Raw genomic sequence first — 57,671 nt, forward strand, 5'->3', positions numbered from 1 at the left:
CCCACCTCCGCACAGTTGAGTAGGGCTGTAAAAGCTGATGAAATCAGCGTAGTAGAGCCCACTCAACCACTGCGTCTTGCTCGACAATCCAAAAATAATTGAGAGGCTAGGACTTTTGTCCCAGCCTACTTCTTCACATATTGTTCAACTGGATAATCTGCTGGATCTAAGCGCAGGTTTCCTCCTACCACGAGTTGGGATAGGTGCCACCCAATGAGGGGACCAGTTGTGAGGCCAGACGAACCAAGTCCACTGGCGACATAGAGGCCTACTTGATCAGGAACAGCTCCCCAAAATGGTGAAAAGTCACTGGTGTAGGCACGGGTTCCCACGCGCTCCCCGATAACTTCGGCTTGAGCGAGTTCTGGATAGTAGGCCAAGGCTTCTGTTTCCATCTGATTCAGCAAAGCCTGATCCACCGTCAGGTCAAAGCCCATCTCATTCTCATGAGTGGCTCCCATACTGATCTTGCCCTTCTGAAAGGGAATGATATCCAGCTCTCCTTCCGGCATGACCACTGGATAATCAGCAATATCTCGGTCTAGCTGATAATCCCTCAACTGTCCTTTTTGAGGACGGACATCAACTTGGTAGCCAAGTGGCTCGAGCATTTGACCCAACCAGGCTCCTGTTGCCAGGATGACTTTGTCATAGCTTTCTCCTGCTATCTGAAAACCATCCTCTGTAATAGCCAAAGCAACCTCTTCCTTAATCAGTCTTGCGCCACTGGCTTCAAGGAGAGTTTCCGTTAGAAGGGCTCCCTCTACATGGGCCCCACCTGAGGCATAAAGGAGCTGTTCAAAGCCTTGTAGACCTGGGAATTGTTGGCACACTTCTTCTTTGTTTAAAATCGCTAAGTCTCCGATCAAGGGAGATTCTTCCCGACGACTCAGCGCCAACTGATAGAGTTCGTCTAATTTTTCTTCCTTTTTCTTGAGGAGATAGACGCCGGTCTGCTGGTAAAAATCTGTATTAATTCCGTCCTTGGCCAGGTCTTCTACCAATTCTTGGTAGAAATCAGCCCCCAGACGAGCCAGGCGATACCAAGCCTTATTACGCCGTTTGGAAAACCAAGGGCTAATAATGCCTGCCGCCGCCTTGGTTGCTTGGCCGACTCCATGGTCATAGACAGTCACATCCACTTGTGCTTCTTTGGATAAATAATAGGCTGCAGTGGATCCCACGATCCCTGCACCAATAATGGCAACTTTCATCATGACCCCTTAGATATGGTAAAAAGGATTGGTGCTGGCTTGACTGCCAATCACTTCAATCTCCCAGGCTTCCTCAGCCTTCCACTGATTGAGCTTTTCTACTAGTTTTGACACAAAGAGAACCTCGATATGGTGCCCGGGATCTAAGGCCAAGAGGCCATCGCTCAGCATGTCCTGAGCCGTGTGGTAGTAGATATCTCCTGTGATATAAACATCTGCTCCCTTGGCGAGAGCATCCTTGTAAAAGGACTGGCCACTTCCTCCACAGATTGCGACATGCTTGATAACCCGATCCAAATCCGCCTGATCATAACTGACTAGGCGCAAAGCATCTAAGCCAAAGGTTTCTTTAACCTTGCTAGTCAACTGTCCAAAGGTTTGAGTAGCTACCCGACCGATGCGACCAATTCCGAGCCCTTCTCCCGTCATACTGAGGGGTTCTGTATCTTCAATGTCCAAGAGCTGGCAGAACCAATCGTTGAGACCATCTGGAACAATGTCAATATTGGTATGGCTGACGTAGACTGCGATATCATGCTTGATCAAATTGATATAGATCTGATTTTGAGCCCGATCAGCTACCAAATCCTTGATGGGACGGAAAATCGGCGCGTGCTTGACGATGATCAAGTCCACCCCATGAGCGATAGCTTCCGCCACCGTCTGCTCGCGGATATCTAAGGCCACCATGACCTTATGGATGTCTTTTTGCAAAGTGCCGACCTGTAGCCCACGGACATCTCCGTCCATGGATAGTTCCTGAGGACAGTAGGCTTCATAGCGTTTGATGACTTCACTTGCTAACATGTAGAACCTCCTTGATTTGTGAGATGCGCTCTTCTAACGATGCTCTGGCCGATTGATTTTCAGCTGGGACCTGCTCCAAGGCAAAGGCTAATTTCTCTACTTCCTTGGACCACTTTTGGACAAAGGCTGGAGCTTGTTCCCGCATCAAATAGGGACCAAAACGCAGTTCCTTGGCTGTCAACTCTTGAGAACCCTGTTCCACCACGAGGATCTCATAGAACTTCTCATTTTCTTCCAAGATCGCTTCATCAACAATGTGGAAATCATGGTCGACTAACCAAGCCCGCAGTTCATCTTCACGATTATTGGGCTGTAGGACCAAGCGAGAGACATTGGCTAATTTCTCAAGACCTGCGGCTAGGATGTCTGCAATCAAGCGTCCTCCCATACCAGCAATGGTGATACAGGAAATGCCGTCTGCTGGTTCAAAGGCAGCCAAACCATTGGCCAGGCGGACCTCAATCTTGTCCTCTAAACCATTATCGGCGACATTTTGGAGGGCAGATTGATAAGGCCCCTCTACCACTTCACCAGCAATAGCAGCCTCAATCTTGCCTTCTTGTAAGAGGGCGATTGGCAGATAAGCATGGTCACTCCCCACGTCCAACAGACGAGCTCCAGCTGGGACGAAGCTAGCCACCAAGTCCAATCGATTTGATAATTTTGTAAATTCCATGTGCTACTTTCTATACTTTTATTCCACCCTTTAGTATACCATGTTTGCACCATTAAAAAAAGGCGCAACGGCGCCTTGTCTATTATGGAAAGGTATTACTTTAGACTTTCCTTAGGTGAGTCCGGACGTCAGCGAACTTCTTCAAAGTTCCATGACTAAGTTTTGAGTCTAATGTCTCAAAACTTCCGGGCACATGAAACTTATACGTTTCATGTGCTATACTCACGGCGGAAACTCTCGCTATCATCCTCAACAAGCCGATATTAGACTTTAGTCAATTTCCTTATAGTCTACTTCCAAGCCTCGTTGCACTGCTGGGCGATTGGCAATTTTCTCTGTCCAAGCTTGCAGATGCTTATATTCCTTCACATCTAAGAAAATTCCTGCACGGTCCCAGACCTTGTCTTGGGCTAGACGGCCATACCAAGACCAGATGGCGATATCTGCAATGGTATAGTCATCTCCTGCGATATAAGGTTTAGTGGCCAGTTCCTTGTCCAGTAGGTCCAATTGACGTTTGGCTTCCATGGCAAAGCGGTTGATGGCATACTCGATTTTCTCCGGCGCATAGTGGAAGAAATGACCAAAGCCTCCCCCTAGAAAAGGTGCTGCACCCGTCTGCCAGAAGAGCCAGTTGAGCACTTCTGTCCGTTTAGCCCGATCAGTCGGGATTAATTTGCCAAATTTCTCGGCTAGATACAGGAGGATATTAGCTGATTCAAAGACACGAATGTCTTGATCGCCTGATTGATCTAACATGGCCGGAATTTTCGAGTTAGGATTGATGGCTACAAAGTCACTACCAAACTGATCTCCCTCACCAATCTTGATCCGATAAGCGTCATAGCCTGCATCCACTCCCAACTCTTTGAGTTCCTCCAGCATAATGGTAGCCTTGATTCCATTGGGTGTTGGAAGGGTATAGAGTTGGAAAGGTTGATCCCCTTTTGGAAGGGTTTGTTCAAAGCGGGCACCTGCTGTGGGTTGGTTCAAGCCACCCCAAGCTCCTCCCATTTGGCTCGGTGCTTTCCATACTTCTGATAATTGATAGTCTGACATCTTTTTTCTCCTTTATTTCGCTACTCCTAGCATATCAAATATCGGCCTCCCTTTCAAAGATCTGCTACGCGAAGGCTACTTGACTTTTTTTGCCAAAATGATAGTATAGAAAAAATACAATTTTAAGGAGAAAACCATGTCCACGATCGATTTTCATAGTTTGGCAAAGACAGAACTTCACTGTCACTTAGACGGTTCCTTATCGCTTCCAATCATTCGCCAGTTGGCAGCTATGGCCCATATTGACCTACCTGCTAGCGATGAGGAGCTCAAGCACCATGTCACTGCGCCTGCCCACTGTGAGAATCTTTTGGACTATTTGGAGGCATTTAACTACATTCGGCCCCTCCTTCAAACTAAGGAAGCCTTGACGCTTGCTGCTTACGATGTGGCCAAGCAAGCTGCTCTGGAAAATGTCGTCTACATCGAAGTCCGTTTTGCACCAGAATTGTCCATAGATCAAGGACTCACTGTTCCAGAAACTATCGATGCTGTCTGTGAAGGACTGCGCCAAGCCCAGGAGGAATTTGGCATTGTCGCGAAAGCCCTCGTCTGCGGCATGCGCCAGTCGGATCAAGAACTCACCTCTCGCATCCTGGCAGAAGCCAACCAAGTTAGTGATCAAGATTTTGTCGGTTTTGACTTTGCTGGAGATGAGCACAACTACTCTCCAGAAGATATTCGACCTCTAATCGAGCAAGTCAAAAGTTACCATCGGCCCATGACGCTTCACGCAGGTGAGTGTCATTGCCCACACTTTGTTGCCCAATCGATTGCATTTGGCATCAAACGCAATGGCCACGTGACGGCTCTATCTCATGAACCAGCCTTACTCCAATCCTTTATTGAAAATGGGGTTACTGGTGAACTCTGCTTGACCAGCAACTTACAGACAAAAGCAGCGCCGACTTTAGAGGATTTCCCTTATTTGAAAATGAAGGAAGCAGGTGCTCGAATCAGTATCAATACCGATAACCGGACTGTATCTGATACCGACCTCACCAAGGAATACGCCCTCTACCATCAGCATTTCCAAACCAAGGAAACTGACTTTTACCAGCACAATGTCGATGCCATCCAGGCTTCCTTTGCTAGTGAGGAGGAAAAACAAGAACTCCTTAGCAAACTAAAAAAAGCCTACGCGGACTATCTATAAACGGATTAGCTTACATTTGATTAAGCAATCGTTTTAGATTGAAGACAGTAACTTATTAGAAACTTTCCTTAGGTGAGTACGGACGTCTGCGAACTTCTCCGAAGTTCCAAGACTTAGTTTTGAACCTAAAGTTTCAAAACTCCCGGGTACTTGAAACAATAGTGTTTCAAGTACCATTCTCACAGCGGAAAGTTCCAATACATCCTAATATTGCTCTAAAATCCTCATATTTCTTCTATCTTCGCGAAATTATGCAGGTTATTTCATTCAAAAGAAGTTTGTCTACATTCAAAAACTAGCACTTTTATAAAGTGCTAGTTTTTTTAATCTTTCCACAAATCCATGGCCTTCAAGAAATCGTCTGAAACTGTCACATTGCGTGGGTTGGCTTGTTCGCGTTCTTGTAGTTTCGCCTCTACTTGGGCTAGACTGTTGATGCCTTCACTGCGCCAGTTGCGTAAAATGGCTTGGATATATTTCCAGTGAGGCTTGCCGTTAAAGACAGCTTCTCGTAATGCTGCCTTGATCACATCTGGATCTGTCTGATCCTCGCGCACAGTCTTGGTCAGGTCTTCAATCTCAAAAGGTGTCAAGAGTCGTCCCAGTTCTTGTTGGAAGGTTTCCACCAAATCCTTGATGACATTTCCCTTAGCGGGCGCGCTCTGTGCCTTCCCTTGTAATTGGGATTCTAAAATCTCATCCAAGCGCTCCAGGGCAATGGTCGCATCAAAGATGGCTTCAATCTCGCCATTGAGCTCAATGGTCCGGTACTGAAGGAGTCCCTTGGTGGTCAGATTGGACATAATCCGATTGACCTCTGTCACCGTTTTTCCTAGATGACTAGCAATCTGATTGGGAGTTAAGGCCTCTTGGCCAGTCGTATTTTGAAGGAAGAAAAACTGCCAAACCAAGTAATCATCTGCTTGGTCAAACAATTCATGATAATGAAAAAGCAAGGCACTTGGAAGAACCAAGTTGCCATACTTAAATGCTTGTGAATATGTCATAATTCCCCTTTATAGGTAACCATAAAATGAAATATCTTTTTCCAATTCTTCCAAGCGGTAAGGTGTTTCTTGATAAACCGCATAGTTGATCCAATTACTAAAGAAAGTCGTCGCAGCTAGATTCCAACGAATGCGAGGCTCTGTATTAGCGTCATCCCCATCAAAGTAATTCTTGGGAACATCTGGATCCAAGCCCGCCTTGACATCTCGGTGGTATTCTTTTGCCAGCGTATCGCGATCATATTCCAGATGGCCAAAGCTATAGACCTCACGCATGTCTGGACTAGCAATGATGGAAAGCCCAACTTCATTTCCCTGAGCGATCACTTGAAGATTGCTCTTTTCAAGGACTTCCTTCAAAGGAATATCTGTATAGCGAGAATGAGGGGCAAGGAAGCGATCGTCAAATCCTCTCATGAGCAGACTATCGGGACGCACCACTGCTTGGTCATAGATGCCCGATAGCTTGTCACAGAGCTCTACTTTTTGAATTCCGTAACGGTGGTACAGTCCAGCCTGGGCTCCCCAACAGAGGTGCAGGGTAGAAAAAACATGACGCTTGGCCCATTCAAAGACCTGGGTCAACTCTTCCCAGTAGTCCACTTCCTCAAAGTCCATCTTTTCGACAGGCGCCCCCGTCACAATCAAGCCGTCATAGTAATTATCCTTGATATCCTCAAAAGTCTTGTAAAAACTCTCCATATGCTCGGCCGCTGTATTTTTAGACTTATGGCTCGCCATATAGAGGAAATCTACATTGATCTGCAAGGGCGTATTGGCCAGGAGGCGTAGCAGTTGAGTCTCAGTTGCTTCCTTAGTCGGCATGAGATTCAAAATCAGAACATTTATAGGACGAATATCCTGGTGAGTTGCTCGAACATCATCCATGACAAAAATATTTTCTGAACGAAGGATATCGACTGCTGGTAATTTTTTATCTAGAGTAATTGGCATAAAAAGCTCCCATCGTGCAAGTTCTTAACTAACATTATATGATAGGAGCTTATAGTTTTCAATTATGGTTTTTCTGTAGCCAGTTATAGTATTAGACTATATTAGTAATGCATCAAGACTTTGTAGTCGTAATCGCCGATCGCTTCGCGACCTTTCAATTCATCCAACTCGATCAAGAAGGCACACCCTGCAACGACGCCACCGAGTTTTTCGATCATTTCGATGGTTGCTTTAACGGTACCACCCGTAGCCAAAAGGTCATCAACGATGAGGACGCGTTGGCCTGGTTTGATGGCATCTGCGTGCATACAGAGGGTATCAACGCCGTATTCTTTTTCGTAGTCAGCAGAGATGACTTCACGTGGCAATTTACCAGGCTTACGGACAGGCGCAAATCCAATTCCCAACTCAAAAGCGACCGGACATCCAACGATGAAACCACGCGCTTCAGGACCAACGATCATATCGATTTTCTTATCTGTCGCGTATTGAACGATTTCACGAATCGCATAACTATAAGCATTGCCATCTGCCATCAAAGGGCTGATATCACGGAAGGTAATTCCTTCTTGTGGATAGTTTTCAATGCTTGCAATGTAATCTTTTAAATTCATGGTTAACTTTCTTTCATAAAAATTTTTTTACATTCCATTATATCATGAATTCTACTAACTTGCATCATTTTTTGCCAAATCATTTTCCCAAGCTCCCGCGTCAAAAGCAAAAATCCCACATCCGAAAAATGATGTGGGATTGAATTCCAAAAAAACTTACTATTCTTCTATGAATTTATTGTACTCGATTTTCATATCTCCCAAGTTTTTCAGGGAATATCGGGAGCTTCCATTTTTGAACCAGGTACCAAGGATGTATTGTTCAGCGACTTTCTTACTTTGGTCTCGAAGCCAAGCACGGTCTTTGCCATAGGTAGCAAGTTTCTCAAGGAGTTGCTGGCCCTCGTAGGTAGTATCTTCTTTAGAAAGGTAGACCTCCTTCTGAAAAAACAGCTTTTTTGACGAGTCGTATTTAAATATAAATCCGAGTGTCACACCTTTTTCCAATTTAAAATCATACATATAGGTCCAGTTGGGAGTTCCTCTAAACATCATCACGGACAAGTCTTCGTTTCCATCAACAATTCCTTTTGAATAATGGTAGGTTTGAAATCCCTCATCTTCTTTCCAGATACCATCATTTCCTATCGTTTCTGTAAAGGGCTTAAACATCACATAGCGCATCAAGCCACCATTTTCAGAGTAGACAATCTCATCCATGGGATTTTTTAAACTCAGGTAGATTCCTAGCCAATAAAGAGCTAAAAGCAGGAAGGGGCTGAGCCAGAGAAACTGTTTTAGGTGTTTTTTCATAAGGTCTGTCCTGTCAGATAGTCATAGATTTCACGAACCGTCCCAAGGGCCATCAACTCCTGCTCTTTCACCGTTTGTTTGAGTTTTTGGTAGATGGTGCTTTCAGCGATTTCCCGTTTTTCTGCTTCTTTATTGACCTTCATGACCCCATTTTCAATGGTCACAAAGCCCAGCTCTTGGAAGATCTGGATCATTTTGACCAAGAGGATCTGCTGGATCTTGAGATAGGCTGCTAGGTCTTTCAGTTTGTAGCGGACATCAAACTCTGGGTACTGGTAGATGGTCTTATAGAGCTTGGCATACTGGTCCCTGCTACCGTAGCCTGTTAGATAGTAGGCTTTGGCGATCTCATTTTTGAAATAGACGGCTTGCAAATCATGCTCTTGGAAGATTTGCCGTAGTTGCTCTATATCCTCTGGGATATTTCCAACCACCACAGCGGATGCCCCAGATAGATCTGGCAATTCTTTAGTAAAATCCAGAACGGGAACACCTGCGGGGAGGCTGACATTTTTAGAGCGGATATTAAAGAGCTGCACGCCGTCCACACGCGCATCAACCAACATGAGCTGAAGGGTTGTTTGGCCATTCCATTGGTTGACCGACAACTGCACGGCTAGCTCTAGGTCTTGCGCTTGCGCAAACTCTGCCTCTAAACTTCCCAAGCCAAAGGCAACCACCTCAAAGGTCGCATCTTCTTGAGAGATCTTGAGTTTCAAGTGGGTATTGCCAGCTCCCATCGAGCGTGCCCCTTCTACCTTGAAATTACGGACCAGAAAGACTGGTTTTTTATTGTCCATGCCAAAAGGGCTCAAGCGATCAAAGTTTTTCAAGGTCTCAAGCGTTAGTTCTGTTAGATGTAGTTCCTCATCGATGGCTAAGGTGGACTTGCTACTGAGATCAATCTCTTGCTCTCGAATATAATCCGTAAGGGCCTGAGACAAGGAAGGGAGTTGGTCCACATCTAAGGTCATCCCTGCTGCACCGGCATGTCCTCCAAAGGCGACAAAGAGCGACCGGTGAGGATCGAGAGCCTCAAAGATATTGAACGACTCAGGACTCCGAGCGCTCCCCTTAGCCCGTCCATCTTCGATGCTTAAAACAACAACCGGCTGGTGAAGTTCTTCTAAGAGACGACCGGCAACAATGCCAAGCACTCCCGGATTCCAGCCTTCTTTAGCCAAGACCTGGGCAGACAAGCTTGGGTCGACCATGGTTTTAGCTTCGTCGTAGATGCTTTGGACGATCTCTTTTCGTTCCTCATTCTTTTGATGAATCATGAGAGCAATCTCGTGCGCTTCTTCATCGTCAAAACCAGTCAGTAGTTCGATGGCTGGATTTGGGTCATCGAGGCGACCAAGGGCATTGAGACGAGGGGCGATCTGAAAGCCAATTGTTTCTTCATTGACATCCTCCAGACGAATCCCTGCGATCTCCAAAAGCTCCTGCAAGCCCATCCTCTGGGTATGTTGGAGAACACCCAGACCGTATTTAACCAGAATTCGATTTTCATCTGTCAGACTCACCATGTCAGCGATGGTCCCGATCGCGACCAAATCTAAAAGATCAACCGGCACTTCTTCTAAGAGGGCACAGGCCAACTTAAAGGCCACACCACAACCTGCTAGATAATGGAAGGGATAAGCCGCATCTGGATGCTCCGGATGGATGATCGCATAAGCATCCGGCAAGTCCTCTGGCATAGAGTGGTGGTCCGTTACAATGACATCTACTCCCATTGCCTGGGCCATAGCGATGGCTTGATTACCCGCGACACCATTGTCCACCGTGACAATCAAAGAAATACCTTGCTGCTCGATAAAGTACTTGTAGACACTCTCATTGGGACCATAGCCGTCTGTGAAGCGGTTGGGTAGGTAGACTTGCACCTCTGCTCCCATCTGCTCCAAGGTTTCCTTTATAATAGAGGCCGAAGTCATCCCGTCCGCGTCATAGTCTCCATAGATGAGGATCTGCTCGTAATCTTCGATGGCCCGACGAATGCGCTCCACTGCCTTGTCCATATCATGGAGCAAATATGGGTCGTGTAGCTTCTCCAGCTTGGGTTCTAAAAAGTCTTCTAAATCCTCTTTGGTCTGAATGCCACGCTCATACAGCAAGGTTGCTACAGATGCTTCTAGGCCTGCTTTTTTGGCAAGGGCTAAAAAGGCCTCATCTGCACTTGGCGAAGCTAACTGCCAATCATATTTTGAAGTGATCATCTAGCTTTTGGTCTCCTCTTTTTCTTATCTGAATATTATAACATGAAAGGCTAAAATGGCGGGAAATAAAAGGTCGACTTATACAAAAACCAAAATCAACATTTTGCCTTATTTTTGTTGCATTTAACTTGACTTATCACACTAAAAGAATATAATAATGTTGATAATAATCTTTTAAAAATGTAATGGGATGATTATTCTGTTAAGTTTGCACTGCTTATTATCATTTTATATTATGAAGCGTAAATTTCTTCCGTTTTTCTATCGAATCATTGTTTTTAGAAAGTTTGTTTCAGGTCCAACCAATCCTCTAGTATGGACAGACTAAAGATAGGATATTGAGGTATGCCCCCATATTTTCTCAATAGAGGTAAGGTCCTTCTTCTCTAAATACATGTTCAAATAAAGCAACTGATTGTATGGAGCAAAGATCAGGAGTTTTTCAGTTTTAGGAGATATCACTATATAGAAAAACTTTACGAAATTTATGCAAAAGAAAGGAATTGAGGCCAATTGAAATCTCTTTATAAAAAGATAGTTGCATTTGTAGCTATCATCGCCGTGGTAGCCTTAGGCTTGTCTGTGATCAAACCTGTTAGCGCGGCTTCTGTTTCACCAACTGTTACCAATTTAAAGGCTCAGGCAAGTGGACAAAAAGTTACCTTTTCATTTGACTGGGATTTAACTGGGAAGTCAGTTAAAGAAGGCGATACGTTTACCATTGATGCTCCAGAAGGTGTCAATATCACTGAAGTTGCAACTCAATCACTCCAAGCAAATGGAGCTGAAGTCGCAACCATTTCGATGACAAACAAAAAGATTACTTTCACCTTTAAAAAAGCAATCGAATCCATGAACGAAAACGTTAAAGGTGGTTTCTCATACAATGCAGTATGGGACAACACTCCAGGAAATCCTGGAAATAAAACTGCCACTTCTAAAGTCGGTTCAGAATCTGTCATCATTACACGTCCTGATGGACCTGGCGTATTTGAATCTGTGTTGAACAAGTACAACCTTGATGGTTCCTATGTAACTAAGCAATTCAAATTAGACGCATCTGAAAACTATGCATGGTTAAATGTTGGAGATGACTACTATCTAACAAAATGGTTCATCCGTATCAACGGAGATGGTAAGAAACAAGCCATCACAAACCCTGTTGTGTCAGATAAAATCCAAGCCCCAGCAGTCGATTACTCAAAAATCACTTTTGCTCCTGCTGCAAACCACGCTGCAAATGAATTCTTTGTGGGAACTTACTTGAAACCATCCTTCACTTTAAGAAAAGGTGGACAAGTAGTGGCTTCTGGTTGGGACTTCTGGAAACATGTGAAATTCGATGCGAACGGCAATGGATTTACCGTGAATTTATCAGATGTCAGTGATGTCTTTAAAACAGCATCTAGCGATGAATTGATCGTTGAATACCAAACATTAATTCCTAAGACAACCATCCGTGTTGACAACAATGCTACATTGACAGCTGATGAAATCACAACACCTCAAACTGACCCAGCATTCTGGAACAACCCTGAATTGAAATTCTGGGTTAGCGGTGATAAAACTGTCACTGTTCAAAAAGAATGGGTTGGTGACGAAGAAGCTGACCGTAAAGATATTACTGTTCAATTGTATGCGGACGGCAAAGCTTTGGATGGGATGACACAAACCCTTACAAAAGCTTCTGGCTGGAAAGCAGCATTTACGAAATTACCAGGTATCAAAGATGGTAAGGCCATTGAATATTCAGTAGTAGAAACAAACACTCCTGAAGGTTACACTTCTAAAGTTGAGAAAATTGATGATGACAACGTGATTAAAGTGGTCAACACATCAAACAAACCAAAGGTGACTGAAACTACTGCAGACCTTGTCGTTAAAAAAGCTTTCGAAGTAGCTGGTGATCAGGAACATAAACAAGTTCCAGTCACAGAAGGTCAATTTGAGTTTGTCTTGAAAGACGAAAACAACAAAGTAGTCGAAACTGCCAAGAACCAAGCAGACGGCACTGTTAACTTCAAGTCTCTAACCTTCAATAAAGAAGGTAGCTATACATACACGATCACTGAAAACAAAGGTACGGATGCTACTATCAACTATAGTACACAAAGCATCACTGCTACCGTTGATGTAAAAAAAGAAAACGACAAACTCGTCGCTACTGTCACTTACTCAGGTGGAGATGGTGAACAAAAAAATACGATCACCAATACTCAAAACAAACCAAAAGTTTCAAATGCTAAAGTGACCTTAACCCTTAAAAAAGCATTTGAAGGTGGCGAACTTAAGGGTGATGACTTTGAGTTTGTTGCAAAAGATGCAAACGATAAAGTTGTTGGCACAACCAAGAACAAAAAAGATGGTTCAATTACTTTTGATAACATCACTGTAGACAAAGCAGGCACATTCAAATATACCATCACTGAAACAAAAGGTACGGACAAAACCATTACCTACAGTGATAAAACCATCACGGCTACAGTTGTAGTGGTTGAAAAAGACAACGCCTTGGTTGTAGAACAAATCAGCTACTCTGATGGTCAAACTGAGACAAATACGTTCACCAACAAAAAAGAAGCTCCTAAAACAGAAAGTGTAACAGCTACACTTCAAGTGAACAAGCTCCTTAAAGAAGGTGAAACATCCTTACCGTTGACAGACGATCAATTTGAATTTGTCTTGAAAGAAGGAAACAATACCCTTGAAACTGCCAAGAACAAGGCAAATGGTACTGTAACCTTTAAGGACCTTTCTTATAGTGAAGAAGGAACACATACTTATACCATTACCGAAAATAAAGGTACGGATGCTTCTATCAACTATAGCACACAAAGCATCACGGCTACTGTCGATGTGAAGAAAGCAAACGACAAACTCGTCGCTACTGTGACTTACTCAGGTGGGGATGCTGAAAAAGGAGATACGTTTACAAATACGAAAACACCTCCAACTCCTGTTCCTCCAACAGTGAAACCAACGTCCGCTCAATTCAAGGCTAAAAAAGTATTGGCGATCAATGGTTCGAGCGATCGTACATTGAAAGCAAATGAGTTTACTTTCCTTCTCAAGGATCAAAATGGTACGCTCGTTGATACTAAGACAAATGGTGAGAATGGTGATATTCTCTTCAATCCAGTAAGCTTTAATGAAGCTGGTACTTTCACCTACACAATTGCTGAACAAAAACCAGCTACACCGGAATCAGCCATCACTTATGATGAAGCTGTTCATACTGTCACAGTGACTGTCACAAAAGATGCAACTGGACAATTGAGCGCGGATGTGCAATACGATGGTAAGAAAGATACTCCTACCTTTACCAACACCTATACGCCTCCGACACCTCCAACTCCAAGTGAAAAACAAATTACCACAAGTAAGATTTTAGAAGGTCGTGACCTTCAAGGTGGCGAATTTAGCTTTAACCTCTTGGACGAAAATGGAACCGTTCTTCAAACAAAACAAAATGCTGCAGATGGTACAGTGACATTTGATGCGATCGCCTACACGGAAGCGATGATTGGTACTCATAAATATACCATTAAAGAAGTCGTACCAGCTGATCAGGCAAATATCCAATATGACGAAGGTCAAGTGGATGTCACAGTGACCGTCACAAAAGATGAAGCATCAAACGCTATCCAAGCAGTTGTTTCATACGGTGCGAAGAAAACCTTTATCAATAAGGTCATCCCACCAACTCCACCAACAGTGAATAATCCTGAATTGAAACTTTACACCCTTAGAGTTCGTAAGGTAGATGAAAAGGGTGATTACCTTGCCGGTGCGGTATTTGGACTCTTTGAAGCGGATGGTGTGACACCTGTTGCAAATCCTTATGGTCAAGGCCAAGCACAAGCGATTTCTGGTCAAGACGGACTTGCAAGCTTCGTTGGATTTGAAGCTAAAGAGTATGTCATCAAAGAGCTCTCAGCTCCAAGTGGTTACCAACTTTCAGATACAACCATCAAGGTCTCTGCAAGCGACTTTGCTTCTGCAACAAACCTTGTCGTTGATAAAGGAAACGTGGTGAATAAACTTCTTCCACCTCCACCATCAACAGATATTCCAAATATACCAACACCAAGTAATAGCAAACCTAAAACTCCATCACCAAATGGAGATAAGCCTAAGCCTAGTGACAAACCTAAATCTAGTGAAACTCCTAAATCTAGTGACAAGCCTAAAGAAGGTAAACGATCTCTTCCTTCAACAGGAACTGCAGATCATTTAGGACTTCTTGTAACTGGTTTGACATTCGTCGCTACAGCTATTGCTTCTATGACACTTAAGAAGAAGGAAGACTTCTAAGCAACATGAAAGATCTAGTCAAACACGACTAGATCTTTTTTTGTATCTGCTTCTCTTATTCTGGTTTGTTTTGATCTTCATAAAAAATAACTTTCCCATCTTTAACTTTGAATGAGTAACTGATGGAATCAGCATAACTACCTTTGGAATAGTAGAAATCATAGGCACCATCCGGTAGTTTGCTAGCGTCTAATTTTTTAGCTGCTGCTTTTAAGTCTTGTTCCTTAACGGATACACCATCCTCTATATAAATAGTCATACGGATTAACTCTTGATCGATTAAGGTCTGAAAAGGGATTTGATAGTAACCAGCAAAGTCCTTTTTCCCTTCTTTGAGATTTTGACTTGCGATACTATCTAGAATTTGCTCCTTCTCATCACGGTTGGAGTTAGATAAAAAACCAAAGAAACTAATAGGAAGACCTAGAGATTGCTTCTTTATTTCAGTCTCTAGTTTTTCCTCGATATTTTTAATAGATTTCTGTTTTAAAAACGCTTCCTTGTATGATGGAAGAAAACTACTATATGACCTCGACCAGTCATCTTTAAAAGTTACGTCCTCATCTTCCAATTGTACCGTTTGATCATCGTAGGTCTTCTCAGAGTATGCGTAGCTCACATGATACTGTGGGTATTCTAGGGCAGTCCAGGATAACTTAGTGATGGTAACTTTGCCATGAAGATCATTTTCTTTAAAAACTTCTGTAACAACTTCTTTAGCCTTTTTGTAATCACTCGGTGTCATGATCTTACAACTGGAAAGAAACAGGCAACATAGAATAAGTGGAATTCCTGCGAATAGTTTGAAATAATTGAGCTTCATAGCCTGACCTCCTTGCTAAATTCGACCTAATCGATTAATTTTTTACAGCAAATGGGAACCTTTTTTTAATATCTTCTTTCATCTTTTTATTAGGAATCTTCTCTAAATCCATATATTTGAAGAATTCTTCATCATTTTGAACGACATGAACCTTCCCATCTTTAGTATACTCAGCTGGTATGGTCAGATCACCGAAGGACTGACCAAAATCTCTAGAGACCACGTAGTTCTGTACTTCATATAAGCGTCTCAGCAATGAGAACTCTGTAGTATCGTTACTTTGATTTAAATCCTTTTTAAAATATTGGAAAAATTCTTTTTTATTATTCGCAAGATGTTCTTGACCATCTTTTGAAAATTCTGCTGGTATCTTATGATACCGTAGGACATCATCCCATCCACCTGAACGCTGCTCTGGAACTTTATAAAGCAGTTCCAAAAATGAAATATCAAAGTTGAGATCTTCTGGTCCGAGAAAGTATAGGTAGGCATTCTCCCCTTTTGTCGGTTTTTCATCCCATTTTAAAGTAGTTGGATTATTCCCTTTGCTTAAAATCGAATATACTTTCGGATAGAGTGTTTTCAATGGGATATCCTTAGTCTCATTACTACGATCTGTAAATAACAAACGTGAATGTTGGAGCTGCAATTGTCCTCTTTCAAAATTGTATTCAAATGGATGTAAGTCTTTGTCGCTTTCTCGATTTTCTTTTTGAACTTGTTCATAACCTTTGCCTGATGAGGTTTTCCAAGCGAACTTTCCATCCTTAACATTCATTAACCCTATACGAGATTGATACTCTGTTTGTACATAGATATTTCCAGGTTCTACAATATATTTGTCTTTCTTATCGACAAGAATATCAATCGGAATGTATGTTTCTCCATCATCTGTATCCAACAACATAGAAGAAACTTTAACAGATAAGGGGATATAATTCTTATCCATATCTCGTACTATCTTAAAAACATCATATGTTTTCTTCACTAAGCGCTTGTCCTTGGTATCATAGACATCAATGAGCCAGTACTCTCCCTTTTGTGCTTTATTTGTAGTTAGGTAAGGAACTTGATTACCACGAATATAATATTGAAAATAGAGACGTGGGTCAGATTTTAATTTGTAACTTTCTTGTGCAATGTACCGTTCACTATTTCCACCATTTATAAACCATTCTACTTTAACTTTTGGATTGTACGAATTTGCTTCCAGCGCCTCATCCACTTCTTTTTTATTATCCCATTGAATAGCTACTGCTTTCCCACCTGCAATAAATTGGGAATCAACTATGTGTGGACGAGGTTTCCAAGTTACAAATTGTGATATATCACGCTTATGAATTTCATACCGGATAAACCAGCCTCCTGCCAAGGTAACAAGTAATACAAATATCCAAAACTTGATTGATTTAAAAATCTTCTTCATTCTCTCTTTTCTACTTTCTGTACGCTTCTTTTACCTTATTTGTTCGTCATTTTTCTTTAAAAGTATTCCGACTTTTCCAACCACATATGAATAAATTTCTTTAATAATTTATTGACAACTGAAGCTTCTTATAATTTCTTAAACTCACTAGCTTTTACAATAAGCTGATTAAAGATTTGGATTTTTCTCTATTTTTGAACGACCCATTTGGCATCACCATAAACGATCGTAAACGGCCCATCCCCATCTGTTAAATAGTTAATTTTATATATACCAGATTCTCCTGCTTCAAGGACTGTTGGCTGTTTGTAATTTAAAGTATTATTCAACATATAAGCAGATTTGCCATGGCCATCATAGAGATCTACATTTGTATAATCTGGAGTATTTTCAATACTGAGAGGTGTTGTATTCGATAGGGTGAATTCGACGATCAATCGATGTTGTTTTTTCCTTGTATCGATACGGTCTTGATCATCCTGAACATCCAAATTTGGATCGTCTGTTACACTATTCAGTGTAACTTCTAAGCCATTAGCAAATACAACTGGCTCTCCAATTGCATAACTTTTAACAGGATTTTTGGGATTAAAATTCTTTAATTTTTCTTTTATCTTTTGTCCGTCATTATTATTTCCAGATGGGATGGTCCAAAAGATATTATTCTCATCTTGCTTACCATACTGATTATCCCCCTTCATTTGCTGAGGGATTTGTAAGAGAATAGCCAAGTTTTTTAAATCAATTCGAACATCACCTTGATTTGTCACTTCCATTTCAACCGTGAATTCCGTAGGCGAAGTTTTACTATAAGCATAACCGGATAATGAGGTTGCCTCGAAATTTTTGTTAACTAACTGTTGTAAAACTGTTGAAAGCATGATATAGGAAATATGATCATCTCGATTTATTTCTTTTTCAGCATACCTTTGATGGAATTCATCGAGCCAATCATAGAAGGCTTGATTGAAATCTGACTCATTAGGATTTTTATAATATTTATTCCCTCTCGGTAAAAGCTCTGGGAAGTACGTTGGTACCTGAATGCGAATAAATACTTTGTTTCCCTTAACTGCATAGCCCTTTAATTCATATTTTTTTCCAAAGCTCAATGCATTCGTCATGAGCTTCAAATACATGGGACCATATATTTTGAGGGGGTACTTCTCACCAAGATATTCCACATAAGTATTTGGATCAAAAGTACTACTGTTTTTTTCAATTTTAGGGATAATATAATCGTTCCAGAGTCGAGTATACATATCCTCTTGATTTTTTGCCCCATTGGCCTTGATTACTGTGTCTATTCCCCTTGGATCTACATAGATTCCTTCAACGACCTGCAAAGCTTTTTGAACTCTTCCTTCCTCAGATAGAGAGACTTCATTCGGTTGCTGTCCATATATTGAAATACCATCGCTATCATCTGACCTCATATATTGTGGAAGTTTTTCAAACGTTATGTATCTGATACTGTTCTTTGCATCCCAATCAAATGTTGCTGCAGGTCCTGTCTTGTCAAAATGAATGTTTTTTCGATCGATTTTCTTCTGTACTTCTTTATTCGAAGAACCTTGTTTTTCTACAGTTCCTTGTTTGCAGGCACTCAAACATACTGGTATAAGTACCGAACATAAGACAAGGCCCCATTTTATTTTCTTCTTCATTTCATCTCCTCCTAATCTCTTCCTCATTTTACCATCAATCCCCCCTTTTGTCAGTCAAATAGATAGAGGCTGGGACAAAAGTCCTAGCCTCTCAATTATTTTTGGATTGTCGAGCAAGACGCAGTGGTTGAGTGGGCTCTACTACGCTGATTTCATCAGCTTTTACAGCCCTACTCAACTGTGCGGAGGTGGGACGACGAAATCGAATTCTAACGAATTACCGATTTCTATCCCACTCTCTTATTTCATATAAATCATCCCTGTACAGGCTTGCTCTGAAAGTTCAACAAAGCCCAGGGATTGGTAAAAGGCTAGATTTTTCTCGCTACGTTCAGTGGCAAGGAGCCGTTGATAGACAGTAGGGAAGGTCGCTAAAGCCTCTGTTAAGAGTCTCCTTCCGATACCTTGACGCTGGTAATCTGGTCTTACCAAAAGGTCCTGCACAAAAATAACCGAGTAGCCATCACCTACCAAGCGAATGTAGGCGACGAGCTCTTTCTCATCATAGACTGCCAACTGCCAGAGACTGGCTTTGACAGCTTGTTCCAGCATAGTTGGGTTGTTGGTATAATTGGTCCATCCGACCGAGCTGTAGAGTGCGACTAGGTCTGTCATCGCTGGAATTTCTTGTTTGTAATGGAACATCTTAACTCCTTTTTAAGGTATAGTGCTGGAAGAAGGCGATATCCCGGTAAGGTGACTCTTGGCAAACGGCCAGCTCCATCTTGAGCATAGACTCTCGCCAGCCTTCTTGGCCCTTGAAGCGATTGTCCTGCAAGGCATAAAAGACTCGGATCCCTTGGTAATCCTGAACTTCAAGGGCTAAGTCTTCTACTGCTGCACCGAGATCATAGGCCTGGGCCAAACCCATGGAGTGGGTTTCCAGGTCTTGACCTGCTAGGAGATCAAGAGCCTTTTGAGTATCATTTTCAAAGACGACGGTCTGCAGGACGCGTCCAACCTCATTGTGCTTGACGATAGATAGCAGGCCTCCTGGTTTCAAGAGACGAGTAAATACCTTGAGAATCTCCTTGCGATCTTCTACATACTCCAAGACATTGTGGCAGAGGATAACATCAAAGCTGGCATCTTCAAGACTTGCTAACTGATCCAGACTTCCGACGATTTGTTGGTAGGGATGGTCCTGGACTCGCAAGGCTACCATTTCCTCATTGGGCTCCACAGCAAGGACTTGATTATCTTTCGTTAGGTGGTTGGCTACAAGGCCAAAACCACTGCCAAAATCAAGCACCCTCTTTTCCTTGATTTCCTGTAATTGCTCAAAAAGGATATCATAATAGATCTGTCCCCAGGGTTGCTGGAGGGTTTCTAAATAGGCTTGGATATTGGCTGCCATCTGGTTCCTCCTATTTGTAATTAAACATCTTGCTAGCTAGCTTGTCCGAGATGCGAGGGAAAAGAGTATAGAGCTTGTGGGTCAGGTTCAAGAGCCAAGGCAAATTGAGCTCGCGTTTTGGTTTTCCAAAGTTTTTCACGATCTTCTTAGCCACAAAGTCTGGTTCCAAAATGTAGCGATCCACAGCTTTGACATAACTTCCGTCTGGGTCTGCCTGATCAAAGAAAGTGGTCCGAATTGGGCCTGGATTGACTGTCGTCACATGGACACCAAAGGGCATCAGTTCTAACCGCAGGGCGTTAGAGAAGCCAATGGCTGCAAACTTGGTGGCCGAATAAAGGCTGGATTTGGCAGTTGCTACTAAGCCCGCCATGCTGACGATGTTGACAATGTGCCCCTTGCCTACTGCCTTCATGTGCGCACCAATCAAGCGTGAAAGCTGCATGAGGGCAAAGGTATTGACCTCAAACATTTCCCGCACCTGCTGGTCAGAAATGCGATCAAAGTCCTCAAAGATGCCATAGCCTGCATTGTTGACCAAAACATCGATCTGTCCATAGCGCTGATAGAGCTTTTCGACTAGCTGTTGAACAGCTGATGGATCTGTGATATCGATCTCGATGCACTCTGTTTGAGGATGATTGGCATAGAGTTTTTCCAGTTTTTCTTGATTTCTGCCTAAGAGAATCAGCCGATCTTCAGGGAGGAGCTTGACCATTTCTTGGGCCAAGCCTCCACTTGCTCCTGTTATGAGAATGGTTCGCATCTTAGATCTCCACTTCTTCCAAATCTTTGACGACATAGACATTTTCAAAAATGCTGGACGCATCCTTGCGCAATTGGCTGATGTCTTTTGATAAGAAGCGAGCACTGATGTGGTTCAAAAGAAGGCGTTTTGCTCCAGCTTCACGCGCCACTTCTGCCGCCTGCATATTGGTCGAGTGACCGTGTTTCTTAGCAATCTTCTCATCGCCCTTGCCATAGGTAGACTCATGGACGAGGACATCCGCATTGACTCCAAGTCGGACGCTGGCATCAGTCTTTCTGGTATCTCCAAGGATCGTGATAATCTTACCAGGTCGAGGGGCTGAAATATAATCCGCTGCAATGATCTTAGTGCCATCCTCCAGGGTGACATCTTGTCCATTTTTGACCTGGCCAAAGAGCGGTCCAAAGGGAACACCCGCTGCCTTCAGCTTGTCTGCGTCCAGCGTCCCTTCGAGGTCTTTTTGCATGATCCGATAACCCACGCAGAAAATAGTGTGGTCCAAAGCTTCCGCATAAACCGTGAATTTATCGGTTTCTAAAATCTTACCCAGAGAATGTTCATCGAATTCATGAAAATGGATGCGGTAAGGCAGGCGAGAGCCTGATACGCGAAGACTGGTCATCACAAAGGATTTGATTCCTACTGGTCCATAGATATCCAGATCCGTCTGCTCTTCATTGGCCTGAAAGGCCCGACTAGAGAGGAAACCTGGCAAACCAAAAATATGATCTCCGTGTAGGTGAGTAATAAAGATCTTGCTAACCTTTCGCGGACGAATAGTCGTTTCTAAAATTTGATTCTGTGTCGCTTCGCCACAATCAAAGAGCCAGACTTCATTGATCTCGTCCAGCAATTTGAGCGCTAGGCTCGATACATTACGGGCTTTTGAGGGTTGCCCAGCTCCCGTTCCTAAAAATTGAATGTCCATTGTCTACTTTCTATCTATATAAATCATGGCCGTCCGGTTCTCTGAACGGAAAGAAAGGTTGCCTGGGTAGGCTTGCGCTAGCTCAAGGAGCTCCTCTTGGTTATATCCTGATAGTTTCAAGCGTCCATCTTCCAAGGTCATCAAGTCAGTCAAGGCAGAGAGGGCTTCTGTTTTAGTGACCCCTTCTGGGCCGGCCTCTTGCAGACAGATCTTGCCATCTTTTTCAAAGATCAAACAATGCGGAAAGATCTCTGCGACTTCAAATAAAATGGCAGGGGTGATAGCCTCTGCTGGATCTTCAGCAAAGACACAGGCTAGCTCTTCATTTACGTAAGCCAAGCCATAAGATTTACCTGATAAATTGAGGCGGATAAATGGCTTTCGTTCATCAAAGCTTTGCTGAACTGTGAATAAGTCAAATACCCGGCTCAAGTCCAAGAAATAATCCATGGCCTCCTTGGGGCTCTTCTTTTGATAGAGCTCAGCAAAATAAGCGTTGATCACACTTGGGGGAGGCGTAATCACACGGAGACGCAATTCCTCAGGGATCGTGCGTAAAAGATTGGTCAGATAGACCCGATCGAGGCTAGTATAACCTCCATATTTTATTGCTAAATCAACGTAATCCGTCATAAAATTCTTCCAACTTCCACTTATTTTTCTCTGCGATATAGCCTTGAATGACCTCGACATCCTCTTCAAATTTGCGCTGGTCAATGATCGCAACCGTTTCTAGATCATGTGTCCGATAGGATTTTGAAAAGGGAACGCGAATGGTAAAGGGAACAAAGAGTTCTCTCAGTTTTTCTAGGAACAAAGCCTGGAGATCTTCACGGGCTGTCTCAGAGCGCGCTGAAATCAAGCTAAAAGGTGTCTGGGTTGGAGTAAAGTCTGCTACTTTATCTGCTTTGTTGTAGAGGGTTAAGCGAGGAATCTCTAGCATATCTAAGTCTTTCATGATAGAGAGAACGGTCTTTTCATGCTCCTCATGATTGGGATCAGAAGCATCGATGACATGGACCAAGAGATCCACATTCTTACTTTCTTCCAGGGTCGACTTAAAACTTGATACCAACTCTGTTGGCAAGTCCTGAATAAAGCCGACTGTATCGGTCAGGGTTACTTGTAGATTGCCTGTTAGGTGGATGCTCTTGGTTGTGGCATCCAAGGTCGCAAAGAGTTCATCAGCTTCATACTGGCTCTTACTAGTCATTTGATTCATAATGGTCGACTTTCCTGCATTGGTATAGCCGATCAAACCAATCTTGAAGACAGGTGATTCCAAGCGTTTTTCACGAAGGGTTTCCCGGTTCTTTTCAACAGCCTTGAGCTGGCGCTCGATATCGGTGATTTGATTGCGAACGCTCCGGCGGTTCAACTCCAACTGACTTTCCCCTGGACCACGAGATCCAATTCCCCCGGCCTGACGGCTGAGCATGATCCCTTGACCAACAAGGCGTGGCAAGAGGTATTTAAGCTGGGCCAAGTGCACCTGCAACTTCCCTTCATGGCTTCTAGCTCGCATGGCAAAGATATCTAGAATCAGCTGCATCCGGTCAATAACCTTAACCCCAAGGATTTCTTCTAAATTGACATTTTGCCGGGGCGTCAGGCGGTTATTGACCACCACTGTCGTAATCTCATCTGCTTCGACCATCTGAGCAATTTCTTCTAATTTTCCTGAGCCGACAAAGGTCTTAGTATCGTACTTCTCCCGCTTTTGTGTATAAGAGCCCCGGACATCTCCACCGGCTGTTTTAGCTAGGCTTGCCAACTCCTCCATCGACATATCAAAATTGTCCATGCCTTGAAGTTCCACACCAACCAAAAGGATGCGTTCTTGTTTCTTTTCTGTTTCAATCATGCTCTAAAAACTCCTTTACATCTGCAAGAACCTGCTCCTTGAAGTGGGGGGCAGAAATGGCGTAAAAGGTCACTTCCATCCGATTTCGAAACCAGGTCAGCTGCCGTTTGGCAAAACGCCGGGTGTTGCGCTTGAGGGTCTCACTGGCTTCTTCAAGGCTTTGCTCCCCCTTAAAGTAGGGAAAGAGTTCCTTGTAGCCAATCCCTTTACTGGCTTGCACATCTGGGTAATGGTCATAGAGCCAGCGAGCTTCATCCAGTAAGCCCTCCTCTAACATGCTATCTACTCGACGATTGATACGATCATAGATCAAGGACCGATCATCATCTAGACAGATCAGATAGGGTTCATAATCGGTCTCTTCGTTTGCTAGGTCTTTTCCAAAATGCGCAATTTCAAGAGCCCGCATGGCCCGACGGCGATTGATCTGAGGAATCACAAGTCCTTGCTCCGCCACTCTTTGGTACAAGTCTTCGTCCGACAGCACGTCCAATTGAGCGCGATAGGCCAGAATCTCTTCATGAGGAACTTCACCACCTAGATGATAACCTTCGAGCAGACTTTGGATGTAAAGACCTGTCCCACCTGCAATGATAGGAAGCTTGCCTCGAGCTGTGATATCCTCAATCGCAGTCTTGGCTTCTCTTACAAAATCAAAAGCCGAGTAAGACTCGGTCACCTCCCGCACATCGATCAAATGATGGGGAGCTGCAGCTTGCTCTTCTGGTGTCGCCTTGGCTGTTCCAATATCCAGCTTGCGATAGACTTGCTGACTATCGCCACTGATGATTTCACCATTGAGGGCTTGCGCCAAATCGATCGCAAGAGCTGTTTTCCCAACAGCAGTCGGTCCCACAATCACAATTATCTTGGTTTTCATCGTTTTTCCTTGCAAAATTCACGTTTTTTCGTTACCATATATTATAACATAAATATTTAAAGTTCAGAAAAGGAGAAATTCTCATGGCTAAAGGATTTGGTAAAGGTTTTGTTACTGGTGTTGCTGGTACAGTTGCTGCTGTCGCAGGTGCAGTTTACACATTCAAGAAAAAAGTAATCGAGCCAGAAGAAAAGAAAGCAGCTTTCATCGAAGAAAACCGCAAAAAAGCAGCACGTCGCCGTGTCTCACACTAATCATTCAAAAAGCTCCGGTTTTCCGGAGCTTTTTTTGCTGAAGAAAAAGTCCATTTTGGAAAATTTTCTTTTACTGGTAGGGTTTGTCACGATATGCTAACACAAGTAATGCTAAAAGAATTAGAATGATATATATTATGCTTATTCAAACATATACTGAAACTTTCCGCCGTGAGAAAAGTGCTAGAAACACTACGGTTTCTAGCACTCGGTAGTTTTGAAACTTTAGGTTCAAAACTAAGTCATGGAACTTCTTCGAAGTTCGCTGACGTCCGTACTCACCTAAGGAAAGTTTCTATGATGACGTTTGTCTTCAATCTAAAAGCCTCGGGAAACCTGAGCTTTTAGATTGAAATTTCACCGTTCTTTGATCATCTTCGTTGCGATCTCCAAGAGTTCCACTCCCATCTGAAAGTGCTCGTCTAATAAATCATAAACGGCATCTTCGGACAAGACACCACATGGTAGATCTGCTGGAAAGTCAGCTTGATTGGACAAGTCCAAATCATCAAAATAGACCTGACTACTATAATAATCGCGAAGTTGGATATAGCTTTCTTGATGCTCTCTTAGCTGATCCACTGCTTTTTTAGTTTCTTCCAAAGTTTTGGCATAGTCATTCAAATAACCTTCCATTCTTTGGATCCGTTCGATGTTTTCCTGTGCAATTGCCATGATTTACTCCACTTTCACCACTTCTAGATGGGGGCCACCTAGAAGCACGAGGTATTTTTCTACTTGCTCTTTGCCATAAGAACGACGAAGAGCTTCTGCATAGAGATCGAGCTGATCCCGGTAGCGTTCGACCAATTGGCTAGGAACCTTGTAGTGATCCGTCTTATAATCAAAGAGCAGGATCCGGTCTTCTAGCACCACGTAACCATCCAGGATCCCCCGCACGACGAAGTCCTCTCCACTGGCTGGATCTTTCTTCAGCATGGCAAAGGGAGCTTCGCGACGGACTCGAGAGGCCTCTTTTTGAAGCAAGGTCCCCAAAGGCGTCTCATAGAAAGCAAGGATGGCCTCTAGCTTGATGCGCGCTTTGACCGCTGGCTCTGCTTGAACTTGCTCCAAGGCTTGATGCAGCGTATCCAGCGTGATTTCTTCTCCAAGAGGCACGCGCTGCATGAGTTCATGGACAGCACTACCGACTTGGGCTCCTGTCACGGCTTTTTCTTGACCAAAAGTTGGCAGCTCAAAGTCAGGCGTCATAGTCTTCGCATCCATGATCTGGACGCCATTGGCATCCATGACCGGCTCGTAGAATTTCTTGATCTGACTTGGTGTACGAACAATTGGTAAATGAATGGCCGGAGCATAGAGCTGATTGAGCCGATCAACATTTTCCAAGATATCCAAGGCCCGACGAATATCCTCTGACTGGCGGACATCCTTGAGCTGATCCAGGCGGGAATCCTGCTCTTTCTCTATAGGCACCAGTTGATCCGGTGTTAGGTCTTCATCTGTCACAAAACGCGTGTCATAAGCCAGGGTATTCTTGGCAAACACATCTTGAATAGCAAAGAGCCAGTCCTGATAAGAGGTCCATTCTTTTCGTTTTTCCGGATCCAGCTTGCCATTGCGACTGGTCCCCCAATCGGTATCACGCAATTTGTCCTCGCTACCTTTTCCGACCAGATAGAGCTTGAGCTCGGCCCGTGTCATAGCAACATATAGAAGACGCATCTGCTCTGAAATCGTGGCTAATTTTGTTTCTTCCACATTGCCTTGGTAGCAAGGTGTTTCGATCTGCAGGCGGATGCTTTCAGGAGCGGCTGGATTTTCGGTCTCAACTGGCAGGTTGGCAATGTATTTAAAGCCAATCCCTTTTTGACGGCTGAGGATAATCGGCCCCGATTGATCCTTACGGTTAAAGGCCTTGTCCATATTGAGAATAAAGACATACTTGAATTCCAGCCCCTTACTCTTATGGACGGTCATGAGCTGGACGGCATCTTTTGGTGCTGCAAGAGGGACGCTGGCCAAATCGTGTTCATTTTCGATCACCTTGTCGATCATGGCAATGAAGCGCGACAAGCCCTTAAAGCTGGCTTTTTCATAATCATTGGCTCGAAGCGTCAAGGCATAGAGGTTGGCCTGTCGCTTGGCGCCATTTGGAAGGGCGCCGACATAGTCATAGTAATAGCGATCCTCATAGATTTTCCACAGCAAATCATAGAGCGAAGAGGTCTTAGCAGCAGCTCTCCAAGTGGATAAAACCTTGAGGAAGTTCTCGATTTTAGCTGAGAGCTTGGCATCGATCAATCGTGCCTGCTCTGCAGTCTTTTCAAGGGCTAACTGGACCTTGTGGTAGAAGGCCATTTGCTTTTGCTCTGGAAGCGTCTGCAAGGAAATCCGTGCCAACTCATCTTCATCAAAGTCAAACATGGGGGATTTCATGAGGGCTACTAAGGGATAATCATGCAAGGGATTGTTAATGGTCCGCAAGGTATCCAACATGACCATCACTTCCAGTGACTCAAGATAATGCGCCTGTCCGCTATCTGCCACAATCGGAATATGGTACTGGTCAAAGGCTTCCAGTATCGCATCATTTCGCGTTCGAGTCGCCGTTAAGAGCGTGATCTCTTTAAAGGGCACTTTTTCCACCCGATGGAGACGTAAAATTTCTTTGATAACCAGGAGAATTTCTCCCTTGGAAATCGTCTCGACTCCAAGAGGAGCTTCCTCGTCTTCGGTCTTTTCTTCCTGATCTTGGGTGCCATCATAAAGCAAAAATTCTGCCCGATGTTGAGGCAAGGCCATCCGCTGCTTATCGCTTCCTGCGACCAGATAGTGGGTTTGATTGTATTCAATCTCGCCCACCTCTTCGTCCATCAAATGACGAAAGACATCATTGGTCGCGTCCAACACCTCCACATGACTCCGGAAATTTTCCTTGAGGAGAATCAACCGCCCTTTCGCCCCTTCTTCTTGGTAGGCTTTAAATTTATCATTAAAAATCTGTGGATCCGCCTGACGGAAGCGGTAAATGGATTGCTTGATATCCCCCACCATGAAGCGATTGTGGCCATTTGACAGCAAGTCCAACATCCGCTCTTGGGTGTGGTTGGTATCCTGGTACTCATCGACCATGACCTCATGATAACGCTCTTGAAAGGCTTGTCTCACCTCTGGAAATTGCTCTAAAATTTGAATGGCAAAATGACTGATATCCCCAAATTCATAAGCTTTTTCTTGGATTTTTCGCTCCAGATAAGCGCGAGCAAAGTCTCTGATAAAGTCCCGGAGCAAGGAGAGCATGGGGCCTTCTTCTTGGTGGAAGGTTTGTTGAAATTCCAGCTGATAGAGCTGATTGTCCAAGTCTCTGAGGCGGTTGATATGTATGGTTTTATCCTGGTTATAAGCCGTGACTAACTCTTTCAACTCTTCCTTACGAGCTCTATTGGTCAAGGCTCCCCCATTTGAAGCTCGACTAATCGCCACGACTGCCTTTAGGACAGAGGTCAGTTGCGCTTTATTAGGGCGCTCTGTGAGGCTTCCAATCTGATCCAGCACCTCTTGCACCGCTTCCAAATATTTGGCCTTGCCAAATGCTTGGCCCTCATTGGACAAATGAAAGGCAAAAAAGCTTTCTGCCTCATAAAGGGCCTGCTGGATGCTCTCCATCAGAGCACCTTCAACCTGTTCAAAATCAGTCTCCTCATAACCTTTTAGGAAATGCTCCTCCAACCATTTCTCTGGATCACTGGTCGACTGAAGAAAATCATAGATCTGGTAGACCTGCTCTTTAAACAAGGTCAAATTTTTGCGCTGTCCCGTGAAATTCTTGACCATCTGGACAAAAGCTTCTTGATTTTCCCCTTGGTAATAGCGGTCAAAAACAGCTTGAAAGACTTCATTTTGTAAGAGACGTTGCTCACTGGCATTTTGTAAAATCCGAAACTGGGGTGTCAACCCAAGCAAATAGCCATAGCGCGTTAGGACCTTTTGGGTAAAGGAATCCATGGTTCCGATATCACTAGTGGCAACATCTGCGATTTGACGGGCCAGATGTTGTTTGAGCTCTGGGTCATCGCTCGCTTGCAGGGCTTTTCCAAGTTCACTTTCCAAACGCTCCTTGAGCTCCCCTGCTGCCTTGACCGTAAAGGTCGAGATAAAGAGCTCCTTAATCGAAATGCCTCGCTGGATCTGATCCAAAATCCTTTGCACCAGGACAAAGGTCTTCCCCGAACCAGCAGAGGCCGACACCAAGATATTGGTCCCCGAACTATAGATGGCATCGATCTGTTCCGGTGTCCGCTTTTGCTCTTTAGTAGAGGCTGCCTCTTGGGCCTGAAGGGCCTTGATTTCTTCTCTTGTCAAAAATACTTGTTTGATCATTTGTTCAAGACCTCCTTCATCTTCTCGATCCAAGCGGCTTTCACCTTTTCACCGCGTATTCCTTTTTGGTCTAGTTTGGTCAAGAACCGTGCCTGACCAAGGTGACGATCCGCTTCAAAGCCGGTGATGGATTTAAACTGCTCCACATATGGTGCGATATTGCGCCCATTTTCACTATAGGGATTGATGGCAAATTGCCCTTTGAGAATCCCTTCTGCTGCTGTTTTATAGAGATAAGCGTTGTACAAGAGGAGCAGGTCCAGCTCTTCCTTACTCAGCATCATGGCCTTGTTCTTATCATAGGCCTCTCCCAGATAAGGCGCCTGATCTGCCATAAAGAGTCCCTTGTACTGTTGACTTTTCATAGTTTGGTTGATGGCGTCCTCGACTGTCTTGGTCTTTTTCAGATCTACTAGGGGATCTCCCATTTCCAAATACATGGCACCGAAAATCCCTTGCTCCGCTTGGTATTCCTTCAAATCCTGAATCGCAGAGAGATAGGTTGGCAATTGAGAATTTAGTCCATTAAAGAACTTGTCATAGTGAAATTGCGTCAAGCTCGACTTGTAATCCACAACGCCAAGAGCTCCCCGATCGCTTAACTGATCAATGCGGTCCACCTTGCCTCGTAGCCGCAGGAAACGGCCATCAGACAAAGGATAAGAGGTGTGGGCGCTCCCGCCAAAGAGGGTCTCCTCACCAATGGTCTCGATGCCATTTTGCTGAGCGAGGACACGCCCCGTTGTTTTAGCGGTATCAAGAAGCAAGTTGCGAATAAACTCGGTCTCTCCATTTTCTCCATACAATTGCTGGAACTCTGCTTCTTGGCTGGTTTCTCGAATCGCCTCGCTTAAGCGCTGATCAAACGCTTGATCGGAGCTGTCTTTTAAGACTTTTTCAAAGATTCGGTGCAAGAAATTCCCATGACTGCGAGCGTCTGGCTGGATGGTCTCATCCTCTTGTAGCCCTAAGACATAGCGCAGATAAAAGGCGTACTGGTGCTTGTAGTATTCATTCAAGGCAGAAGCAGATAAGGTCAAGGCTTTGCCTTCTGGGTAGAGCGCTTGAAGCGTATCCGACTGGAGCTGGCGACTCTTCAATTCTGTTGAAATTTGAGGAATCTGGATGCCTTCAGCGGCTAATTTCTTGCGCAAGACCCGTACCGCCACACCCCAAAAGCTGGCTTCTTCAGCGGACAGCTCACTAGTGATCTCTTCTTGATGGAGTTCGATCACGCGCGCTAAGAGGGCTCGGTAGGTCCCGATATCATCACTCGAAGCTTGGGCTTGTTTGGTCGTCCACTTGATGGCAATGGGCTCCTTGGCCAATTCTAGAAGGTAAGGAGAGACACTATCTTCCGTTTCATTGACCAAGCTAGGGGCCGATAGGACCAGTTGTTCGGTCGCTGCATTGAGGAGCGAAACCGCCACAAAGCGATTCTTCTTGAGATTTTCGCTGGTCACCACCTGGAGCTCTGCTCCTTCTTGGGTGGCCTCATTGAGCTGCTGGCGTTCGTCTTCACTGAGAAGAGAGGTGTTTTGGGCGATCTTGGGAAATCGCTCCTGGGTTAGCCCAATGGCATAGACATAAGGGGCTGTCAAGGGCTCAATCAAGTCATAGGACTGAACGGTCACTACATCAACTGTAGCAGGAACTGTCCGGTATTGTGACAATTGCATGCCGGATAAGACAAGAGCTAAAAAGTCATCCACTGTCAGTTCTTGGTCCTCAAAAACCAGACTCAATTCTTCTAAGACGTGGAGGAAGGTCTTCCAGACCTGGTCATAGCGCTCCTGCTCTTCCAAAGCTAGATCCTTGATCAAAGCTTGTAGATTCTGAGAAAGCTGAGCCTCTTGCAGAAACTCTGTAAAGGTGGTTAAGAGTTGGGTCACCTTTTGTTTGCGCTGTGAAAAGAAAGGGACTAGAGGTTCTACGACGCGTTCTCGGAGAGTATTAAGCTTTTCCAAATTAAACTTGCCCTGACGATTGCTAGTAAAAGGCTTGTGAAATTTTGTAGCACCCTTTACTTCCGCAAAGCAAAGGTATTGCTCAAAAGCATCGACTTCTGCTTGCGTCAGATCACTATACAGACCCGTTTTCAATAGATTGATGACATCTTCTGTCTGGTAATTGAACTGTTTGATCCGCCCTAGCGATTCAATGACCTGAATCAAGGGATGGTGGACCATGGCCTCACTTCGTCCCAAGTAAAAGGGAATCTGATACTGATCAAAAATGGTCTTGAGTTGCAGTTGATAAGCTTCCACATCGCCTAACAAGACCCGAATATCCCGATAGCGGGCCCCATCATGAAGACGCTGACGGATGGATTTGGCAACAAATTCCAACTCTTCTTTTTGCGTATTGGTCTGCCAGAGTTGGATAGCTGTTCGATCTTGGTCCTCCAGCTCATTTTCCACTTGTGAAAAATCGTAGCGCGCTTCTAGCATGCGGGTAATGCGACTAAAAGAGTCTTCGATCGCTTGCCCACAATACTGAGGCTGAACTTGGAAAGTCTTTGCCAGTTGGAGGAGAAAGTCAACACTGGCTTGGTAAAGATTTCCCTCTCTAAAGCTTGCCCGGTAGGCTTTTTCACTGGCATAGACTCCGATGACAATCTCCACTCCTTTTCGGTGAAGGAGACCAATCAAAGCCTCTTCTTCTGCAGAAAAACGCGTGAAGCCATCGACGACGATCGCCACATCCTGTAATTGCTCTTCCAGCTGCCCTTCTTCGACCTGATTGAGGAAAAAGGCCATCTTGGACTGGGATTCATACTGATGCTTGACCAGCATCTCAGAGACCGCTTCAAAAATCGCCAAGAGGTCCTCTCTTTTTTCAGCTTCCTCGAGCAACTCCAAATCGGTAAAATCCATCTGGGCCGTCTGCAATTCATGATAGAGCTGGACCAGTTGCTGGATAAACTGAGGATCCTTGCGCAGGGCCCCGTAAGCTTTGAGATCCTGCTCCTTCATCTGGGACAGGGCTTTAAAAAATAGCATACCTAGACCGATGTCATCCAAGGGTTGCTCCTCAAAAACCTGATTCAGGATGAAATAACGGGCCATTTGGGCAAAGCGCGTGACGGTAATGGCAAAAGAAGCCTGACCTTCTAAATAGGACAAGACCTTGGCTTCTTTTTCAAAGGAAAGAGAGTTGGGCGCAATGTAAAACACACGCTTGCCCTGTTCTACTAACCCTACGGCTTCTTGTGTCAGGACCTGGGTCAAGGGGGTCCGAACATCCGTATAGAGTAATTTCATCCGATCCGTTCTCCTTTTGGCATTTTCTTGAGAGCTTGTTATCTTCTTATTATATCATTTTCACAGGAGGGACTAAAGCAAGAAGTCATGCTCCTCTTGCCCCAATTTTAGGACATTTGTGCTACAATAGAAGTTAAAGAAACAGAAAGGATGATCCCGATGACCAGCATTTATGATTTTTCTTTAGAAAACCAGAATGGGGAGGAGATTCCCCTTTCTCACTACCAAGGTAAGGTCCTCATCGTGGTCAATACAGCAACAGGCTGTGGCTTGACCCCGCAATACCAAGGACTGCAAGATCTCTACCTGCGCTACCAGGAAAAGGGGCTGGAAATCCTAGACATTCCCTGTAACCAATTCATGGGGCAGGCACCAGGAACTGCAGAAGAAATCAATAGTTTCTGCAGCCTCAACTACCAGACCACCTTCCCACGATTCGCTAAAGCCAAGGTCAATGGTAAAGAAGCCCTTCCTCTCTATGACTGGCTCAAAAGTCAAGCAGCTGGACCACTGGGCAAACGCATCGAATGGAACTTCTCAAAATTTGTCATCGACCGACAAGGCCAAGTTGCCCAACGCTTCTCCTCCAAAACAGAGCCAGCTGCCATGGAAGACTTGATCCAAGACTTACTTGAGAAATAAGCAAAAAGCCTGAAAGTGTAGTCAGGATTTTTGATGAATGGCTATTTATTTTCGAGACTTTCCGCTGTGAGAAAAGTGCCTGAAACAATAACGTTTCAGGCACTCAGGAATTTTGAGAGTAAAACAGTTTGGGAAACTGTTTTAGCCTGAGCCCAGAAATTAAAGAGCGAAGGGGCTCAATAATTAGTCATGGAACTTCTTCGAAGTTCGCTGACGTCCGTACTCACCTAAGGAAAGTTTCTAAGAAGTCATTATCCATAAGCCAAAAAAGCCTGAGCTAACGCTCAAGCTTTTTTTATTATTAATCAATTTCAAGTCCACCGGTGTACAAGCGGTAATAAGTGCCACGTTCTGCCATCAAGGAAGCATGGTTGCCTCGTTCGATAATGCGTCCGTGGTCCATCACCATGATGACATCGGAATTGACAATCGTCGATAGACGGTGGGCGATAACAAAGACTGTCCGACCTTCCATCAAGCGGTCCATCCCTTCTTGCACCATCTTCTCTGTCCGTGAGTCAATAGAAGACGTCGCTTCGTCCAGGATCAAGACAGGCGCATTGGCAAGGGCTGCACGGGCAATGGCGATCAATTGTCGTTGACCATTTGATAGACCAGCCCCATCATCCGTCAAGACTGTCTCATAGCCCTGATCCAAGTGCTTGACAAAGGAATCCACATTGGCAATCCGAGCTGCTTCAAGGATTTCTTCCCGTGTTGCATCAGCACGGCCGTAAGCGATGTTTTCTGCAATCGTACCAGTAAATAAGTGGGTATCTTGAAGAACGATTCCAAGGGAACGACGCAGAGAATCTTTCTCAATCAATTTAATATCGATCCCATCATAAGTAATCATTCCGGATTGGATATCATAGAATCGGTTGATCAAGTTGGTAATGGTTGTCTTTCCCGCACCAGTCGCTCCGACAAAGGCCACTTTTTGCCCCTTATCCGCGTACAAGTTGATGCCATGAAGGATTTGTTTCTTCCCATCATAAGAGAAATCAACATCATCAAAGACCACATTTCCGACCATCTTCACAAGCTGGTAATCTCCGTTTGGACGTGGGTGTTTCCAAGCCCATTTGTTGGTTTTCTGATCAGTTTCAACCATTTCTCCATCGACCAGTTCATAATTGACCAGCGTCACTTTTCCTTGGTCGACTTCTTCTTCTTCATCCAAAAGATCAAAGACACGATCTCCACCAGCCAAGGCCATAAGGACAAAGTTCAATTGTTGAGAGACCTGGGCAATGGGACCTGTGAAGGAACGGTTCAATTGCAGAAAGGCCATAAGACCACCAATGGTTAAACCACCGACGCCGTTTAGCGCAAAGAGGCCCCCGATCAAGGCTGTTAGAACAAAGGAAACATTTCCCAAGTTCCCAAGAATCGGCATGAGGACGTTGGCATAGCGGTTAGCCTGGTAGGAAGACTCAAAGAGTTGATCATTGATCCGGTCAAAATCCTCAATGCTTTCTCTTTCATGCACAAAGGCCTTGACCACTTTTTGACCAGACATCATTTCTTCAATAAAGCCGTTCTCAATCCCCAAGTTCTTTTGTTGGGCCCCAAAGTAACGACCTGATTTACCAGAAACATCCTTGATGATAAAGACCATGACGATAACCATGAAAAGAACAATCAAGAACAGGAGTGGACTAACCGTCAGCATGGTAATCGTTACCCCAAGGATGGTAATCGCTGAGGATAGAAGTTGAGGAATGGATTGTTCAATCGCTTGGCGAAGGGCATCAATATCATTGGTATAGATAGACATGATGTCCCCGTGTTGGTGGGTATCAAAGTAACGAACTGGCAGTTTTTGCATGCGGGCAAACAACTGATTTCGAAGACTTCTAAGTGAGTCTTGTGAAACAGTCGCCATGATCAAGGTAAAGCCATAGTTGGCAAGGACCCCGATCAAACAGATCAAACCAACCCTTGTCAAGAAGGACAAGAGCGGTCCAAAATCATGGCTATTACTTGTCAGCATGGGCTCCACATAGACGTCTACCAAGGACTGAATCGAAGCTGTCACATTGACCGTCGCAAGTGACGATAGAATGATTAAGATAAAGGAAACAATCAAGGACACATTGTAGTTTTTCCAAAGGAAGTCGAGCAGGCGAAGGATAGAGCCTAGATTTGCTTTTTTCTTAGTTTTCATCTGCTTCTCCTTTCCCTTGTGTTTGCATTTCATATACTTCTTGGTAGATGGCATTGGTCGCAAGCAATTCCTCGTGACGACCGATCGCATCGATTTGGCCATCATTCATCACAATAATACGATCTGCATCTTGAATAGAGGAAATCCGTTGACCAATGATGATTTTGGTCGTCTCTTTCAAGCTGGTTGCCAATCCTTGACGGATCAAACTATCTGTCTTGGTATCGACTGCCGAAGTCGAATCATCCAAGATCAAGATCTTCGGATTCATAAGAAGGGCACGCGCGATACAAAGACGCTGGCGTTGACCACCAGAGACATTGGATCCCCCACGCTCAATCATGGTGTCATAACCCTCTTTGAAATCTTGAATAAATTCATCGGCTTGGGCAATCTTACAAGCTGCGATGATCTCTTCATCTGTCGCATCCTTATTTCCCCAGCGCATATTTTCTTTAATCGTACCAGAGAAAAGGACATTGGTCTGAAGAACCATGGCCACTTGCTTACGAAGGGAATCAAGATCGTATTCTTTGACATCGTGGCCTGCTACTGTCACCCGACCAGACTCGACATCATAGAGACGAGGAATCAACTGCACCAAGCTTGATTTTCCTGATCCTGTTCCTCCCAAGATACCAATCACTTCCCCTGAACGAATAGAAAGATTAATCCCTTGTAAGACATGGGTCTTGTCGCCATTTTCATCGGTATAAGCAAAAGTCACATCTTCAAAGTTGATCGAACCATCAGCGATTTCTTTGATCCCATTTTCTGGAGAGTCAATCGTCGTTTTGGTCGTTAAGACTTCATTGATCCGCTCAACAGATGCCATAGAAATCGACAACATGACAAAGATCATCATGAACATCATGAGCGACATGAGAATAGTCATGGTGTAGCTAAACATAGAAGTCAAATTCCCAGTAGAAAGTTGGCCACCAACGATCAGATGAGCTCCAATCCATGAGATCAAAAGGAAAGAAGCATACATGGAAAGCATCATAGCTGGGCTACTCAAGACAACGACACGGATAGCCTTCATAAACATGTTGTAAATCAAACGCGAAGCCTTCTTGAATTTAACCGTTTCATCTGCTTCCTTAACGTAAGACTTCACTACCCGCATATTGGTGATGTTTTCCTGAATGCTGTTGTTGAGATTGTCATAAGCTTCAAATACTTCTGTAAAGAGCGGATACACAATCTTCATAATGATGCTTAAGACCGCTGCCAAAAAGATGGTCACATAGACAAAGATCATGGCCATTTCCGGATTGATCAAGAAACAAGCCACAATGGCAAAGATCAAATTGAGCGGTGCCCGCACACAGATCCGGATGACCATTTGATAAGCATTTTGCACATTGGTCACGTCCGTCATCATCCGAGTAACCAGACCACCAGATGAGAACTGATCAATATTCTCAAATGAGAAGGTTTGAACCTTTTTGAAAATAGCCCGACGAAGGTTTTTGGCAAAACCAGCCGATGCATAGGCGCCATAACGGGCAGACTGCATCCCACAAAAGAGGGAGAGAAAGGCACAGACCAGCATGAGCCCACCGTAAAACAAAATATTGTTCATGTTTCTTTGTTGAACACCTTGGTCCAAAAGACTCGCCATGACAAAGGGAATCGAAATCTCAAACATGACTTCAAAGACCATGAACAAGGAAGCCAAAATCGAGGGCTTCTTGAATTCTTTGATCTCGGAAATTAAGGATCGAATCATTATTACCTCCAATGTTATTCATACTTTTTCCTGCGGTAGAAGCAAAGCTTCTTTCCATCGAAAATAGGTCAAAACACACAAAATTCCCTGAGGGAAAGACCCTAGGGATTACGCGTTTTTTATAGTTTTCATTGTAACCTAAATTGCAAAAAAATGCAAGATTTTTAGACAGCATCCGTTTTTCTGTTGGTCTAGTACAAAAGAGGCTGGGACAAAAGTCCTAGCCTCTCAATTGTTTTTGGATTGTCGAGCAAGACGCAGTGGCAGAGTGGGCTATACTACGCTGATTTTATCAGCTTTTACAGCCCTACTCAACTGTGCGGAGGTGGGACGACGAAATCGAATTCTAACGAATTACCGATTTCTGTCCCACTCTCTCTAGGCGTATCCTGTCTTATTCTTCCTTAGACGTAGCGACGAGATTCAAGAAGCGATCAAAGTAGGACTTGTTTTGTTTCAAATCCTTTTTCAGTCTTTGCGCCTCTGTCAATTCATCCGTAATCAAGCCATCAATAGGTTGTTGCAAATACTTGGTCAACTTCTGCTTGTTATTGATGGTCCAGACATAGAGCTCTTTTTTCATCTCATGGGCTTGTGTCACCAAATCCTCCTGATAAGAAAAGTCTTCAATCGCAAAGAAGTCGACCGAATCCTTTTCAAAGCGACCGAATTGAATGGGAATGACATAGCCGGTCTTGATCTCAGGGGCTTTTTTCTCGACCTTTTCCATGACCGACAGATCCAAAGACATGGCCGGATAATCTTTTTCGACCCCTAAGTCCCGCATCTTCTGCACAAAGAGATCCACATAATTAGCAGGCTCTCCACCATGGGGCTTGAGCTCGACCAAGAGCTTCATCTTCAATTCTTTGGCCCGTTTGACATATTCATCAAATGAAGGGATATGACTCGTGTGGCCATTCTGTTGAATCTTGAGACCTTGCACCTCAGCAAGGGTCATGTCTTTCACATCCTTGTCTACCCCAGCAAGACGCTTGAGATTGTAGTCATTCATGACGACAAATTGATGGTCCTTGGTAAGAAGGATATCCATCTCCGCATAAGCTGCCTTTCCCTTGGCAGCTACTTCTAAAGCTTCCAGGGAATTTTCTACCCCTTTAGAAACATCCCCTCTATGGGCGATGAGCTTGATCTGATCATTCACCTTTAGGGTTGCCAGTTCAAAGGCTGAGATTCCCGATTGGACCATTAGAAAGACCACTGTCAGGGCAAAGAGCCCCTTCATCTTTCGACTGCCTTTGGAGCGCATGACCGATCGGCTCGGTACCTCCCATGCAGAATCCAAGATAATGCCGAGCGATCCCACCTTTGTCAAGACTGTAAAAATGAATAGGAAGGTCCGAATCAAGACCAAAAAGATGGTCACCACCCAGAAATACTGGCCTTCTTTATCGATCACGGTCAAGGTAAAGACCAAACCCAAGATCAATAAAATCCCTAGAAAGGTTAAGAGAAACTCAAAGGACAGAATTCTCCATAAGAGACGAAAACCTCCTCTTTTGGTCATGGTCCAGCTTTTTTTCAAGGCACGACCAAATGGCAACTCCTCTACCACGAGGTTGGGAACCGTATAGATCAAGCGAAGATTAAGATAGATAAAGGTCAGCTGCACCACAAAGAGCCCGATGGAGCCAATCGTGGTCTTTTCAAACTCCCCTGTGATAAAGGTTGGAATATAAAGCCCATCCGTCAAGGTCGATCCTATCAAGACACCTGCAACAGGCAAGGTCAAAAGGAGATAGAGCAGAAAATAAAGCAGATTCCTTCCCGCTAGGTCCTTCAAGCGACCAAATGATTGCCGCAAGACCTTTTTAAAGGACAAGTGTCGGTCGGTTCGCGATAGGTAAATGACCGAAATCAGGGTCCGCATCTCCAGCATAAACAAGAAAGCAAAGACCATGATAAAGACCAAAAGCGCCAGCAAGCTCAAGGGATGGCTCATAACAGAGACCAGGTTGTTCTTATCGATATTAGCCTGACCCGCAAGCAAGACTGCCAGATGAAAGACCCAACTCAAGGCCGCAGCCCCTATACCAACTACAAATTGTAGCAAAATTCCAATCGCGATAAAGGACCATTTGTTGCGCCAGATCAAGTAAAAGCCCCCCTTCAGGTCCTGCCAATAAGTCCGTTTCATCTCAATCCCTTTCCTTTCTTTCATTCCCCTAGAATAGCGGAAAAGCCTCCCCTTGTCAATGCGTTTCAAAAGAAAGAGAGTGGGACAAAAGTCCTGGCCTCTCAATTGTCTTTAGATTGTCGAGCAAGACGCAGTGGTTGAGTGGGCTCTACTACGCTGATTTCATCAGCTTTTACAGCCCTACTCAACTGTGCGGAGGTGGGACGACGTAATCGAATTCTAACGAATTACCAATTTCTGTCCCACTCTCTTTTCTATTTATTCTGCTAAGAGCACTTCTTTGATGGTTTGCTTTTGGAGTTTTCTGTTGGATAGATAAAAGAGGCTTTCATAAACCACCGCAAAACCAAGCAAGGTCCAAAAGCACACATTCCAGTCAAAGTTGTGCTCAATCTTTTCAGGTACCGTATCTTTGATCACACCAATCAAGATTTCCATGATGCCGTATTGATAAGCCGTCCCAAGGGCAAATCCTAGATAAGCCCAGAAACGATAAGGAGCGAGAATATGACTTTGGCATTCACGATCGGTGTAGCCAAAAGCCTTCATAAGAGCCAAGGTTTCGCGACTTTCTGAAACGACAATTCCCAATGACAAAAAGAGGATTGAGAAAGAAAGGATCAAACCAATCATAATCATCATGGTTTGGATGATGTCATCTGTGTAGTCCCTTAGGCCAAAAGACAATTGAACCATGGACGCGAAACACATAGAGCCAAAGACCACAAAAAACAGGATCGATTTTCTCCCCCAAATCAGCGACGAAGACAGCTCTTTTAGGAAGGATTTCTCTTTCTTAGAAGCCCTTTTTCTCCTTTTGACCTTGATTGGACTTGGGGATTTTTTCAATAAGCGAAGGGCCGGCGTTTGTAGTTGTCTTCTAGCATAGCCAATCGCAAGGACCATAAAGAAAGTCGTTGGCAGCATCACCAAAGCGACCAAGAGCTGCCAATGAAAATGAATGGTAATGTCTGGCAGAATCCCCTTCTCATTGCGAAAGTCATAAAAATGACCCATCATAAGAAAAGAAGCGAAATAGCCAAGAAGTGCTCCAACTCCAAAACTGAGTCCAAAAGCCCAAAATCGTTTCGCCAACTGGCTATTGCTATAGCCTAAAGCCTTTAAAATCCCTAATTGTTCCTTGTGGTCATCAACAAATTGTTTGATATAAAAACACATGAGAAGGATCGACGTCAAGGACAAGACGACCCCACTGACCATGGCCACCATCCAAGATAGCGAAACCTGGGCATCATAGTAGGTCTGAATCATCGGATTGGATTTAGAAATCTCCAACTGCTCGATATCCAGGTAAAAATTCAAGAAGAGATTGGCCACAAAGACCGCACAAGCCCCAATGATACTGACGACAACTAATTTTCGAATATCTTTTACTGAAAACATGTCTTACCATCCAATCTCATAGGCAGTCTGAGGCTGATCGTTGGTCACAACTTGGGTAATCTTGCCACTATTGACACGAATGATGGTTCTGGCCATATCCGCAATATTTTGGTTGTGCGTCACCATAATGAGGGTAAAGCCTAGCTTTTCCTTTAACTTCCAGATATAGTCGAGAATCTTGCGCCCTGTTTCTTCATCTAGGGCCCCCGTCGGCTCATCTAAGAAGAGAATCTCTGGCTTTTTGGCCAAGGCACGAGCAATGGAGACTCTCTGCTGTTCCCCACCCGACAATTCACTTGGATACTTGTCCAGCTTATCGCCAAGACCCAAATCCTCGATGATCTGCAAAAAATCATGATTGTTTGCCAGATCAGCTCCCATCTTTACATTCTGTCTAACCGTGAGATTCGGTAATAAATAATACTGCTGAAAAATAAAGGCGATCTTCTCACGTCTAAAGGCTGTCAATTGAGCATCCGTGAGTTGAGACAAATCCTGTCCTTGAATGAGAATATGCCCCTCATCTACCTTTTCTAATCCGGATAACACGTTTAAGAGGGTTGACTTTCCTGATCCAGAAGGTCCCAGGATAACCACATCATCCTGGTCTTGAATCTGCAAATCAATCCCTTTTAAAACCTTGGTTTGGCCGTAACTTTTGTGAACATTTTCTAGTTGAATCATTTCTTTCCTACCATTTCTTTGATGAGAGATTGACAAACTTCTGTCAATAAACCAATCACTTCTTCCATGCTGAACTGATAAATGCCAGAAGCAACCATAGAGGCCATCCCGTGTGAGTAGATAAATAAATGCTGGTACAAGCGACTAGCCTCCTCTAACGTCAATGGATAGTCTGCGACAATCGATTCCAGAACCAATTGGTAGCTATGATCCTTCATGGGAAGAAAATCTTGAAAGCGACGAATCGGATCTTTGCTAGGATTTTGGAAAAGCAACTGAAAGAGTTGGGGCTCTTTTGAGGCGAATAGGATATAAGCAACCCCGACAGATCGAAAAGGCTTCTCATCATCTAGGGCCTTGCGAATATACTCCACCACTACCATTTCCGCAGCTACAACAACCTCTGCTTGTAACTCAGCCATATTGGCAAATTGCCCAAAAATGACCCTTGGTGTGGCTCCCAGTTGATCCGCTAATGCTCGAGCCGTCAAACTAGCCAGGCCCTCTTCTCTCACCAATTGTAAAGCTGTCCCAATGATAGCCTCTTTACTAAATTTAACCTTGGGTGGCATAAGACTCCTTTCGCGCAACAGTTGTTGCGCAACAGTTGTTGCGCAACACTTGTTGCATAAAGAATACCATAAAAAAGAAAGACTTGTCAAGAAAAATTCGTAAAGTATAAAACAAAAGACCAGCCCACTGATACAAGTGAAGTCTGGTCTACTAACAAGATTCTAAGGCAAATCATTTCCTGCAGCCAAGTAGATTTGGTACCATTCCTTGCGGGTTAGAGTGACTGTTGCTGCTTTCCCTGCTTCAAGGACATGCTGGGGTTTGGTCGTTCCGATGACAGCCTGCATCTTACCCGGATAGCGAAGGACCCAAGCAAGGGCGATGGCTGTCGGAGTGACCTGGTATTTCTTCGCCAAGTCATTGAGGACATGATTGAGGGCCGCAAACTCTTCCTTGCCGACAAAGTTCCCCTTAAAATAGCCATGCTGGAGGGCAGACCAGGCTTGAATCACCGTATCGGTTAAGCGACAATATTCAAAGACACTGCCATCTCGCACGGCTGCTTTTGGCCCTTCCATGTTGACATGAAAACCAGCCTCAAAGCTAGGCGTAAAGGCGGCACTCAACTGCAACTGGTTGACCTTGAGTGGTTGTTTGACAGCTGTTTTAAGCAATTCCATCATCATAGGATTTTGATTGGACACCCCAAAATGACGGACCTTGCCCGCTTGCTCCAAGTGATCAAAAGCTGCCGCCACTTCTTCCGGCTCCATGAGGGCATCCGGTCGGTGAAGGAGGAGACTATCTAAGCGCTCAATCTGCAAACGCTCGAGGATGCCATTGACGGAGTCCAAAATATAGTCCTTAGAAAAATCAAAATAGGTAAAGCCGTCTTTGCGAATCCCACACTTAGACTGGATCCACATCTGATCCCGAAGATCCGGACGGCCCTTGAGAACCTTCCCCAGCAGGATCTCACACTGACCATTGCCATAGATATCCGCCAGGTCAAAAGTGTTGATCCCAATCGATAAGGCCGCCTCCACCAAGGCCTCCACCTCGTCTTCACTCATCTGACTGATCCGCATCATCCCAAGGACAATCGTGGACAGACGCTCATTTTCAGCAAACTCAATATAGTTCATGTCCGCCTCCTTTTCTGTAGTTCTATTGTAGTGAAAAGGCTTGCAAAAGTCAATGTGAAATCAAAAAGCCCTCAGAAACAACTGAAGGCTTACAGATTGAAGTAGAATGCCTCATTCGTCGTCAACCAACTCCACTTCTCCATGGATTCGGATGTATTCTTCACGCTTTCGATCCAATTCTTCCCAGAGTGGCTCATCAACAGCTTTCATTGCTTCTATCTCTTTCAAGCTAATGTCAACCGCTTCATTGTAGGTTAAATGCAACAAATCTGCATGTTTTGTTTTAAATTCTTCAATGCTCAGCCATGTTTCCTTATCATCTTCGCTAATGTGACCGCCAATGGCAGAGGCTACCTCAATTGCCATGATATAAAGAGCTCGCTTATCAACCGTTAGAATATCTTTATGAGTCGTGATGATTCGTAGATAGTTTCCTTTTTCTCGTCCATCACTTTCATAGGAATCTACAAAATTTAAATTTATATCTTCATACTTAAAAGTCGCCCAAGGATCGTTGCCTACTCTAAAATCAGCCATTCCCCAACGCTCATCATTTGAAGAAAATTTATCCAAACTAACACTAAAATAGAAGTCATCATCACGTGCATAAGAAAACTCAACCTGCACTCCCTTACGTTCCTTGAACCACATTTTCCAAGGATATTCCATACAGGCTTGATAGATGTTAGTTTCGTAGTTACCTTTAAGATATAGTTTCACTCGTCGTCCTCGTCATCCAACTCCACTTCTCCATGGATTCGGATGTATTCTTCATTTCTGCGGTCATCTTCTGCCCAAACCGGGTCTCTCACATCATCCATAAACGGAATTTCCTCCAGACTCATCTCATTAGCCTGTTCATAACTCATCGATAGGATATCTTCATACCGGTTTTTAAATTCCTCCACACTTAACCAGCTCTCTTTATCATCTTCGCTAATCTGACCATCAATAGCAGTCGCAATTTCAATGGCCATAATATAGAAAGCACGTTTATCAACGGTGAGGAGTTCAAGGTGCTTAGTAGCGATTCTTAAACATTCACTTTTCTCACGAAAGTCCGACATCATAGCATCTTCGTAGTCTAGCTCTATATCTTCATATTTATGGGATAAAAAATCATATTTTATCCCTTCCTTAATCTGAACATTACTCCATCTATTATCATGCATCCACTTATTTAATTTTAAGTGGATAGAAAGTTTCTCGATTGGTAAATCTAGATACCCTGCATACGACAAGTCAGGTTCTATTCCATCTTTTTCCCCAAACCACATTCTCTTTGCTAGTTTTAAGTAATCAAACGGGATTTCTTTTGTATAGTCACCTTTAATATAAATTCTCAATCTTCTTCCTCATCGTCATAAACACGTTCGACATGGATTTTGATGTACTCTTCACGCTTCCTATCCAATTCTTCCCAGATGGGATCATCAATAGCGTCAATCGTCTGAATTTCTTCCAAACTCATCTCATTTGCTTCATCAAAAGTTAGAGATAAGATATCTTGGTGCTTTTCCTTGAATTCCTCGACTGTTAGCCATGTTTTCTTATCGTCTTCACTGATTTGTCCATTAAAGATTGTGGCAATCTCAATGGCCATGATATAGAACGCTCTTTTATCAAGAGTGAGCAGTTCAAGGTGGGTAGAAGCGATACGCAAACAGTCTCCATTTTCTCGAAAATCTGTTACATAAGCATTCTCAAATTCCAAATTTAGGTCTTCATCAATTTGTGAATAAAAACGATATTTTATCCCTTCTTGTATCGGAATACACAACCAACGTTCGTCATAATCCTGTTTATTTAGTTTTAGATGAATGGCTATATCATTCCCATCTCTGATTTGAAGAAAACCAGAATAGGAGAGAGATATACCTTCTCCTTGATAGCTTTCGAACCACATTCTCTTCGCTAGTTCTAAATAATCAAACGGAATTTCTTTGGTGTAATCGCCTTTGATATATAATTTCAATCGTCTTCCTCATCGTCATAAACACGTTCACCATGGATTTTGGTGTATTCTTCTCGAAGCCGTTCCTCCTCTTCCCATAGAGGATCTCTTACCGGTACCATTGTCTTTAATTCTTCCAAACTGATTTCAACAGCTTCATCATAAGTCAGTGAAAGAACATCCTTGTGATATTCCTTAAATTCTTCTACACTTAGCCAATTTTGCTTGCCGTCCTCGCTAATCTGACCATCAATGGCAGATGCTACTTCAGCTGCCATAATGTATAAAGCACGTTTGTCTACAGTTAAAACATCTATATGAGATGTTGCGATACGTAGATAATCTCCACGTTCTCTCCACTCTGTAATGAAAGTTTTTTCAAATTCAAGTGTTATACTCTCATATTCCAAAGACAACCAAGGATTACTAGGAATTATAAAAGGAGCCTTATCCCATCTTTCGTCAACTGAAGACCATTTGTGTAACCGAACACCAAAGTAAAAATCATCCTGTAACATAGCATCATCACCAACATTGGAGAAACTTATTTTCTTGCCATTCCGTTCCTTAAACCACATCTTCCAAACAAGCTCTCTAGTTGTGAAGTCTATTTTTTTCGTAAAATCACTTTTGATGTATAGTCTCATAAATCTGAGATATCGCCTCCATGTGCTAGTATATATTCTTTTCGACGAGTGGCTTCTTCCTCCCAAAGAGGGTCATCTACCACATCCATCATTTGAATTTCAGTCAAACTTCGTTCATTTGCTTCTTCAAAAGTTAGAGATAGAATAGCCTCGTGCTTTTTCCTAAACTCCTCGACTGTTAGCCATGTCTTCTTATTATCCTCGCTAATTTGCCCGTCAATCACCTTTGCAATCTCAAGCGCCATAATGTACATGGCGCGTTTATCAACTGTTAAAACTTCTAGATGGCTGGTTAAAATACGGAGATAGTCTCCCTTTTCATTATAATCCGTAGCGAATGCATTTTCAAACTCTATCTCAATACATTCGTCAAGATGTGAAAAGAGTCTTCGTACCCCTTCCTTTAGGGGGACACTAGACCATCTCTTATCGGCAGTGCCTTTCCTCAGGGATAAATTTACAGAAAAATCTTCTTGTAATGCATCATTGTCTCCTGCATTTGAGTAAGATACTTGCTTTTCTTCTGGAAACCACATTTTGCCAGCTAGTTCTAAATAACCATAAGGTACTCTTTTTGTATAATCGCCTTTGATGTAGAGTCTCATTCGTCCTTTTCTCTATTCTCTTTATTCCCATCCATCATATCATAATTTAATAAATAATACATGTTCATATGAAGGTATATCGTTTTAAATAGTCCACCGATAAATTTCAATGCATGCTAAAAGCCCTCAGCAATAACTGAGAGCTCAGCTGATTAGCGATAGCTAAGAGCACGTTTGATGGTCTTCCATGGTCCGAGGTCATCGGTCTGAAGGATCAGGCTCGCATAGATACGGGCAATGAGCACTGTTCCCACAATGGTAAAGAGAACTGCAATTCCCAATGAACCCCAAGCTTCAAGACCAGTCGCGTAGCCATTGATGGTACGGAATGGCATGAAGAAGGTTGAGATAAAAGGAATGTAGGAACCGATCTTTAATAAGAAGACATCACCGGCACTTCCCAAGGTGGTTACCCCAAGGAAGCTAAAGATAACTAACATCATCAGTGGCGAAATCGCTTTTCCTGAATCTTCAGGTCGTGCAACTGTGGAACCTAAGAAGGCAGAGAGCACCACATACATAAAGATCCCAAGGATAATGAAGAAGACGGTATTAAGCGAGATCGCTTCTGCTAGGTGTTGGGTAATTGGAGAGTTTGGAGCGAGAATATCCTTGACAACTGGGATATCTGCTCTAAAAATCCAAACAGCTACTAACCCAACGACATAGACAAAAATATGGGTAAAAATCACTCCGAAGAGTCCGAGCATGCGTGCGAAGAAATAGTCGGTTGCTTTGATACTAGAGAAGACCACTTCCATGATCTTGGTTCCCTTTTCACTGGCCACTTCTTGGGCTGTGATACTAGAGTAGAAGATCAAAATCATATAAAGCAGCATTCCCAGACCACCTGCAACCATGGTTTGCACCATTTTCAAGCCTTCTTTTTTCTCGTCAATTTTTTCTTTGAGAGAAACCTGTTGAGACAAGGCTGTCAGCTGCTCTTTGCTTAGATTGGCACGCGCTAGATTGATCCCTTGTTGGACCTGGCTTAATTTCGCAGTGACAAGGCTTTTCAATTCCATTTTCATGGCTTGATCACCCACATAAGTGGCTTCTAGCTGGCCATCTTTTTCATCGACCGTTAGGTAAGCAGCTGCTTTCTCATCCTTGATAGCTTTTTTAGCTGCAGCTTCATCCTTGTAGTCCAAGGTCAAGCCATCAGTTCCTTTGAGACTTTCTTTGACAGCTGGAACTTCTGTCACCAAGGCCACCTGGTTTTTGGCATCTGTAGAAGAACCTGTCAGATAACCGATTCCAATGCTCAATCCTAAAAAGAGGAAGGGACCGAAGACCATGAAGAGGAAACTCCATGATTTCACTTGTCTGATATAGGTTTCTTTCATTACGACAAACATCTGTTTCATACTTCTACTCCTGATTCAAGTTTAAAAATCTCATCAATAGTTGGGGCTTGGTGGTCAAAGGTTGCTAGGTAGCGACCCTTGGTCAAGCGGTCAAATAATTCTGGACCAGCTGACGCATCATCCAAGATCAACTTCCAAGTACCTTGCTTGGTCATGCTGACCTTGGTCACGTGTGGCAGAGCTTCTAGCTCTTCTTTGCTAAAGTCGTTAGAAACAAAGAGACGAGTCTTGCCATAGCTATTACGGACCTCTTGGACTGGCCCTGAAAGGACAACCGAACCATCACGGATCATTAGGATATCATCACACAACTCTTCGACATTGGTCATGACGTGGTCAGAAAAGATAATGGTTGCCCCACGCTCTTTTTCTTCAAAAATGACCTGCTTGAGCACTTCTGTATTGACCGGATCCAAGCCGCTAAAGGGTTCATCTAAAATGATCAATTTAGGCTCATGGATCAAGGTGATGATCAATTGAACCTTCTGTTGGTTCCCTTTTGAGAGACTCTTTATTTTATCGGTCAATTTTCCTTTTACTTGGAGTTTTTCCATCCAGGTCGGTAATTTTTCCTTGACCTCAGCAGTGCTCATTCCTTTTAAGGCAGCCAAATAGCGGACCTGCTCAAAAATCGTGAGTTTTGGCATAAGACTACGTTCTTCTGGCAAATAGCCAATTTCCTTGTAGGTTTCTTGGGTGATCGCTTTGCCACCTAGGCGAATCTCGCCACTGTAGTCCAAAAAGCGCAAGATACTGTGGAAAATAGTTGTTTTCCCGGCACCATTTTTCCCAACTAAGCCAAGGATATGCCCTTGTTGAGCTGTCAGATCTACTCCGAAGAGAACCTGCTTATTCCCAAAGCTTTTTTCTAAATTTCTAATTTCTAACATAGATGACTCCTCTACTCTTTATAATAACGTTTGGTAATCTTGTATTGTGAGACCAAGATATAGACATAAATCAGTGATACCACTACTAATGCTAACAAGATATCTGTATGGAAAGCAATGCCAACTAAGAATATCGCAATTAAGGAAATCGGTAAGATATAATTGCTTAACTTAATGATAATTTCATAGTTTTCCTCGTAGCTAATCTGCTTTTCTGCTTCATCCATCATACTCATCATAAATTCACGCACTTCCTTGGCATTGGCATTGCGGGGAATCGGTTTTCCATAAATCAGATGGAAGGTCTTGCGAAAGAAGATATCCGATAGGAAAAATAGGGCAATCAAGACAAGAAAGAGATAGAGCATGGTAAAGTCTCCAAAGATAAAAGCCATGTCCCCAGCGCCAGGTCTATCTAAGTAAACCAATTGACTATAAAAAATGACGAATAAAAAGTAGGGCAAGATCATGATGCCTTTAAAAATGGTCGCTAAGCCATATAGTTTTTTCTTCTGGATGTCATAGTGATAGGCTTCATCATCGTCTTCTATTTGGAGCATTTTTTGATGGACTTTTCTCGCGCACATCAGTAAGGTTATCGTGAGTATAAATGCGACTAAGAATAAAACTGCTGAGCCCAAAAGAAGTACTTCTTTACTAAAGAAGGATTGGATTTCTAGGGGCTTTTCGGATCCAAACATTCCTGTCAAAAAACTGATAACTCCTCCTATCAAGCCGGAAACTGTAATGATCCCTACATTTCTCCAAAAACGAAAACGGGCTGACCTTTCTTTATACTTCTTTTTCATTGTTATTCCTCTTCCTCTACTAGACTAAAAACATTTTCCACCGGTTCCTTGAATATCTGGGCGATGGTGATCGCAATGATAACCGAAGGGGTGTACTCCCCTCTCTCCAAGAGACTGATCGACTGGCGCGAGACTCCAGCTAGCTTGGCTAGCTCAGATTGGTTGAGACCATCACGCGCCCTCAGCTCTTTCAATCGATTTTTTAAAATCATGGCATCAGCCCCCTTATAGTTGAATACCTTGAATATCTTCGATACGGACTAACTTGGTTTCCCTCTGTTGTTTATGAATCACACGGGTCAGTTTGACCCAATCTTCATCGATATCTATAATTTCATACTCAAATCCAACACCATCTACTGTAACAGTGGCCGTTTGGCCTTTCAATTCTTCTAAAAGTCTAGACATGTCTTGATTTCCTTTCACTTGTTTTTCTAATCGTCTGATGCGTCTGTTCAATCCTTTTATCTTCTTTTCTGAGCTTGCATAAACGATAACCAGAAAAGGGATAAATAGAATCCATATGGCTCCCATAAGAAACCTCCCCTTCTTTCAACTAAAAACATTGTAACACTTCTTTTTCTTTTTGACAAGCATATTTGTCAAAAAAATAAAAATATTTGTCAAAAATAAAAATATGGTTGACAAGATCATTTGAGGTAAGAAATAAAAGGCCCGCATTTGCGCACCTTTTAGCGTTCCTTTTTCCATTGACAAGCTCTGTAAGAAATTTTTATAATGAAGAAAATACTACTAAGGAGGATCTACATGACGATTCGTTCAGCTCAACCAAAAGATATTCCTGCTTTGCTTGGTCTCTTAGAACAAATTCTTTCCGTTCACCACCAAGCCCGTCCCGATATTTTCAAAGAAAGTGGCGGAAAATATAGTGAAGAAGAATTGAAAAAGTTAATGACGCAAGAGCAGACACCGATTTTCGTCTACGAAAATGCGGATGACCAGATCCTAGGACATCTCTTCATCACCATTAAAGAAGTCTCTGACAATCCTGTGCTTCATCCGATAAAAACCCTCTTCATCGAAGACTTGTGTGTCGATCAAGCAGCGCGTGGACAAAAGATCGGTGATCAACTTTATCAATTCGCTGTCAGCTATGCCAAGGAAATCGGCTGCTACAACCTGACTCTTAATGTCTGGAATGACAATGAAGGAGCCCTTCGCTTCTATCAAAGACAGGGCATGAAACCTCAAGAAACGGTCATGGAAACCATCTTGTAAAATGAATTTTAAAAACCGTTGATGAGTCATCAACGGTTTTTTCTATACACATTTTAACGTACTTCTGCGTCTACTTTTTCTTCGAGAGAAGCTTGGATTTTTTCCATGTAGCGTGCAACTTCTTCATCTGTCAAGCTATCTTCTGGATTTTGGAAGGTCAAGCTATAAGCCATTGACTTCATACCAAGTCCTAGTTTTTCGCCTGAGAAGACGTCAAAGAGTTTGATATCTGTCAAACGTTTCACGCCAGCTGCTTGGATGGCATCGACCACCTCTTGGTGAGTCACTTCTGCTTTGAGGAGAAGGGCGATATCACGGCTCACAGCTGGGAATTTAGTGATTTCCACAAAGGCTGCGGCTGGTTGAAGAGCTGCTTCAATAGCAGATAAGTTCAATTCTGCCACATAGGTTTCTGGGATATCATAAGACTTAGCTGTTACAGGATGCACTTGCCCCAAGACCCCAATCACCTGGTCACCAAGTGAGAGCAAGGCTGTCCGTCCTGGGTGGAGACTCTTGATTTCTTGTGTTGCTGTATAAGTCACTTCAAGACCCAAGCGAGCAAAGAGGGCTTCCAAGATTCCCTTGGCATAGAAGAAGTCAACCGGAACAGCTGGAGTTTGGAAATCTTTTTCAGCAACTAAACCTGTCAAAGCAAAAGCAAAGCTGTTGATTTCATTTGGCAAGTCTTCTTTTGGATTGCCTTTCTGTTCAAAGACTTTTCCGATCTCATAGAGGGCCAAATCTTTGTTCTTACGCGCTACGTTGTAGGCAACTGTATCCAAAATACCTGAAACCATATTTTGACGGAGAACAGAACGGTCCACAGTCATTGGCCACATGAGCTCCGTTAAGTTGCTTGGTGCAGTCGTGAACTCCACTGCTTTTTCAGGAGTTGTCAGTGCATAAGTAATGATTTCAGTCAATCCAGCCCCTTCAGCGATAGTCCGAACTTGGCGACGCAATTTTTGAGTCGCTGTCAATTCACCGGCTGTCCCGTCATCTTTTGGAAGGGTTGCTGGTAATTTGTCATAACCATAAATTCGAGCAATTTCTTCAAAGAGGTCCGCTTCGATAGTGATGTCCCAACGGCGACGAGGAACGCTGACTGTGAAGTTTTCTGCATTTCCAGAAAGGCCAAAACCAAGACGACGGAAGACATCCTCTACATCCGCGTAGGAAAGCTCAGTACCAAGGACACGGTTAACGTCTGCAAGAGTGGAAGAAACTTCTACATCAGAAGTATCCAATTCACCTGCTGAAACAATACCTTTACGAACAGTTGCACCAGCCAATTCTGCAATCATGCTTGCAGCTGCATCAAGGGCTTCATTAACGGTTGCCACATTGATGCCTTTTTCAAAGCGAGAAGAAGATTCTGAACGAAGGTTGAGGCGACCACTAGTCTTACGGATTGATTTACCATTGAAGACAGCAGCTTCAAGGACGACACGACTAGACTTTTCAGAGATTTCTGTAGCCTCTCCACCCATGACACCGGCAAGGGCTACTGGTTTGTCAGCAACCGTAATCACGAGATCACTTGTTTCCAACTCACGCTCTTCCCCGTCCAAGGTCACCAATTTTTCACCAGCACGCGCTTCACGCACACGGATGTCATTTCCTTCAAAAGTATCCAAGTCAAAGGCATGCATAGGCTGACCAAAGTAAAGCAGGATATAGTTGGTCACGTCAACGACATTATTGATGGGACGGATGCCCTCGTTCATGAGGAGGTTTTGCAACCATTGTGGACTTGGTGCGATGGTCACATTGTCCAAGATACGAGCTGCATAATAAGGAGCCTTGTCTGTGTCAATGCTGATAGAAAGAGCATCCGCTGCAACTTGGTCTGTTTCGGTCAAGGTAAAGTCTTTGAAGTTGACAGCCTTGTCATAGATGGCTGCTACTTCGTGAGCTACCCCACGCATCGAAAGAGCATCTGCACGGTTTGGAGTGATAGAAAGCTCGATGATTTCATCATCCAAGTCTAGATAAGAGAAGACTTCCTCACCTGGGACAGCATCTTCTGGCAAGATTTGGATCCCATCTGCAAATTCTTTCGGTACAACGGAATCAGAAATGCCCAATTCACCAAGTGAGCAGATCATTCCGAGAGATTCCAACCCACGGATTTTCCCTTTTTTGATCTTGTAGTTGTCCGCGATGCGAGCACCTGGAAGAGCCACCATGACCTTGATGCCTGCACGCACATTTGGTGCTCCACAGACGATTTGACGGGCTTCTTCTTCACCCACATTAACTTGGCAGACATGAAGGTGTGTCTCTGGCACATCTTCACAAGACAAGACTTCTCCGACGACAATTTTTGAGAGACCATCAGCAGGCGATTCCACACCTTCTACTTCGATCCCTGTAGTTGACATTTTTTCAGCCAATTCTTCTGATGGCACATCCACGTCCACCAATTGTTTTAACCATTTATATGATACTAACATAATTCCGATCATAAGATCCCACTAGGTGAGATCTTCTCAATTCCTTTCTCTCAATTTGAACCCACAATTAAGCTTACGGATTCTCCTTCAAATGCTTGCGCAGCAACCAGTCTGTATCCACGGTTTCCCCTGTGATAAAGTGGTGCTCGCTAAACCGTTCAAATCCGAATTGTTTGTAAAAGTTTTGTGCCTTAAAATTTCGTTCCCAGACACCCAGCCAGGCCCAGTCAAATCCACGTTTTTGAGCCTCTTTCAAGGCAAAGGTAAACATTTCCTTGCCATAGCCCTTGCCATGATGTTCTTTTTTGACATAGATGCGCTGGATTTCAAAAGCATTGTCCATCTCTACTGGCTCTGTTTGTGCCTTACCCCAGTTAAACTTGAGAAAACCACAAATTTCCTGATGGTGATCAAGGACAAAATAGGTCTCTGATTCCGGGTCTGCCAAATCCTTTTGGATTTGCTCTAGCGATAAAACTGTCTGGTAATAATCTTCCATATCGGCATCCGAGATGTAGGGACCAAAGGTATCCCCGTAGGTTTCCACCTCTAATTCCCTTAAAATTTGAAATTCATTAGGCTTAACTTTTACTAACATGATAATTTAAATTGTTCTGAAAAACGGATATCCCCTTGATAGAAGCCACGGATATCATTGATTCCGTAACGAAGCATAGCCACACGCTCTTGACCAAGTCCAAAGGCAAATCCTGAATAAACTGTTGGGTCAATACCACTCATCTCAAGGACGCGTGGGTGAACCATACCGGCTCCCATGATTTCAATCCAACCAGTTTTCTTACATACGTTACATCCAGCTCCACCACATTTGAAGCAAGAAACGTCCACCTCAACCGATGGCTCAGTGAATGGGAAGTAAGAAGGACGCAGACGGATTTGACGTTCTGCACCAAACATCTTTTGCACGATCAATTGTAGCGTTCCTTGAAGGTCTGCCATAGAAATGTTCTTCCCAACAACCAAACCTTCGATCTGATGGAACTGGTGGCTGTGGGTCGCATCATCTGTATCCCGACGGAAAACACGCCCTGGAGAGATCATCTTCAATGGTCCCTTGCTAAAGTCATGCGCATCCATCGCCCGCGCCTGTACTGGTGAGGTATGGGTCCGAAGCAAGATTTCTTCTGTGATATAGAAGGTATCCTGCATATCCCGCGCAGGGTGATCTTTAGGCAGATTCATGCGTTCAAAGTTGTAGTAGTCTTGCTCCACTTCAAAGCCATCCACGACTTGGTAACCCATTCCGATAAAGATATCTTCGATTTCTTCACTGGTTTGGGTCAAGATATGACGGTAACCACTAGCAACCGGACGCCCTGGAAGCGTCACATCGATACTTTCGCTAGCTAGTTTAGCTTGGACTTTCTTTTCTTCCAAGAGTTTGGTTGTTTCTTCAAAAGCAGCCGTCAAGACATCGCGAGCTTCATTGACGTGTTTCCCGATAACCGGACGCATCTCAGCAGAGACATCTTTCATCCCTTTGAGGATCTCAGTCAAAGATCCTTTTTTCCCAAGGACAGAGACCCGTAGTTCTTGCAATTCTTTTTCATTTTCAGCAGAGATCTGCTTCAAAGCTGCCAGCGTTTCTTCGCGAAGCGCTTTTAATTGTTCTTCAATCGTTGACATATTTCCTCCACCATGGTCCCTCTACAGACATAGAAAAAACCACGCGCCAACACCCACATTCGGAGCGTTGACACGCGGTACCATCCGTTTTTATCTGTAAACCAGACCTTAATTTCTAAATCCTTTACGCAAGTGAATTCACTCAGCTTTCATGCAAAGAGCTTTCAGTCACGGCCCTTCTCCCTGTCGCACTTCCATTGAGATACTAGTCTTGCAGATTTCTATTCGATTACTATCTAGTTTAGCAGATTTTTTGTTAAAAAACAAGTTAGATGAGACTAATTTCAATAGACAAAGGAACAAGAGGCAGTGCATTATCTATTTACCTTGTCTGTTGCATCTGCTTTCTTCTTCAATAGAAGAGTGGCTGCTTGGTTAAAACCATCACACCAGTTATACCATTTTGCTTCATACTCATCTTGAGGTAAGATACGATGTTTTAAATCCAAAACAGAGGTTATCTTTCTTTCCTCGCAAGCTTGCGCATAGAGAGCATACAACTCATCGCCACCATCTCTATCAAGCTCAGCAGAAATCATATCCCGACCTGCCAATAAAGCCTGATAAGCCCTGTGATGCCCGTCTGTAATCAAGAAGCGATTTCCAAATGCAAGAACACTAATTGGATCTACATTGATGATGTCTGCCGACTGATCCAGCATCTGAATAGCTTGTAACTTCTTTTCTGATAAATATAGTTGGGTCGGATGAAGATCTGTTATATTAACTTCCATATCTTTCTCCTCTATCATGAGTAACAAAGCTGGTCGTGAGCACTGGTAAACATTTTTAAATATCACAATTTAAAGACCTACCAATGCTAAATTCCCCTGCCATTCTTGTGATTCGTTTCCTTTTTATTTAATGACTTGTCCAGCATCTTTCAAGACAGATTCTGGAATAGTAATGCCCAATTCATCAGCGACTTTTTTATTGATGACAGATTTTCCTTGGCTAAAGATTTCAACAGGTGTATCCGCAGGTTTTTGACCTTTCAAGATCTTCGCAGCCATTTTACCAGTTGCTACTCCAAGATCATGTTGGTCGACAACGACTGAACCAAGACCACCAGCTTCTACCATAGCTGTCGCACTTGGGAAGATTGGTTTTTTAGCTGTTTTGTTTGCTTCGACTACAGTTGAGAAGGCTGAAGCGATGGTGTTGTCAATTGGAACCCAGATGGCATCCACTTTCCCAGTCATCACAGATACTGTTGAAGCAATTTCATTTGTAGAAGGTACTGAATAAGGAACCACCTTGTAACCTGCTTTTTCAGCCAATTTTGTAAATTCTTCTACTTGCGTTTTAGAATTATCCTCACTGGTTGAGTATAGGATTCCGATTGTTTTCACGTTTGGAGTCAACTCTTTGATCAATTTCAACTGTTGCTCAGTTGGATTGTGGTCAGATACCCCAGTGATATTGCCACCTGGTTTTTTTAAATCTTTGACCAATTTAGCACCGACCGGATCGGTGATAGCACCCATGACAATTGGTTTGTCTTTGGTTGCACTAGCCAAACCTTGAGCAGATGGAGTTGCAATCCCAATCAAGACTTGGTTATCCTTGTCTACCAATTGTTTACTCATGGTCGCAACTTTGTTTTGGTCGCCTTCTGCATTGAGGAAATCAATGTCCACTTTGTCCTTGTCATAACCTTCTTCAGCTAAACCATCTTGAATCCCTTTGTAGATCAAGTCGAGCGAAGGGTGGCTGACCAACTGCAAGACCCCAACTTTAGCCTTTTCATTGCTGCTTGCTGCCTTGTTATCTTTGCCTGCTGTAGCTGAATAGATCGCTGTCCCAATGACTGCTGCTGCAATCAAACCAATAATTCCCATTAAACGTTTATTTTTCATTTTTAATACCTCTTCTATTTTTCATTTTCTTCTTTTTTTCCATCATCTAAAGACTGCGACGCCATCGTTTCTTCATATCTTTTCTCCCTTCTCATCTAAAACAAAAAACACGCCCACACATAGCAAAAGCTATGTGAGGACGTGTCATCGCGGTGCCACCTCACTTATGGGAAAAAGATAGTCTCCCCCATATCTCTGTCTTGTCTAGCAACAAGTTGCACGATAAGGTGTGCCAACCGAATTTTTATTGTTTCAAATTCATCTCATCATTAGTCCAATTTCATAAACTGCCGCTACCCACTCTCAGCAACCGTGGGCTCTCTTGAAACTTTCATTTACTACTTTTCTAATTTCTTACATTTTAAAATTTTCTTTCAAAATTGTCAATACTTTTTCTGCATTTTTTTGAAAACGTTCGCATTTTCTATTGAACAGCCCCTAGCTTCTTTCTAGGATTTCCGCACTAATTTTGATATAATTTACTAGAATAAACGCTAGAATGATGAGGAATCCCATGTCTTTTGATGGATTTTTTTTACACCATATGGTGCAAGAATTGAAGGCCGAACTATTGAGCGGTCGCATTCAAAAAATTAACCAACCTTTCGAGCAAGAATTGGTGCTCCAAATCCGAGGCAATCGGAAAAACCAAAAGCTCTTGCTCTCTGCCCATTCTGTCTTTGGACGGATTCAACGGACCCAGACCAACTTTGAAAATCCTGCCTTTCCCAATACCTTTATTATGGTTATGCGCAAATATCTTCAAGGCGCTGTCATTGAAGGAATTGAGCAAATGGAAAACGACCGGATTCTTGAAATCCGTGTCTCCAATAAAAACGAAATTGGAGATGCCATTTCTGTCAGCCTCATGATCGAAATCATGGGCAAGCACAGTAATATTATTCTCCTGGACCGCACCAGCAATAAAATTATCGAAGCCATTAAACATGTCGGCTTCTCACAAAATAGCTACCGGACCATTCTCCCTGGATCAACCTATGTAGCTCCTCCGAAAACCAACGCAGTCAATCCTTTTACAATTGGAGATGAAGCCCTCTTTGCCCTTCTTCACAAGGAAGAATTAAGCCCAAAGAACCTTCAAAAATGTTTCCAAGGTTTGGGGCGAGATACGGCTCAAGAATTGGCCAAGCGACTTGAGACGGATGAAAAATTAAAGACCTTCCGTGCCTTTTTCGAGGCACCTTCTGAGCCTCGCCTAACGACCAAATCCTTCTCGGCTATCCCCTTTGCAGATGCGACCAATCAAACCTTTGAGACACTTTCCGATCTGCTGGATAACTATTACCGAGACAAGGCTGAGCGCGATCGAGTGCAACAACAGGCCAGTGAATTGATCCGCAAGGTCGAAAACGATCTTGAAAAGAACCGGAAA

General features: G+C 43.6%; 50 protein-coding genes and 1 other annotated feature (1 of these 51 running past the window's edge). Of the genes, 6 read left to right on the forward strand and 44 right to left on the reverse strand.

All coding sequences use genetic code 11. From position 1 onward, the window contains the following. Positions 1 to 125: 125 nt before the first annotated feature. The 4 genes from PCY11_RS08855 to yghU form a co-directional block, all read right to left on the reverse strand. Entirely contained in the window at positions 126 to 1,214 is a 1,089-nt protein-coding gene (locus tag PCY11_RS08855) for an FAD-binding oxidoreductase (protein ID WP_080976903.1), read from the reverse strand. A gap of 9 nt (positions 1,215 to 1,223) precedes the next feature. Beyond that, positions 1,224 to 2,021 carry a Nif3-like dinuclear metal center hexameric protein gene (locus PCY11_RS08860; RefSeq protein WP_049522799.1) on the reverse strand — a complete coding sequence of 266 codons (798 nt, stop codon included), beginning with the start codon at positions 2,019 to 2,021 and terminating at the stop codon, positions 1,224 to 1,226. Continuing rightward, on the reverse strand, positions 2,008 to 2,697 hold the full coding sequence (locus tag PCY11_RS08865; RefSeq protein ID WP_045759623.1) for a tRNA (adenine(22)-N(1))-methyltransferase TrmK: 690 nt from the start codon (positions 2,695 to 2,697) through the stop codon (positions 2,008 to 2,010). Before PCY11_RS08865 ends, PCY11_RS08860 begins: the two co-directional genes overlap by 14 nt. A 270-nt stretch (positions 2,698 to 2,967) precedes the next feature. After that, positions 2,968 to 3,756: a glutathione-dependent disulfide-bond oxidoreductase gene (gene yghU, locus PCY11_RS08870; protein WP_070665215.1), complete on the reverse strand. Its 789-nt coding sequence runs from the start codon at positions 3,754 to 3,756 to the stop codon at positions 2,968 to 2,970. A 136-nt stretch (positions 3,757 to 3,892) separates the two neighbouring features. On the opposite strand from yghU, the gene add reads away from it, so the two are divergent. Further along, positions 3,893 to 4,912, forward strand: a complete 1,020-nt coding sequence (gene add, locus PCY11_RS08875) for an adenosine deaminase (protein WP_070846052.1) — start codon at positions 3,893 to 3,895, stop codon at positions 4,910 to 4,912. A 323-nt stretch (positions 4,913 to 5,235) separates the two neighbouring features. Here the strand turns inward: add and PCY11_RS08880 are convergent, their stop codons facing one another. From PCY11_RS08880 to recJ, 5 genes are all read right to left on the reverse strand, one after another. Next, positions 5,236 to 5,919, reverse strand: a complete 684-nt coding sequence (locus PCY11_RS08880; RefSeq protein ID WP_049472318.1) for a DnaD domain-containing protein — start codon at positions 5,917 to 5,919, stop codon at positions 5,236 to 5,238. A gap of 9 nt (positions 5,920 to 5,928) precedes the next feature. Next, positions 5,929 to 6,873: a homoserine O-succinyltransferase gene (gene metA / locus PCY11_RS08885; protein WP_024055870.1), complete on the reverse strand. Its 945-nt coding sequence runs from the start codon at positions 6,871 to 6,873 to the stop codon at positions 5,929 to 5,931. A 101-nt stretch (positions 6,874 to 6,974) separates the two neighbouring features. Further along, entirely contained in the window at positions 6,975 to 7,487 is a 513-nt protein-coding gene (locus PCY11_RS08890) for an adenine phosphoribosyltransferase (protein WP_003007878.1), read from the reverse strand. 159 nt (positions 7,488 to 7,646) lie between these two features. Next, a complete protein-coding gene (locus PCY11_RS08895) occupies positions 7,647 to 8,240 on the reverse strand; it encodes a TipC family immunity protein (RefSeq protein WP_049522802.1) in 594 nt (197 codons plus the stop codon). After that, positions 8,237 to 10,462: a single-stranded-DNA-specific exonuclease RecJ gene (recJ, locus tag PCY11_RS08900; RefSeq protein WP_070846050.1), complete on the reverse strand. Its 2,226-nt coding sequence runs from the start codon at positions 10,460 to 10,462 to the stop codon at positions 8,237 to 8,239. Before recJ ends, PCY11_RS08895 begins: the two co-directional genes overlap by 4 nt. A 513-nt stretch (positions 10,463 to 10,975) precedes the next feature. Here recJ and PCY11_RS08905 point away from each other — a divergent pair. Continuing rightward, positions 10,976 to 14,776 (forward strand): FctA domain-containing protein, encoded by a 3,801-nt coding sequence (locus PCY11_RS08905; protein ID WP_070846048.1) that lies wholly within the window; start codon positions 10,976 to 10,978, stop codon positions 14,774 to 14,776. 55 nt (positions 14,777 to 14,831) lie between these two features. On the opposite strand, the gene PCY11_RS08910 is transcribed toward PCY11_RS08905, so the two are convergent. The 10 genes from PCY11_RS08910 to miaA all read right to left on the reverse strand — a co-directional run bounded on the left by PCY11_RS08910 (position 14,832) and on the right by miaA (position 24,490). Next, positions 14,832 to 15,599, reverse strand: a complete 768-nt coding sequence (locus PCY11_RS08910; protein WP_223345978.1) for a hypothetical protein — start codon at positions 15,597 to 15,599, stop codon at positions 14,832 to 14,834. Positions 15,600 to 15,633: 34 nt separating this feature from the next. Next, positions 15,634 to 17,025, reverse strand: coding sequence for a hypothetical protein (locus tag PCY11_RS08915; RefSeq protein WP_049475309.1), 1,392 nt, complete (start codon positions 17,023 to 17,025; stop codon positions 15,634 to 15,636). Positions 17,026 to 17,213: 188 nt separating this feature from the next. Beyond that, positions 17,214 to 18,692 carry a hypothetical protein gene (locus PCY11_RS08920; protein ID WP_223345974.1) on the reverse strand — a complete coding sequence of 493 codons (1,479 nt, stop codon included), beginning with the start codon at positions 18,690 to 18,692 and terminating at the stop codon, positions 17,214 to 17,216. Positions 18,693 to 18,932: 240 nt separating this feature from the next. Beyond that, on the reverse strand, positions 18,933 to 19,337 hold the full coding sequence (locus PCY11_RS08925; protein ID WP_070674435.1) for a GNAT family N-acetyltransferase: 405 nt from the start codon (positions 19,335 to 19,337) through the stop codon (positions 18,933 to 18,935). Position 19,338: 1 nt separating this feature from the next. Beyond that, positions 19,339 to 20,049 (reverse strand): class I SAM-dependent methyltransferase, encoded by a 711-nt coding sequence (locus PCY11_RS08930; protein ID WP_049475312.1) that lies wholly within the window; start codon positions 20,047 to 20,049, stop codon positions 19,339 to 19,341. Between the two features lie 10 nt (positions 20,050 to 20,059). Beyond that, a complete protein-coding gene (locus PCY11_RS08935; RefSeq protein ID WP_061590974.1) occupies positions 20,060 to 20,815 on the reverse strand; it encodes an SDR family oxidoreductase in 756 nt (251 codons plus the stop codon). Position 20,816: 1 nt separating this feature from the next. After that, positions 20,817 to 21,746, reverse strand: coding sequence for a ribonuclease Z (gene rnz / locus PCY11_RS08940; protein WP_003011107.1), 930 nt, complete (start codon positions 21,744 to 21,746; stop codon positions 20,817 to 20,819). Between the two features lie 3 nt (positions 21,747 to 21,749). After that, the gene (locus PCY11_RS08945; RefSeq protein ID WP_070674429.1) at positions 21,750 to 22,379 is read right to left on the reverse strand and encodes a cystathionine beta-lyase; all 630 of its coding nucleotides are present in this window, start codon (positions 22,377 to 22,379) and stop codon (positions 21,750 to 21,752) included. Then, positions 22,363 to 23,610, reverse strand: a complete 1,248-nt coding sequence (hflX, locus tag PCY11_RS08950; RefSeq protein WP_070674426.1) for a GTPase HflX — start codon at positions 23,608 to 23,610, stop codon at positions 22,363 to 22,365. Before hflX ends, PCY11_RS08945 begins: the two co-directional genes overlap by 17 nt. Beyond that, entirely contained in the window at positions 23,603 to 24,490 is an 888-nt protein-coding gene (gene miaA, locus PCY11_RS08955) for a tRNA (adenosine(37)-N6)-dimethylallyltransferase MiaA (protein WP_049475316.1), read from the reverse strand. Before miaA ends, hflX begins: the two co-directional genes overlap by 8 nt. 83 nt (positions 24,491 to 24,573) lie before the next feature. On the opposite strand from miaA, the gene PCY11_RS08960 reads away from it, so the two are divergent. After that, positions 24,574 to 24,744, forward strand: a complete 171-nt coding sequence (locus tag PCY11_RS08960; RefSeq protein ID WP_003014881.1) for a DUF3042 family protein — start codon at positions 24,574 to 24,576, stop codon at positions 24,742 to 24,744. Positions 24,745 to 25,101: 357 nt separating this feature from the next. Here PCY11_RS08960 and PCY11_RS08965 read toward each other — a convergent pair whose 3' ends face one another. The 3 genes from PCY11_RS08965 to rexB are packed head-to-tail and all read right to left on the reverse strand — an operon-like array spanning position 25,102 to position 32,351. After that, the gene (locus PCY11_RS08965; RefSeq protein WP_049475317.1) at positions 25,102 to 25,419 is read right to left on the reverse strand and encodes a DUF4298 domain-containing protein; all 318 of its coding nucleotides are present in this window, start codon (positions 25,417 to 25,419) and stop codon (positions 25,102 to 25,104) included. A gap of 3 nt (positions 25,420 to 25,422) precedes the next feature. Continuing rightward, positions 25,423 to 29,088, reverse strand: coding sequence for a helicase-exonuclease AddAB subunit AddA (addA, locus tag PCY11_RS08970; RefSeq protein WP_070846082.1), 3,666 nt, complete (start codon positions 29,086 to 29,088; stop codon positions 25,423 to 25,425). After that, on the reverse strand, positions 29,085 to 32,351 hold the full coding sequence (rexB, locus tag PCY11_RS08975; RefSeq protein ID WP_070665381.1) for an ATP-dependent nuclease subunit B: 3,267 nt from the start codon (positions 32,349 to 32,351) through the stop codon (positions 29,085 to 29,087). Before rexB ends, addA begins: the two co-directional genes overlap by 4 nt. Positions 32,352 to 32,510: 159 nt before the next feature. Here rexB and PCY11_RS08980 point away from each other — a divergent pair, with 159 nt between their 5' ends. Then, positions 32,511 to 32,993, forward strand: coding sequence for a glutathione peroxidase (locus PCY11_RS08980; protein ID WP_045760200.1), 483 nt, complete (start codon positions 32,511 to 32,513; stop codon positions 32,991 to 32,993). A 301-nt stretch (positions 32,994 to 33,294) separates the two neighbouring features. On the opposite strand, the gene PCY11_RS08985 is transcribed toward PCY11_RS08980, so the two are convergent. The 17 genes from PCY11_RS08985 to PCY11_RS09065 all read right to left on the reverse strand — a co-directional run bounded on the left by PCY11_RS08985 (position 33,295) and on the right by PCY11_RS09065 (position 49,608). Beyond that, the gene (locus PCY11_RS08985) at positions 33,295 to 35,163 is read right to left on the reverse strand and encodes an ABC transporter ATP-binding protein (protein ID WP_301362704.1); all 1,869 of its coding nucleotides are present in this window, start codon (positions 35,161 to 35,163) and stop codon (positions 33,295 to 33,297) included. Then, positions 35,153 to 36,898, reverse strand: a complete 1,746-nt coding sequence (locus PCY11_RS08990; protein WP_301362705.1) for an ABC transporter ATP-binding protein — start codon at positions 36,896 to 36,898, stop codon at positions 35,153 to 35,155. The genes PCY11_RS08985 and PCY11_RS08990 overlap by 11 nt, the downstream gene beginning before the upstream one ends. A 394-nt stretch (positions 36,899 to 37,292) precedes the next feature. Beyond that, on the reverse strand, positions 37,293 to 39,056 hold the full coding sequence (locus PCY11_RS08995; RefSeq protein ID WP_070846080.1) for a glycerophosphoryl diester phosphodiesterase membrane domain-containing protein: 1,764 nt from the start codon (positions 39,054 to 39,056) through the stop codon (positions 37,293 to 37,295). Between the two features lie 258 nt (positions 39,057 to 39,314). After that, entirely contained in the window at positions 39,315 to 40,460 is a 1,146-nt protein-coding gene (locus tag PCY11_RS09000; RefSeq protein ID WP_070846042.1) for an FtsX-like permease family protein, read from the reverse strand. 3 nt (positions 40,461 to 40,463) lie between these two features. Then, positions 40,464 to 41,144, reverse strand: a complete 681-nt coding sequence (locus tag PCY11_RS09005; protein ID WP_070665383.1) for an ABC transporter ATP-binding protein — start codon at positions 41,142 to 41,144, stop codon at positions 40,464 to 40,466. Beyond that, the gene (locus tag PCY11_RS09010; RefSeq protein WP_070846040.1) at positions 41,141 to 41,716 is read right to left on the reverse strand and encodes a TetR/AcrR family transcriptional regulator; all 576 of its coding nucleotides are present in this window, start codon (positions 41,714 to 41,716) and stop codon (positions 41,141 to 41,143) included. Before PCY11_RS09010 ends, PCY11_RS09005 begins: the two co-directional genes overlap by 4 nt. A gap of 162 nt (positions 41,717 to 41,878) precedes the next feature. Beyond that, positions 41,879 to 42,802 carry an aldo/keto reductase family oxidoreductase gene (locus PCY11_RS09015; RefSeq protein WP_003007935.1) on the reverse strand — a complete coding sequence of 308 codons (924 nt, stop codon included), beginning with the start codon at positions 42,800 to 42,802 and terminating at the stop codon, positions 41,879 to 41,881. Between the two features lie 111 nt (positions 42,803 to 42,913). Beyond that, positions 42,914 to 43,522 (reverse strand): hypothetical protein, encoded by a 609-nt coding sequence (locus tag PCY11_RS09020; protein WP_003007937.1) that lies wholly within the window; start codon positions 43,520 to 43,522, stop codon positions 42,914 to 42,916. After that, positions 43,519 to 44,148, reverse strand: coding sequence for a hypothetical protein (locus PCY11_RS09025; protein ID WP_024056326.1), 630 nt, complete (start codon positions 44,146 to 44,148; stop codon positions 43,519 to 43,521). The genes PCY11_RS09020 and PCY11_RS09025 overlap by 4 nt, the downstream gene beginning before the upstream one ends. Further along, positions 44,145 to 44,777, reverse strand: coding sequence for a hypothetical protein (locus PCY11_RS09030; RefSeq protein ID WP_070846038.1), 633 nt, complete (start codon positions 44,775 to 44,777; stop codon positions 44,145 to 44,147). The genes PCY11_RS09025 and PCY11_RS09030 overlap by 4 nt, the downstream gene beginning before the upstream one ends. Then, positions 44,774 to 45,403, reverse strand: coding sequence for a hypothetical protein (locus PCY11_RS09035; protein WP_003007942.1), 630 nt, complete (start codon positions 45,401 to 45,403; stop codon positions 44,774 to 44,776). The genes PCY11_RS09030 and PCY11_RS09035 overlap by 4 nt, the downstream gene beginning before the upstream one ends. Continuing rightward, a complete protein-coding gene (locus PCY11_RS09040) occupies positions 45,400 to 46,008 on the reverse strand; it encodes a hypothetical protein (RefSeq protein ID WP_049522585.1) in 609 nt (202 codons plus the stop codon). Before PCY11_RS09040 ends, PCY11_RS09035 begins: the two co-directional genes overlap by 4 nt. 152 nt (positions 46,009 to 46,160) lie before the next feature. After that, a complete protein-coding gene (locus tag PCY11_RS09045) occupies positions 46,161 to 47,375 on the reverse strand; it encodes an ABC transporter permease (RefSeq protein WP_023918604.1) in 1,215 nt (404 codons plus the stop codon). Next, positions 47,372 to 48,265 (reverse strand): ABC transporter ATP-binding protein, encoded by an 894-nt coding sequence (locus tag PCY11_RS09050; protein ID WP_023918606.1) that lies wholly within the window; start codon positions 48,263 to 48,265, stop codon positions 47,372 to 47,374. Before PCY11_RS09050 ends, PCY11_RS09045 begins: the two co-directional genes overlap by 4 nt. Positions 48,266 to 48,276: 11 nt before the next feature. Continuing rightward, complete coding sequence (locus tag PCY11_RS09055) at positions 48,277 to 49,074, reverse strand: DUF3169 family protein (RefSeq protein ID WP_023918608.1); 798 nt, start codon at positions 49,072 to 49,074, stop codon at positions 48,277 to 48,279. Positions 49,075 to 49,076: 2 nt separating this feature from the next. Further along, positions 49,077 to 49,286 (reverse strand): helix-turn-helix transcriptional regulator, encoded by a 210-nt coding sequence (locus PCY11_RS09060; RefSeq protein WP_023918610.1) that lies wholly within the window; start codon positions 49,284 to 49,286, stop codon positions 49,077 to 49,079. Positions 49,287 to 49,299: 13 nt separating this feature from the next. Beyond that, positions 49,300 to 49,608 (reverse strand): hypothetical protein, encoded by a 309-nt coding sequence (locus tag PCY11_RS09065; protein ID WP_024056335.1) that lies wholly within the window; start codon positions 49,606 to 49,608, stop codon positions 49,300 to 49,302. A 234-nt stretch (positions 49,609 to 49,842) separates the two neighbouring features. Here PCY11_RS09065 and PCY11_RS09070 point away from each other — a divergent pair, with 234 nt between their 5' ends. After that, positions 49,843 to 50,313, forward strand: a complete 471-nt coding sequence (locus PCY11_RS09070; protein ID WP_049472354.1) for a GNAT family N-acetyltransferase — start codon at positions 49,843 to 49,845, stop codon at positions 50,311 to 50,313. 53 nt (positions 50,314 to 50,366) lie between these two features. On the opposite strand, the gene pheT is transcribed toward PCY11_RS09070, so the two are convergent. The 5 genes from pheT to trpX form a co-directional block, all read right to left on the reverse strand. Further along, on the reverse strand, positions 50,367 to 52,772 hold the full coding sequence (gene pheT / locus PCY11_RS09075) for a phenylalanine--tRNA ligase subunit beta (RefSeq protein WP_301362710.1): 2,406 nt from the start codon (positions 52,770 to 52,772) through the stop codon (positions 50,367 to 50,369). Between the two features lie 73 nt (positions 52,773 to 52,845). Beyond that, complete coding sequence (locus tag PCY11_RS09080; RefSeq protein ID WP_070846032.1) at positions 52,846 to 53,370, reverse strand: N-acetyltransferase; 525 nt, start codon at positions 53,368 to 53,370, stop codon at positions 52,846 to 52,848. Continuing rightward, positions 53,364 to 54,419, reverse strand: coding sequence for a phenylalanine--tRNA ligase subunit alpha (pheS, locus tag PCY11_RS09085; protein WP_070846030.1), 1,056 nt, complete (start codon positions 54,417 to 54,419; stop codon positions 53,364 to 53,366). Before pheS ends, PCY11_RS09080 begins: the two co-directional genes overlap by 7 nt. Before the next feature lie 314 nt (positions 54,420 to 54,733). Continuing rightward, entirely contained in the window at positions 54,734 to 55,153 is a 420-nt protein-coding gene (locus PCY11_RS09090; RefSeq protein ID WP_070661943.1) for a chromosome partitioning protein ParB, read from the reverse strand. A 123-nt stretch (positions 55,154 to 55,276) separates the two neighbouring features. Beyond that, a complete protein-coding gene (trpX, locus tag PCY11_RS09095; RefSeq protein ID WP_037615563.1) occupies positions 55,277 to 56,278 on the reverse strand; it encodes a tryptophan ABC transporter substrate-binding protein in 1,002 nt (333 codons plus the stop codon). A gap of 132 nt (positions 56,279 to 56,410) precedes the next feature. Continuing rightward, positions 56,411 to 56,642: a binding site (T-box leader), on the reverse strand. A gap of 150 nt (positions 56,643 to 56,792) precedes the next feature. On the opposite strand from trpX, the gene PCY11_RS09100 reads away from it, so the two are divergent. Next, a protein-coding gene (locus PCY11_RS09100) for an NFACT family protein (RefSeq protein ID WP_070846028.1) crosses the window boundary here: on the forward strand, positions 56,793 to 57,671 show its 5' portion. The gene runs 783 nt beyond the window's last position; 879 of the gene's 1,662 nt are visible here — the first part of the coding sequence; it begins with the start codon at positions 56,793 to 56,795; its stop codon lies off the right edge, out of view.

Source organism: Streptococcus sp. SP8 (genome assembly GCF_030440045.1).
In the GTDB taxonomy this organism is placed as follows: Bacteria; Bacillota; Bacilli; order Lactobacillales; family Streptococcaceae; genus Streptococcus; species Streptococcus parasanguinis_I.

Excerpts from the sequence above, each read along its gene's own strand:
- PCY11_RS08855 (WP_080976903.1), bottom strand. The coding sequence starts at position 1,214 with ATGAAAGTTGCCATTATTGGTGCAGGGATCGTGGGATCCACTGCAGCC.
- metA (WP_024055870.1), bottom strand. The coding sequence starts at position 6,873 with ATGCCAATTACTCTAGATAAAAAATTACCAGCAGTCGATATCCTTCGT.
- recJ (WP_070846050.1), bottom strand. The coding sequence starts at position 10,462 with ATGATCACTTCAAAATATGATTGGCAGTTAGCTTCGCCAAGTGCAGAT.
- PCY11_RS09050 (WP_023918606.1), bottom strand. The coding sequence starts at position 48,265 with ATGTTAGAAATTAGAAATTTAGAAAAAAGCTTTGGGAATAAGCAGGTT.
- PCY11_RS08915 (WP_049475309.1), bottom strand. The coding sequence starts at position 17,025 with ATGAAGAAGATTTTTAAATCAATCAAGTTTTGGATATTTGTATTACTT.
- PCY11_RS09045 (WP_023918604.1), bottom strand. The coding sequence starts at position 47,375 with ATGAAACAGATGTTTGTCGTAATGAAAGAAACCTATATCAGACAAGTG.
- PCY11_RS08945 (WP_070674429.1), bottom strand. The coding sequence starts at position 22,379 with ATGACGGATTACGTTGATTTAGCAATAAAATATGGAGGTTATACTAGC.
- PCY11_RS09065 (WP_024056335.1), bottom strand. The coding sequence starts at position 49,608 with ATGGGAGCCATATGGATTCTATTTATCCCTTTTCTGGTTATCGTTTAT.
- pheT (WP_301362710.1), bottom strand. The coding sequence starts at position 52,772 with ATGTTAGTATCATATAAATGGTTAAAACAATTGGTGGACGTGGATGTG.
- PCY11_RS09090 (WP_070661943.1), bottom strand. The coding sequence starts at position 55,153 with ATGGAAGTTAATATAACAGATCTTCATCCGACCCAACTATATTTATCA.
- trpX (WP_037615563.1), bottom strand. The coding sequence starts at position 56,278 with ATGAAAAATAAACGTTTAATGGGAATTATTGGTTTGATTGCAGCAGCA.
- PCY11_RS09010 (WP_070846040.1), bottom strand. The coding sequence starts at position 41,716 with ATGCCACCCAAGGTTAAATTTAGTAAAGAGGCTATCATTGGGACAGCT.
- PCY11_RS08860 (WP_049522799.1), bottom strand. The coding sequence starts at position 2,021 with ATGTTAGCAAGTGAAGTCATCAAACGCTATGAAGCCTACTGTCCTCAG.
- PCY11_RS09055 (WP_023918608.1), bottom strand. The coding sequence starts at position 49,074 with ATGAAAAAGAAGTATAAAGAAAGGTCAGCCCGTTTTCGTTTTTGGAGA.
- rexB (WP_070665381.1), bottom strand. The coding sequence starts at position 32,351 with ATGAAATTACTCTATACGGATGTTCGGACCCCCTTGACCCAGGTCCTG.
- PCY11_RS08880 (WP_049472318.1), bottom strand. The coding sequence starts at position 5,919 with ATGACATATTCACAAGCATTTAAGTATGGCAACTTGGTTCTTCCAAGT.
- PCY11_RS08920 (WP_223345974.1), bottom strand. The coding sequence starts at position 18,692 with ATGAAGAAGAAAATAAAATGGGGCCTTGTCTTATGTTCGGTACTTATA.
- PCY11_RS09035 (WP_003007942.1), bottom strand. The coding sequence starts at position 45,403 with ATGAGACTATACATCAAAAGTGATTTTACGAAAAAAATAGACTTCACA.
- PCY11_RS08990 (WP_301362705.1), bottom strand. The coding sequence starts at position 36,898 with ATGATTCGATCCTTAATTTCCGAGATCAAAGAATTCAAGAAGCCCTCG.
- pheS (WP_070846030.1), bottom strand. The coding sequence starts at position 54,419 with ATGTCAACGATTGAAGAACAATTAAAAGCGCTTCGCGAAGAAACGCTG.
- PCY11_RS08865 (WP_045759623.1), bottom strand. The coding sequence starts at position 2,697 with ATGGAATTTACAAAATTATCAAATCGATTGGACTTGGTGGCTAGCTTC.
- yghU (WP_070665215.1), bottom strand. The coding sequence starts at position 3,756 with ATGTCAGACTATCAATTATCAGAAGTATGGAAAGCACCGAGCCAAATG.
- PCY11_RS08935 (WP_061590974.1), bottom strand. The coding sequence starts at position 20,815 with ATGCGAACCATTCTCATAACAGGAGCAAGTGGAGGCTTGGCCCAAGAA.
- PCY11_RS09070 (WP_049472354.1), top strand. The coding sequence starts at position 49,843 with ATGACGATTCGTTCAGCTCAACCAAAAGATATTCCTGCTTTGCTTGGT.
- PCY11_RS09015 (WP_003007935.1), bottom strand. The coding sequence starts at position 42,802 with ATGAACTATATTGAGTTTGCTGAAAATGAGCGTCTGTCCACGATTGTC.
- PCY11_RS09080 (WP_070846032.1), bottom strand. The coding sequence starts at position 53,370 with ATGTTAGTAAAAGTTAAGCCTAATGAATTTCAAATTTTAAGGGAATTA.
- add (WP_070846052.1), top strand. The coding sequence starts at position 3,893 with ATGTCCACGATCGATTTTCATAGTTTGGCAAAGACAGAACTTCACTGT.
- PCY11_RS08895 (WP_049522802.1), bottom strand. The coding sequence starts at position 8,240 with ATGAAAAAACACCTAAAACAGTTTCTCTGGCTCAGCCCCTTCCTGCTT.
- PCY11_RS09040 (WP_049522585.1), bottom strand. The coding sequence starts at position 46,008 with ATGAGACTCTACATCAAAGGCGATTATACAAAAAGAGTACCTTATGGT.
- rnz (WP_003011107.1), bottom strand. The coding sequence starts at position 21,746 with ATGGACATTCAATTTTTAGGAACGGGAGCTGGGCAACCCTCAAAAGCC.
- PCY11_RS08930 (WP_049475312.1), bottom strand. The coding sequence starts at position 20,049 with ATGGCAGCCAATATCCAAGCCTATTTAGAAACCCTCCAGCAACCCTGG.
- hflX (WP_070674426.1), bottom strand. The coding sequence starts at position 23,610 with ATGATTGAAACAGAAAAGAAACAAGAACGCATCCTTTTGGTTGGTGTG.
- addA (WP_070846082.1), bottom strand. The coding sequence starts at position 29,088 with ATGATCAAACAAGTATTTTTGACAAGAGAAGAAATCAAGGCCCTTCAG.
- PCY11_RS08965 (WP_049475317.1), bottom strand. The coding sequence starts at position 25,419 with ATGGCAATTGCACAGGAAAACATCGAACGGATCCAAAGAATGGAAGGT.
- PCY11_RS08890 (WP_003007878.1), bottom strand. The coding sequence starts at position 7,487 with ATGAATTTAAAAGATTACATTGCAAGCATTGAAAACTATCCACAAGAA.
- PCY11_RS08910 (WP_223345978.1), bottom strand. The coding sequence starts at position 15,599 with ATGAAGCTCAATTATTTCAAACTATTCGCAGGAATTCCACTTATTCTA.
- PCY11_RS08925 (WP_070674435.1), bottom strand. The coding sequence starts at position 19,337 with ATGTTCCATTACAAACAAGAAATTCCAGCGATGACAGACCTAGTCGCA.
- PCY11_RS08995 (WP_070846080.1), bottom strand. The coding sequence starts at position 39,056 with ATGAAACGGACTTATTGGCAGGACCTGAAGGGGGGCTTTTACTTGATC.
- miaA (WP_049475316.1), bottom strand. The coding sequence starts at position 24,490 with ATGAAAACCAAGATAATTGTGATTGTGGGACCGACTGCTGTTGGGAAA.
- PCY11_RS08960 (WP_003014881.1), top strand. The coding sequence starts at position 24,574 with ATGGCTAAAGGATTTGGTAAAGGTTTTGTTACTGGTGTTGCTGGTACA.
- PCY11_RS08985 (WP_301362704.1), bottom strand. The coding sequence starts at position 35,163 with ATGAAAACTAAGAAAAAAGCAAATCTAGGCTCTATCCTTCGCCTGCTC.
- PCY11_RS09000 (WP_070846042.1), bottom strand. The coding sequence starts at position 40,460 with ATGTTTTCAGTAAAAGATATTCGAAAATTAGTTGTCGTCAGTATCATT.
- PCY11_RS08980 (WP_045760200.1), top strand. The coding sequence starts at position 32,511 with ATGACCAGCATTTATGATTTTTCTTTAGAAAACCAGAATGGGGAGGAG.
- PCY11_RS09060 (WP_023918610.1), bottom strand. The coding sequence starts at position 49,286 with ATGATTTTAAAAAATCGATTGAAAGAGCTGAGGGCGCGTGATGGTCTC.
- PCY11_RS09005 (WP_070665383.1), bottom strand. The coding sequence starts at position 41,144 with ATGATTCAACTAGAAAATGTTCACAAAAGTTACGGCCAAACCAAGGTT.